Consider the following 57,671-nt stretch of genomic DNA (forward strand, 5'->3'; position numbering starts at 1 on the left):
TGTCGGCAATGATCCATATTCCGAAAGCACAAGAGGTGTTTGATGAACAGGGCGTTGCTGCGGATGAGTCGGATCAGGTGCAGTGGGACAGCTATATGAATCGCACTATGTATCAATTGATTTGGTGGGCAGAAGGGGCGTCACTGCAAAGAGATAGGCTTGATCCAACCTCTTTAGCGCAAGCGTTTCAGAAAGATCCTTCGCAAAGAAATGCACCTTAGAGGCGAGTTGCTTTCCATTATAGAAAGGGTTTAGAAGGATTCTGAAACAAAAAAAGCTTGGTCATTGCTGACCAAGCTTTTTAAATTCTAGCGAGCTAGTTTACTGAGAGATTATAGAGTCTCAGTAAAAGTACGAGCGATTACATCACGTTGTTGCTCTGGAGTTAGCGAGTTAAAACGTACTGCGTAACCAGAAACACGAATAGTTAGTTGTGGGTATTTCTCTGGGTGTGCAACTGCATCTTCTAGTGTTTCGCGTTTAAGCACGTTCACGTTTAGGTGTTGGCCGCCTTCGATACGAGGAGCAGTTTCGATTGCAACTTCACGGCTTTCGTATTCACCTAGGTCGCTGATTGCGATAACTTGGTCTGCTTCGTAGCCAGCAGTTGCAGCAACACAGCGAGCTTCATTTTTTTCGCTATCTAATAGCCAGATAGAGTTTAGTAGGTCGTCGTTTGCCGCTTTTGTAATTTGGATACCTTGGATCATCACTATCTCCTAGACCACTTACGTGGTGATTATTGGTGTTAATTTTCGAATTTTCGTTGAGCTGAGTATTATATAGCTAATATCCACTATTTTAATATTGATTTAAGTCAAAAAACAACCAAAAACATTATTTTTATTAAGGTAATTTTATTGAGTTAAATCAATAAAACCTTTGAAAACAAAATAATTACAATTTATTTGATAATATAAAAAATATTTAATAACTGGTTTTGTTGTAAATTTACTACAAATTGAGATTAAAGTTTAAACTGGTTAACGCAACTATCTGTATTTAGGTAGCAATACTGAAAGTCTAAAGTGATTAAATGACAAACATGAAAAACAAGCTTGGGAATAAACTCATTGGTGCACATGTCTCTGCTGCTGGTGGGGTCGATCAAGCTCCGTTGAGAGCTCGTGAAATTGGCGCGAATGCCTTCGCACTATTTACAAAAAACCAACGCCAGTGGGTGGCGAAGCCTTTAGAAGCAAAAACCATCAGTGCGTTTAAAGCGAACTGTAAAATGCTGGGTTTCGGAGCAGAGCATATTCTTCCCCATGATTCTTATCTGATTAACTTGGGTGCGCCGGAAGAAGAAAAGCTGAATAAATCCCGCGCGGCATTTATTGATGAAATGGAGCGTTGTAATCAGTTGGGGCTGACTTTGCTTAACTTCCATCCGGGTAGTCACCTAAAGAAAGTCTCTGAACAGGAGTGCCTCGCGATGATCGCCGAGTCGATCAATCTTGCGCATAAAGCGGTGCCGAATGTGATCGCTGTTATCGAGAATACGGCAGGTCAAGGCACTAACTTAGGCTGGAAGTTTGAACACCTTGCTGAAATCATCGAGCAAGTGGAAGATAAAGATCGTGTCGGCGTTTGTATTGATACCTGCCATACCTTTACGGCTGGTTATGACTTACGTACAAAAGAAGATTGCGAGCGCACCTTTGCAGAGTTCGACCGTATCGTAGGTATGCACTATTTAAGAGCAATGCATCTAAATGATTCAAAAGTAGAGTTTGCCAGCAAAGTAGATCGCCACCATTCTCTTGGTAAAGGAGAGATCGGGTGGGATTGCTTTGAGTACATCGCGAAAGACCCTCGTTTTGATGGTATCCCTCTGATTTTAGAAACAATTGATCCAGATATTTGGCAGCAAGAGATCAACACGTTGCGTCAATTCCATTTAGCGGCCATTGACAGTTAATGGCGTAACCACAAAGTTGGCACCTTTCTTTCTTAGTCATTGAACATCAATCTCTGAATTAGCAAAGAAGGATGCCAACATGTCTCGACCATTCTCTTTTACTCCTTATACTTACACTCGTCGTGTGCTTCGCTTACCGATGCCTAATCGTCACATTACCGGACAGGGGCATTTTCGAACGCCACAGAAGCATTAGTCTTTTATTACTTGTCTCAAGTTCGTGGTAAGTTTTTGTTTGTTTGAGTTTCGCTCGTTAGAATAGAAGCAAAATTTAGGACAGGAACTTTCCATGAATCAGTCACCCACTTGGCACGATGTGATCGGCGAAGAGAAAAAGCAGAGCTACTTTGTAGACACCTTGAATTTTGTTGAAGCCGAACGCGCCGCAGGCAAAGCTATTTTTCCTCCCGCAAAAGATGTCTTTAACGCGTTTCGTTTTACCGAGTTCAAAGACGTTAAGGTCGTGATTCTAGGACAAGACCCATACCACGGCCCAAATCAGGCGCATGGCCTGTGTTTCTCTGTACTTCCTGGCATTAAAACGCCACCGTCACTGGTTAATATGTATAAAGAGCTGGCGCAAGATATTGAAGGTTTCCAAATCCCTCAGCATGGTTTTTTGCAAAGCTGGGCTGAACAAGGCGTATTGTTACTCAATACGGTATTAACGGTGGAGCAAGGTAAAGCGCATTCACATTCAAAGACAGGTTGGGAAACGTTTACTGATCGAGTGATTGAAGCCATTAATCAGCATCAAGAAGGTGTAGTGTTCTTGCTGTGGGGTTCACATGCACAGAAGAAAGGTCGTTTTATCGATCGCAATAAGCACCATGTGTTAGCTGCCCCACACCCATCGCCACTTTCTGCACATCGAGGCTTTTTCGGTTGTAAGCATTTCTCTCAAGCAAACCAGTTGCTTACATCACAAGAAAAAGCACCAATTAACTGGCATTTGCCATTAACGGTATAAATGAAGAGACAGCGATCATGGATGCTATGATCGCTGTTTTTTTGAGCATGCTCGAGGCTGATAGTAAATTTCTCATGTACACTTACTAAAAGTAGGTGTTAAGGAGAGACGCTATGATGATCGAAAGAATTCGACGCGAACATGGTTATATGGTTCGTCTGTTGGCGATACTGCGCCATAAGCTTAATGAGATAAAAAAAGAACGTGTAATCAACTATGCGTTAGTAAGCGAGATTGTTGATTACCTCTCTAATCATTCGGAGAAAGTACACCACCCGAAAGAAGATATCCTCTATCACCACTTTCTTGAACACTATGGTAAGCAACAAACCATGGAAAATTTAGAGAAAGAACATCTAGAGTTAGCGAGTAAAACCAGAGAGTTTTCATCCGTGATAGAGATGATCCTTCAGGATGCTGTTGTGCCACAAGACATGTTTGTCGCTCACCTAGAAGATTTCATAGAATCGCAAAGGCACCACTTGGAGCTAGAAGAGCGAAAAATTTTGCCTCTCATTGAAGAGTTATTTACCACAGAAGATTGGCAGCATGTCGAGAGCTTATGGAGCGTCAGTGAGGATGATCCTGTGTTTGGTGACACGATTGCTGATCGTTATAAGCAGTTGGCCGAACGTGTTCGTCAAAGTGATACTGAGTATGTTTAAGCCTGAGTGATGAAACCTGAGCGAGCGAAAGCCGTCTCTCGGGTTTGTGAGATACATTTCTTATTTATTGGGAATCAACCGAAAATTTAGTGTGCATATTTCTCGGCAAAAAGTACGGAAGATTCTCATTCAGTAATAATGGTATTCATACTTAAACCTTGGTACATAAACTCACGGTGTTTACGGTCACTGTAAACAAAAAACAAAAGGCACCTGTAAGGTGCCTTTTGTTTGAATTAGAGTTTAATGTCTTCCAAGTTATAATCGGTACAGACATCAAGTTCGCGCAGCTCTTTAAGCAAATTGCGTCTGTCGTTCATCTCTTCTATTTCACGCCACTTTCGCTTTACTGGTTTGGCACGAGATTTGGTTGTTGAGGTAGTATCCAGATTAAAAATGTCATCTAGTTGAAAGCCTTCCATAAGCCACCTTTACCTTTCTTAAGCTAAACTGTTGTAACCAGTCCTTGTGGAGTTTTTTAAGTACCACAATAGCCGTGAGAATAACCATGATATATTTCGCATTTGTGTCGGTAGCATGACATTTTCGTGCAAAAATATTCTCAAAATCACACTTTTTATTGCAACGATGTGGATAAAAAATGCACAAACGATCTCAAGAAAACGATTAAATAGAGAGATTTTCTATGTTAATTCGATTTGATGAATGGGTGCACTGCGCAAAGGTTAAAGTTGCATAAAATCAGTTTGATGAAATAGTGTTCAATTAGATGGTAAGTCACTAGCGTAAATTTATGTAACACCTTGTGAATACTAGCTTGTTCTTGTTTATACGGTTTGCCATTCCATTTAATGAAAAATAATTATTTATGTTGGTGTTTGGTAATTGAAATGTTGCGCAGTTTGAGTGTTAAGTCTTCTATTTATGTTATTTTTTGGTGACTTTATAGTGAAAAATAACAATGTTATTCTTGTTGTTGCATATTGATTTTTGCGCTCCTAGGTTGCATTATCCGCCCGTCAAAAAATACGCTGGTACGTAAAATGGATGCATGAAGCGACGTTTACGATTCTAGATTGCCCATAAACATTACTTAAAAAGCTAAGCACACTTTGACACTTAGCAGGCAATTTGGTGGATGGCTAGGACGCATAGACTGGCGCAACTCACTTTGAGGTACACATGACAGACTTAATCAATTTGATGAACGATCTCCTCTGGGGCTCGATTCTGGTTTATCTTCTTGTTGGTGTTGGTATTTACTTCACCGTTCGATTAGGGTTCATTCAGTTCCGCCATTTCGGCCACATGTTCTCTGTTCTTAAGAACAGCCGTAAAGCAGACAAAGCTGGTATTTCCTCTTTCCAAGCGCTTTGTACTAGTCTTGCTGCACGTGTCGGTACAGGTAACATGGCGGGCGTTGCAGTTGCATTGACTGCGGGTGGTCCTGGTGCGATCTTCTGGATGTGGCTGATTGCAATGCTTGGTATGGCAACATCGTTTGCCGAGAGCACACTGGCGCAGCTATACAAAACCAAAGATGATGATGGCAACTACCGTGGTGGCCCTGCCTACTACATGGAAAAAGGCCTGGGCATGCGTTGGATGGGCGTGTTGTTCTCAGTTTTCCTAATCATCGCTTTTGGTTTGGTATTCAACGCCGTACAAGCTAACTCAATTGCCAATGCAATGAGCAACGCATTTGGTTGGAATAACCTGTATGTTGGTATTGCCGTTGTTTTACTGTCTGCAATTGTTATTTTCGGTGGCATCAAGCGTATCGCAAGAGTTGCTGAGATGATCGTTCCGATCATGGCACTACTTTATCTAGCCCTAGCGCTGTTCATCATGTTCTCTAACCTAGAGAAATTACCTGATGTATTGATGCTTATCTTTAAGAGTGCATTTGGTCTGCAAGAAGCAGCAGCAGGTGGTCTTGGCTACGCAATTGCACAGGCAATGATTAACGGTATCAAGCGCGGTCTATTCTCGAATGAAGCAGGTATGGGTTCTGCACCTAACGCGGCAGCTTCAGCAACACCTTACCCACCACACCCAGCGTCTCAAGGTTACGTACAGATGCTAGGCGTGTTCATGGATACGATCGTTATCTGTTCTGCAACAGTGGCTATCATCCTGATGTCTGGTGAGTATGTCGGTCAAGCAACAGAAGTGACGGGTATCGAGCTAACTCAGCGAGCATTGAGCTCACAAGTTGGCGATTGGGGCGGCATCTTTGTTGCTGTGGCAATCTTCTTCTTTGCGTTTACTTCAATCATTGCAAACTACTCGTATGCTGAAACGAACTTAATCTTCCTAGAGCACAATCATAAAGCGGGCTTAAGCATTTTCCGCGTTATTGTTCTTGGTATGGTGATGTTTGGTGCACTAGCTTCGTTACCAGTCGTATGGTCGCTTGCTGACGTCTCTATGGGTCTGATGGCGATAGTCAACTTGGTGGCGATCATCTTGCTATCTGGCATCGTGATTAAACTGGCAAAAGATTACAACCGCCAGCTTGGTGAAGGCAAAGTGCCAACATTTGATGCGAATGACTTCCCAGAGCTGAAATCTCAGCTTGAAGAAGGCATTTGGTACAACGATAAAAAAGACTAAGTGAGCTATCACTCATAGTTGAAAGCTATTAGTACGATGTAAAAAGCCATGCAGACAATGCATGGCTTTTTTTGTACCCTATTAAAAACAAAATTAGAGAAGGGAAAGTCATGCTTATCGTAGTTTCTCCAGCGAAGACTCTTGATTACGAGTCTCCGTTAGCGACAGAAAAATTTACTCAACCTGAGTTGGTCGAATACTCAAAAGAGCTTATCGATGTTTGCCGCAAACTGACTCCTGCTGATGTTGCCTCTTTAATGAAAGTGAGCGACAAGATTGCCGATTTAAATGTGGGCCGATTCCAAGAATGGAGTGAAACGTTTACCACGGAAAACTCACGACAAGCCATTCTTGCATTTAAAGGTGACGTTTACACAGGTCTAGACGCCGAAAGTTTATCTGAAGCGGACTTCGAATATGCTCAAGATCATCTGCGTATGCTATCGGGTCTTTATGGCTTACTAAAACCACTTGATTTGATGCAGCCATACCGTCTTGAAATGGGTACCAAGCTTGCAAACGACAAGGGTACGAACTTGTACCAGTTTTGGGGCAATGTAATTACGGACAAGCTTAACGAAGCGATTTCTGCTCAAGGTGATAATGTCCTTATCAACCTTGCATCAAATGAATACTTTAAAGCGGTTAAGCCAAAGAATTTAGATGCGCAAGTGATCACGCCAGTATTCAAAGATTGTAAGAATGGTCAATACAAGGTCATCAGTTTTTACGCGAAGAAAGCGCGCGGTATGATGGCGCGTTACATCATTGAAAACCGTGTTGAGAGCGTGGCAGACCTGACTAAGTTTGATACGGCGGGTTACTACTTTGTGGAAGATGAATCGACGCCAACAGAGTTAGTATTTAAACGTGAAGAGCAAAAATAAAGCTGATTGAGACGTAGTCTACGTTAATCTCTATCAGCACAAACGAAAAAGGGTTGGCATTGCCAACCCTTTGTTATTTTCTAGCTTGAGCTACTTGGCTCCAACAAGATTACTTCTTCTTAGCGGTTTTCTTTTTCGCTACTTTTTTCTTGTCGTCTTTTTTCTTTTTCTTCTTAAACACAGGCTTTTTGTGTTTAGGACGCATCTCTTTCACGAAACGCTCTTTGATGTCTTCTTTCACGTAGCGCGCAACGCGATCCATCATTGGTTGGTCGTGTGCTTCTACGATTGAGATAGCGTTACCTTTCTTACCTGCGCGAGCCGTACGGCCGATACGGTGAAGGTAAACATCAGCCGTGCGCGGCATGTCGTAGTTGATAACGTGTGATACATCCGGAAGATCGATACCACGCGCAGCAACGTCCGTCGCTAGCAGCACGTTCACAGTACCATCGCGGAAGCGAGAAATCGCATTGTTACGACGATCTTGCGGCATTTCACCTTGAATCCAAGAACATGGAATCTGTGCACTTTCAAGCTGCGCTCGTAGCTCAGCCAAACGCTCACGAGTCTTTAAAAAGACGATAGTGCGCTCAGCTTGCTGAGTAATAATGTGTTTTAGTAATTCCAGTTTGTGTTCAGCATCATCAGCTCGGTGATACCACTGAGCAATTTTCTTACGCTCACGCAGCGGTGATTTTGCATCAATCTCTGCTGGGTCATTCAACAGATCAGCGGTAAAGCCTTCTACGCCTTTCCCTTCTAACGTTGCTGAGAACAGAAGGGTTTGCTTACGCCAGCGACATTCGTTAGATAGGCGATCGACAGTAGGAGCAAAACCCATATCTAGCATACGGTCTGCTTCATCAAGGATTAACCATTCGATTGCACGACAATCAAAACGTTCTGCATCAATGTATTCTTTTAAACGGCCAGGTGTCGCAACCACAATGTCTTGTGTTGTTGCAAGGATGTCGGCGTGCTCTTGGTACTGAACACCACCAGTGATGGTGAAAATGTTGAGTTTGGTATTTTTTGCCAAAGCACGTGCTTGATCGGCAATTTGCATCGCCAGTTCGCGAGTAGGCGTTAGGATCAAAATACGCGCAGGCCCAGGCTTACGACGAGGGAAGTCTTGCAAGTATTGCAATGCTGGCAGGACGAAGGCGGCCGTTTTACCAGTTCCTGTTGGCGCTGACGCTAGAATGTCACGACCGTCCAACGCTTGTGGAATCGCTTCTGCCTGAATTTTTGTTGGGCGTTCGTAACCCATCTCTTCAATGGCTTCAAGTAGGTTTTGGTCTAGATCAAGTTCAGCAAAGGTTCTGATCACAATGAGTTCTCCACAAGCAAAGCTTGGTTAATGGTTCGCCACAACAGCATAGAATACAAAAAGGTCGCACATTATAAAGTGATTGGTGATAAGGATCACATGTTATTTCACATCTTAAGATAAAACTCGCGGGTTAACTGGATGAAATCATCACTATAGCCGTCATTTGAACGGATAATTAAATGTGACGTCTGCAAATCGCAAGGTCGTTTTGACAGTTCAAATAACAATCGGTGTACTGGTTTCTTTTCTGATGGTTGCACACGACAGATCCTCGATAGATACCAACCTTGGTTTAATGCTAGCTCAATGAACTGCTCGCCTTCGGTGATTGGCAAAACAAAACTAGCTCTCCCTTCGTCATCAAGCAAATGATAGCAACGCTGTAGCAATGCGTTATGGCCTAGCGTATCAGTGTGCCTCGCGGTTGCACGTTGACTGTGTTTCGATTGCTCGCCGCTGTTGAAGTAGGGCGGGTTACAAATGATGCGTTGGAATGGATGTGTCGGCGTAAAGTGCAGTATGTCGGTGTGATGCACACTTACACGATCTGACCAAGGAGACTGGGCCATATTTTTTTGCGCGGCAGCAACGGCTGTTAATTCGATATCGACCGCGGTTATTTGAGCTTCTGTAAAGCGTTGAGCACACATCAGGGCAAGCAGGCCAGTGCCAGTGCCAATATCGAGAATTTTAGCGTCGTTAGGGCTTTGAATCCAAGCACCAAGCATTACCCCATCTGTGCTGACTGGCATACCACTCTCGCCGCCCTCAATACAAAATTGCTTAAAATTGAAACCTTTAGTTTTCAGTTTTTTGTTCTTCATGATTGTTTTATATTTGCTCAATAATTAAGTGGATTACTCTATTGTTTATTAATTGTATAGATTGTTGTTTTGTTGGTTATTAAATTGTATTGTTAATTGATCGAGATAAAGAACTGGTCTGTCATTTGGATCTGGTTATATCCACTGCTTTTAAGTTTGAAAACTAAATTAATATGGTGTTTTTTTCTTAAAGGTTGCCAAATGATGAGTCTTTCGTCATTATGCGGCGAAAATTTTATAGATTGAACCACGTGTACTTATTGACTTTAGGTATACAAAAAGTGGTCTAAGCATACACAACATTCATTAATTAAAAGACAAGGGTTATCTGTGAAGCAGACGTTAAAACTAACAGATATTATCGCAGTAGGCTTTATGCTATTTGCGTTCTTTTTAGGTGCGGGCAATATTATCTTTCCACCTCTAGCGGGTCAGTTAGCGGGTGAAAACTTAATGCCAGCTATGTTTGGTTTCTTGCTAACAGCGGTAGGTCTACCTCTTATTACTATCGTTGCTATTGCTGTTGCTGGTGGTTCTTGGGATCACTTGACGCAAGACCTTCCGAAAAAAGCGGCAGTTCTTATGGCTGCACTGATTTTCATCATCATTGGTCCAGCGTTTGCAGCGCCTCGTACAGGCCTAGTGGCTTACGAGATGGCGGTGAAACCTTTCTTCCTTGAGGCGTCACAAACGCATCTGACAGCGTTCTCAGTGATCTTCTTTATCGCAGCGATGATGTTCTCATGGTTCCAAGGCCGTTTGATCGATCTTATCGGTAAAGTACTGACACCAGCATTGTTCGTTGGTTTGATCATTCTTGCTGTCGCTGTCTTCCTTGATCCTCAGGGCGATATGATTGGCGCGCACGGTGAATACCTAACGCAGCCTCTGACCAAAGGCTTCTTAGAAGGCTACAACACAATGGATACATTCGCGTCATTGATGTTTGGCATGCTGATGGTTGACGCACTACGCGGTAAAGGCATTACTGAGCGCTCTGCAACTACTAAATATCTGATCTATGCAGGTTGTATTGCCGCTGCTGGTCTTGCGTTTGTTTACATCTCACTATTTTACTTAGGTGCGACGAGTGCAACGGTTGCTGCTGGTGCTGATAATGGTGGCCTAGTGCTTAGCCAATACGTTCAAGCGTTGTTTGGTCCATACGGTCAAATCGTTCTGTCTGTCATCGTATTGCTAGCGTGTCTGACAACCGCGATTGGCTTGATTTCTGCGTGTTCAGATTTCTTCAGCTCGAAAACACCACTGTCATACAAGCAATGGGTACTGATTAATGGTTCTGTTTGTGCATTGGTTGCAAACGTTGGTCTTGCGCAGCTGATTTCTCTGTCAGTGCCAGTATTGTTTGCGCTGTACCCTGTGGCGATTGCGTTGGTTGCACTAACATTTGTGCGTAGCAAACTGCCGAATCCACGCTTTGCTTACCGTGCAGTACTGCTTGTATCTCTGCTGTTTGCGTTGGTTGATGCGGCAAAAGTATCGGGTATTGATGTTTCTGCGTTTAACATGTTGCCATTATTCGAAGTCGGCATGGGTTGGGTGCTTCCAACATTTGCGGCTATCGTGTGCATGTTCTTCATCGCGAAACCTCGCCCAGAGCTAGCACAAGAAACCGCGTAATCACTTCGCGTTATCAAGATAATAAAAAGCCCGATGAATTACTTCATCGGGCTTTTTACTTTTTAATGATGACGTGTTTGCGCTATTAAAGCGTGTCGTGGAATTCCACAAGAACTTGTTCACACCATTTTTCGATGCGTTCATCACTCAGTTCGTACTGTGAGTCTTCATCTAACGCAAGTCCAACAAACTTGCTGCCATCTTCGATCAATGCTTTCGATGCTTCAAATTCGTAGCCTTCATTTGGCCAGTAACCGATAAAGGTTGCGCCTGTGGCTTGCAATTCATCGTGAAGTAAGCCCATCGCATCTAAATACCACTCTCCGTAACCTTCTTGGTCACCCAGACCAAACAGCGCTACAACTTTGCCTTTCAGTGGTGTGGTCGCGATGTCTTGCCAAATCGCGTTCCAATCTTCTTGAATTTCACCAAAATCCCAAGTTGAGATGCCAAGGAGTAATAAGTCGTAGTCCGCCATTAGTGATAACGGTGTCTCTTTCACATTGTGAATGTCGACAAGGTCTTCACCAATAAGGGTACGAATTTTCTCTGCTGCCATTTCGGTGTAGCAGGTCGTTGAGCCGTAAAAGAGTCCGATTTTCATTATATTCGTCGTTATTTGTGTTGCTGTTGTGGAAGATTCTAACCATAAATTGAGGAAGATTGCAGCGAATATCCTATGTGGGATGATTTTTTATGGTATTGGATTGGCAGGTGCTTTAATCTAAATACTGTAAATATAAACAGATAAGGAAGCATTCATGACGGCACAACAGCCTGTCAATCAACAAGATTTTTCGCTTGTTGAGCAATTCTTAGATGCGATGTGGATGGAGCGTGGCCTATCAGAGAACACGTTGGCTTCCTACCGAAACGATTTAATGAAGCTGCTCGTGTGGATGGAAAAACATCGATACCGTCTTGATTTTATCAGTTTGTCTGGCTTGCAAGAATATCAAAGCCACCTTGTAGATTTAGATTACAAACAGACGTCTCGTGCGCGTATGTTGTCGGCGATTCGCCGTTTATTTCAATACCTGCATCGTGAGAAGGTGCGTGCTGATGACCCGAGTGCGCTCTTGGTTAGCCCTAAACTGCCACAACGTTTACCCAAAGATATTAGTGAAGAGCAAGTGGACGCGTTGCTCGAAGCGCCAGACCCGAATGACCCTATAGAATTGCGCGATAAAGCGATGCTAGAGCTACTCTACGCGACAGGGTTGCGTGTGACAGAGCTCGTCAGTTTGACCATGGAAAATGTTAGCTTGCGCCAAGGGGTGGTGCGCGTGACTGGTAAAGGTGGTAAAGAACGCCTGGTTCCTATGGGGGAAAACGCGGTCGATTGGATCGAGACGTTCATTCAACAAGGGCGCCCTGCGTTACTTGGTGATACATCATCTGATATTGTTTTTCCTAGTAAACGCGCAAGACAAATGACTCGTCAGACGTTTTGGCACCGTATTAAGTACTATGCTTTGATAGCAGGGATTGATACTGATCAGCTGTCGCCGCACGTACTGCGGCATGCCTTTGCCACGCATTTATTGAACTATGGCGCAGATCTCAGGGTCGTACAGATGCTTTTAGGACATAGTGACTTATCGACCACGCAAATTTATACTCACGTGGCGACTGAACGATTGAAGCAGATCCACAGTCAACACCACCCAAGAGCGTAACAATGGTTAGATTCATCCATGTCTTCTTGGAAAAACGATTTTACATTAAGGTGAATTTCATGAGCGTATTACGCCGACTAACTCTGCTGACTTTACCATTTTTTGTTACCGCTTGTGGTGCAGAAGAAAGTCAGGCTCAAACGGAGACTCCTGCGCAACAAGTGGCGCCAGCTGCACAAAGCGGCTTTGATGAAGCAGCATTAAAAACTAAGTTCTCAAAGCTTGGTTTATCTATCGTTGATATTCAACCATCAGACGTCGCTGGCTTATTGGAAATTCAAACCAATGGCGGGATCCTGTTTGCTTCAAATGATGGTAGCCATTTTATCGCTGGTACGCTTTATGCCATTAATGATGATGGCAGTTACAAAGATGTCATAGCAGAGCGTCAAGCGCCGCTTAACGCCGAGAAAATTGCGCAGTTCTCCGATAGCATGATCGAATACAAAGCCGACGATGAAAAGTATGTTGTGACCGTATTCACAGATATCACCTGTGGTTACTGTGTGCGTCTGCATAGCCAAATGCAAGGCTATAATGATCTAGGTATTACAGTGCGTTACATGGCTTACCCTCGCCAAGGTGCAACTGGCCCTGTGGCAGAGCAAATGGCAACGATTTGGTGTGCTGAAGATCCGGCGTCGGCAATGCACAACGCGAAAGTGAATCGTACATTTGATAACCCTGCGAAAGACTTGAAACAGTGTAAAGAAACCATCCAGGCGCATTACAATCTAGGTCGCCAATTGGGTATTTCTGGTACGCCAGCAATCTTCTTACCGAATGGCGAAATGGTTGGTGGCTACCTACCACCTGCAGAGCTATTGAAACGTTTAAAGCAACTATAATCCTTTAGGAGCAGAGCCGGCAAAGTTGTCGGCTCTTTCAAGCATGATAGAAATTCAACGACGTCCTGAACCAGATCTTTCCCTTCTTCCTGATTCCATTCCTCCGATTCTTAAACGTATCTACATCAACCGTGGGATAACGGATCTTTCACAATTAGAAACGTCGGCCCGTGGGTTGCATTCATATCAAAAACTCGGGGGGATTGAGCAAGCTGTCGATCTTTTGTTTCAGGCGATAAAAGAACAAAAACGCATCATCGTTGTCGGTGATTTTGACGCTGATGGTGCGACAAGCTCAGCATTATCAGTACTCGCGCTGCGTATGCTTGGTAGTCACAATGTGGATTACTTAGTGCCAAATCGTTTTGAAGACGGTTATGGGTTAAGTCCAGAAGTCGTTGACCAAGCCTTAGAGCTTGGCGCTGAGATGATCATGACGGTGGATAACGGCGTCTCATCAATCGAAGGTGTGCGTTACGCAAAAGAAAATGGCATTACCGTGCTCGTTACCGATCACCACTTGCCAGGACAAGTGTTGCCTGATGTGGATGCAATGGTGAACCCAAACCTTGAGAGCTGTAGCTTTCCATCTAAAGCGCTTGCGGGGGTGGGGGTCGCGTTTTATCTCATGATGGCACTATGCGTTCATATGCGAAAACACAATTGGTTTGCAGAACAGGGGATGCAAGAGCCCAAGTTGATGGAACTGATTGACCTTGTTGCACTGGGTACCGTCGCCGACGTCGTTCCATTGGATGAAAACAACCGCATTCTTGTACACCAAGGTTTGCAACGTATTCGTGCGGGCAAAGCGCGTCCCGGCATCCAAGCGTTAATTGAGGTCGCTAAGCGCGATGCGCGTCGTTTAGTTGCGTCCGATTTTGGCTTTGCTTTAGGTCCACGTATTAACGCAGCAGGTCGTCTTGATGACATGTCTTTCGGTGTTGAACTGCTGATGTGTAACAACATCCACGCAGCTCGTCGCATGGCAAGTGAATTGGATGGCTTGAACCAGACTCGTAAAGAGATTGAAGAAGGCATGAAGCAAGAAGCGATGGCTTTCTGTGAGCGCCTTCAGTTTGGTGAAGGCAATGAGCTTCCTTATGGCTTAGCCTTATTCCAACGTGATTGGCACCAAGGTGTGATTGGTATTTTGGCTTCGCGCATTAAAGAGAAGTTTCATCGTCCAGTCATTGCATTTGCTGATGGTGGAGAAGGGACGATTAAAGGCTCGTGTCGTTCTATTCCGGGGCTACACATGCGCGATGCGTTGGATTTCATCGACACGCAAAACCCGGGTTTGATCATCAAGTTTGGTGGACACGCCATGGCAGCAGGCTTAACGATTAAAGAGCAGGATTTTGAGCGTTTCAGTCGTTTGTTTGATGAAGTGGTAAAAAAGGAACTCGATGAAGCGGCGCTAAAAGGCGTGATCATGTCAGATGGCGAACTTAAGCCGGAAGAGTTCTCTATGCATGTTGCTGAACAGCTGCGATCGGGTGGCCCTTTTGGACAAGCTTTCCCAGAGCCAATCTTTGATGGTGAGTTTAAAGTACTGCATCAAAAGCTGGTGGGTGAGAAGCATCTTAAATTGATGTTAGAGCCGCTTTATAAAGGTCACCCTACCAATGTGATGATCGACGGTATCGCATTCAATGTTGATCTACGTCGATGGCCAGATGCATCGGTTAAAACAGTACGTCTCGCGTATAAGCTGGATGTGAATGAATTTCGTGGTAATCAATCATTGCAATTGATGATCGACCATATCGAAGCTAAGTAATACCTAGATCAACCTTTCTTATAGAGTACGGTTGCCCCTAAGTGGGCGTAAAATTTTATGACCGTGCTCTCTCTCACCGCAATCTGATTTCTCATCCGAAATTTTCCTGTATCTCGGTCACATTTTTCAGTAGAATTTCTCGGTTAAATTCTATTCTAAAATGTTGAGTAAACATGTTTGAAATCAATCCAATTAAAAACCGTCTGCAGGACGTGTCTCAGCGCACAAATGTCCTGAGGGGGTATCTTTGACTATGACGCGAAGAAAGAGCGTCTAGAAGAAGTCAACGCAGAACTTGAACAACCAGATGTATGGAACGAACCTGAGCGTGCGCAAGCACTGGGTAAAGAGCGTGCATCACTAGAAGCGGTTGTTGAAACCATTGATCAACTAGAGCAAGGTGTGGAAGATGTAGAAGGTCTTCTTGAGCTGGCTGTAGAAGAAGAAGATCAAGAAACATTTGACGAAATTGAACCAGAACTTGCTGAGTTGGAAGAGAAGCTAGAAAAGCTTGAATTCCGTCGTATGTTCTCTGGAGACCACGATAGCTCTGATTGTTACATCGATTTGCAAGCTGGCTCTGGTGGTACAGAAGCACAAGACTGGACTAACATGCTGCTGCGTATGTACCTACGTTGGGCAGAAGCGAAGGGCTTCAAAGCTGAAGTGATTGAAGTCTCTGAAGGTGAAGTCGCGGGTCTTAAGTCGGCAACAGTTCGCATCTCTGGTGAGTATGCGTACGGTTGGTTACGCACTGAAACGGGCGTTCATCGTCTTGTTCGTAAATCTCCGTTCGATTCAGGCGGTCGTCGCCATACGTCATTTGCTTCTGCGTTCATCTATCCAGAGATTGATGAAAACATCGACATCGACATTAATCCTTCCGACCTACGTATTGACGTTTACCGTGCGTCAGGCGCAGGTGGTCAGCACGTAAACACCACAGAATCTGCGGTACGTATTACGCACGTACCTACGAACACAGTGGTTCAGTGTCAGAATGACCGTTCTCAACATAAGAACAAAGATCAGGCAATGAAACAGCTTCGAGCGAAGCTATTTGAGCTTGAATTGCAAAAGCAAAATGCGGAAAAACAAGCTAATGAAGACGCTAAGTCTGACATTGGCTGGGGTAGCCAGATCCGTTCTTACGTATTGGATGACTCACGTATTAAGGACCTCCGTACGGGCATTGAAAACCGTAATACTCAAGCGGTTCTTGATGGCGATCTGGACAAATTTATTGAAGCTAGCCTGAAATCAGGTCTATAAAGCTTTTCACCGACAAAAACAGGATACATCGAAAATGACTGATGCTGTTCAAAACGAAACTGTACTAGAAGAAAATAAGCTGATTGCTGAACGCCGCGCTAAACTGGATGCAATCCGAAAGAGCTGCAAAGCGAACGGCCATCCAAACGACTTCCGTCGTGACACACTAGCGGGCGACCTTCAGAAAGAGTTCGGTGAAAAGACGAAGGAAGAGCTAGAAGAGCTTAACCACGTAGTAGCAATCGCTGGCCGTATCATGGCTAAACGTGGTCCATTCTTGGTAATTCAAGAAACTTCTGGCCGTATCCAAGCTTACGCTGACAAAGCGGTTCAAAAAGTACTTAAAGAAAAATACCAAGGTCTAGATATCGGTGACATCATCGGTGTTAAAGGTGCACTTCATAAGTCTGGTAAAGGTGACCTATACGTGAACATGGAAGAGTACGAGTTGCTAACCAAAGCACTACGTCCACTTCCAGAGAAGTTCCACGGTCTAACTGACCAAGAGATGCGTTACCGCCAACGTTACGTTGACCTGATCGTTAACGAAGACTCTCGTCAAGCGTTTGTAGTACGTTCTAAAGTCATGTCTGCAATCCGCAACTTCATGATCTCTAAGCAGTTCATGGAAGTTGAAACGCCAATGATGCACGTTATCCCTGGCGGTGCGAGTGCGCGTCCATTTATCACGCACCACAACGCACTAGACATGCCAATGTACCTACGTATCGCGCCAGAGCTATACCTGAAGCGTCTAGTTGTTGGTGGTTTTGATCGCGTATTCGAAATCAACCGTAACTTCCGTAACGAAGGCCTTTCTCCACGCCACAACCCAGAATTCACAATGATGGAATTCTACATGGCGTACGCAGACTACAAAGATCTGATGGACCTAACTGAAGAACTACTAAGCTCAGTGGCGCAAGAAGTTCTAGGTTCAACGTCAATGCCTTACGGTGATGAAACGGTTGAGTTTGGTGGTACTTACACTCGTATGAGCATGTTCGAAGCAATCAAGCACTACAACCCAGACCACGCGCAAATCCAAGCGCTAACAGAAGAAGACCTACAAAACCGTGATCTAATGGTTTCTATCGCGAAATCTGTTCACGTTGAAGTAGAACCTTTCTGGACATGTGGTCAGCTTCTTGAAGAGATCTTTGGTGAAACAGCAGAACCTAAGCTAATGCAGCCTACGTTCATCACTGGTTACCCAGCAGATATTTCTCCGTTGGCTCGTCGTAGCGATGATAACCCGTTCTTTACAGACCGCTTTGAGTTCTTTATCGGTGGCCGTGAAGTAGCGAACGGTTTCTCAGAGCTTAACGATGCTGAAGACCAAGATGCACGCTTTAAAGCACAGGTTGAAGCGAAAGAGTCTGGTGACGACGAAGCAATGTTCTACGATGCAGACTACATCACTGCTCTAGAGCACGGCCTACCGCCAACAGCAGGCCAAGGTATCGGTATCGACCGTTTGGTTATGCTACTGACTAACACGCACACTATCCGTGACGTGATCCTATTCCCTGCAATGCGCCCGCAAGCGTAATTCGATAGGATGAGTAAAAAACCACCTTCGGGTGGTTTTTTTTTGCCTTTTAGTTAAGTTAATTCAAGTTGTTGCATTTGCCTTTTAATGGGATATGCAAATAAACATTCGCCAAATCTCAATCTATTGCATAGTCTTAATACTGAGACAGACGTGAGGGGGCGGAGTCTCGATAATGTTACCCGCTCGCAAAGATAAGTTTGTGGCACAAAATTTCTATTAACAATGAAAAAGGGTTAGAGAATGGCTGGGCAGTTTAAGATGGATTCCATCCCGGGATCGCTTGTGGTAGTTGGCGGTACTTATGAGCCTTGGTTATCGGTACTGGAGCAAGTGGGCTGGAAGTGTCACCAAGTAGGTGATTTACGCAAAGCTAATACGCTGTTAGAAGATATTGGTCCATGTATCGGTATTGTTGATCTCAGCCATGACGAGTTCAGCTTGAATGGTTTGGCGAACTTAGTCAGCTCTCACAAACACGTACGTTGGTTAGCGTTTATTCGTGAATCTCAGCTTGGCACTGACACCATATGCCAGTTCATTGTTAACTTTTGTATCGACTTTTTCACAGCGCCGATCCCAGATGCACAGTTATTAAGCACAATAGGTCACCAGCTTGGCATGCTTAAGTTGGAGAAAAAAGTTTGGCCTAGTTTTGGTAGCAGTTTAGATATGGGTCTGATCGGTGAATCTATCCCGATGAAACGTTTACGCGATCAAGTGAAGCGCATTGGTCCAACGGACGTCAGCATTCTGATTTCTGGGGAAAGTGGGACTGGTAAAGAGGCGGTTGCTAGGGCCATCCATAAAGTCTCTTCACGCTCTCATAAACCGTTTATGGCAATTAACTGTCGCGCACTCAATGAACAACGTTTCCAAGCTGAAGTATTTGGTATTAACGCCGATGAAGATATGGAAGCATGCCTGCTTGAACAAGCAGATGGTGGCACCGTGTTGTTTAATGACATTCTTACCATTTCAAAAGAGCAGCAAATGAATCTGCTGAGATTCTTGCAAGAAGGCACCATTGATACCAAAGATTGCGTAAAAGCGGTTAACGTACGCATTCTTGCTGCTAACTCGTCAGATGTTGAAAAAGCTTTGATTGACGGTGACTTCAATGAAGAACTTTACCATTACATCAACGTTCTGCGCATCAATGTCCCTAGCTTGAAAGAACGTGCGAGTGACATCGCATTGCTGGCTCGTTTCTACTTACAAGAGTTCTCAAAAGAGTACAACTCGCAAGCAAAAAGCTTTTCTGAGGATGCATTCAAGGCACTGACACGTTATTTCTGGCCTGGAAATGTGCGTGAGCTGATGAACCAAGTGAAGCGAGCGGTATTAATGTCCGACAGCGTAATGATTGAAGAGCATCACTTAGATTTACCTCAACGTAATGACTCAAAGCGCAGCTTGAAATCAATCCGAGAGAAGAGTGAACGTGATGCGTTGCTGGTTGTTTTGGAATCTCATTCTGGTCAAGTTTCAAATGCGGCGAAAGAGCTCGGAGTTTCGCGTGCAACCATGTATCGACTACTTAATAAACATAACTTGATTTCCGAACAAGCCATGTAGTTGGCCTTTCCCTGTGTCAAATAGGCGAATAAATACAATAAAAGAGAGTGGCCACAGAGCCGCTCTTTTTATTTTTTGTTTGGTTTGATTTATAAAATCCGTAAATTTATATATTCCTCAGGTGAATATGTTATACATAAAAGTATATGAAACTAAATTGCGGTGTATTGATTTGTTTTTAATCAAAAAGGCAAAAAATGTTTGATATATATTCATCAAAGCTTACAATTTAACCGTAACTCAATGAGTTATACCTTTCATAAACGGATTAATTTTTAGCTAGGAGGCGCAAGATGAAACATTACGTTGTTAACACCACTGCTTGCGCTGATCGTATGCCTATCGCTCCGATAACCCTTAAATCGGATGATACCAATACCACTGGCTCACAAGATAAAAATTAATCCGTAACCTATCATATTTATTACTAGGCTGCGGGAAAGTAGCGGCTTAGTATCAACAGAATATTTCTGTTCATTTTACGCACTATTTTTCCCAGTCGAATACATCGATAATCGGAGAAAATATTATGCGTCACTCTATTTACTTACAATTGGCCACTTTGCTATTGAAAGCAGACCTTAAACGCGAAGAAAAGCAATGGCAGCGTACCATACGCCGAACTGCTCATGATATTCCATGGACGAATGTTCATCTATTGAGGGATATTGGTTTAGATCGCGATGGTCGTTCTACACGTGCCAATGTTCCGGATGCAGTAAAAGTTGAACGTCGAGTTCGTCACCTTCGTCGAGTCTTAACGTCGCGAATAATGACGTAATCGTTAGCGTGTTGGGCTGACTGAGTTGCTAACGAGTCATTCAACACGCTTAACTTTTTATATGAAGTATGACTTCATTGGATAAACAGCTGATCTTGAAGATCAGCTGTTTTCGTTTGAAGGTGGTACTGTTAAGGGCAAGGATTCGAGTAAGTTGTACCTATTGCTTGAATTTCAGTAAGTAGTTCGTCGCTAAGTTGCAAATCAATACTGTCGATATTGGCTTTTAATTGGTCTAGGTTTGTTGCTCCGATAATGTTAGAAGCAACAAATGGACGCTGATTGACAAACGCGAGCGCCATTTGTGCAGGGTTTAGACCATGCTCTTGAGCTAAATTGACGTAAGCTTCGGTCGCTTTAACACCTTGCGGAGTGAAGTAGCGCGCAAAACGCTCCCACTTAGTGCATCGAGCGCCTTCAGGTTTTGCCCCGTTTAGGTATTTACCACTCAGGCAGCCAAATGCCAAAGGAGAGTAGGCAAGTAACTGAACGCCTTCGTAATGGCTGATTTCAGACAAGCCAACTTCGAAGCTGCGGTTCAATAAGTTATATGGGTTTTGAATGGAGACAATTCTTGGCAAATCGTGTTTTTCTGCCAAACGCAATAGCGACATCACACCCCACGGCGTCTCGTTGGATACGCCGATATAGCGCACTTTACCTGCATTCACTAATTCAGTAAGCGCTTCCAACGTTTCAATTAACGTGACTTCTTCTTGTTTGTCAGGGTATGGGTAGTTGAGTTGACCAAAGCAGTTGGTTTGACGCTGCGGCCAATGCAGTTGGTACAAATCGACATAATCGGTTTGTAGACGATTAAGGCTGTCATCAATTGCTGTATGGATGTGGCGACGATTAAGGCTCATGTTGTCTCTAATGTGAGGAACATTGCGAGGGCCTGCCACTTTTGTTGCCAGTACTACTTTCTCTCTTTTGCCGCTTTTTGCTAACCAATTACCGATGTATTGCTCGGTGAGCCCTTGTGTTTCCGAGTTTGGCGGTACAGGGTACATCTCTGCGGTATCGATGAAGTTCACCCCATGATCGAGGGCAAAGTCGAGCTGTTCAAAGGCGTCCTTTTCTGTGTTTTGCTCGCCAAACGTCATAGTGCCGAGGCTGATTTTACTGATCTCAAGTGATGAGTGCGGTAGTTTTGTGTATTGCATATCACGTCCTTGAAGAGTTACCGACTAAATAAGTGACTCCAATATAGGGGATTTGTAGCCGCAATCGCAAATGATTTACGTATAAAGGAAGAGCAAACTCGAAAGCTACAGTTAGCCTAACTACACTTAAATGATCGTGTGAAGGAGGTATGTTATGCAGAAGCATCAATTGGACATGTGGCTACATGGTCCACATAAAGATACTTATAAAACTCCCAAAGTATTTGTGATTGGGTGTTCTGATGTCTCTGACTATCTTTTAGCTGTGGAGTACAAGCATCAACTTGAGCCGATTAAAGACGGTGAAGACCCGATACATTTTGGCTCTCTAGACTTAGTAAAAGAAGAACTATTGAGGCTAGGGGTCGATAAAGCGTATTTAAGGCTGCGCAATGCGTATGACGAATGTGGCACTGAAGAGGCAGCCTCATACTGCGATATTGAGTTATCGCTCGTGACGCACTAAATAGCTGATATAGTTTTATTCTGGTTGAGTGTTAATGTAGTGCTTGAGTAAGATCTGTTCAGTAAACTGTGTTCTAAGGTAAAAGCCTCGGGGCAGAGTTTTCATCGGCTTACCATTTGAGTTGTATGCTTCGGTGAGCGCTTTTGCATTTGCGGCTTTAGGGCGAAGATGCAGCGCTTCTCCGTGTCTGGCGGAAATTTGATCAAATCTTCCCAAGACGATCATCTCCATTAACTCTTCCCAGTCATTTCGCAAAATCCGCTCTTCTTCTTCATCTGGTGACCAAATGAGTGGACTGCCCACACGTCTTTCAGGGAGTGGGATTTCTCGTTCTCCTTCTACGGGTACCCAAAGGACACGAGATAGCTTGTTTCGAACATGACTTGTTTCCCATGTAAGACCATGAACGCCAGTGAGGGGCGCCACAGAAACAAAGGTTGTTTCTAAAGGTTTGCCAGAGTAACTGATCGGAATACTTTTCAACTCGATCCCTAGTTTTGCGAAATCTTGTTGAGGTTTACTGCCAGCTGGAGCGCCCAAGTGCCATTCGAGTAATTGACCCACCCAACCTTTATCACGTTTTAAGTTTTCAGGAACAATCATATTCGCCTCGGCGGCCAACTCAGCAAAACTGAGTCCTGCCATATCATGCGCTCGTTCCAATAGCTCTGCTTCTGTTTGTGGTTCTGGTTTCATAGTTACAAGGTGGTATTACAAAAAATATAGTTTATCAAACTCCGACCAAATCTACTGTTTAAGATTTCACCGAGGCGGTGTAAGAACGATCAATTCATAACTTATCCACAGGTGGAGGAGGTATTGATAAGATCCTGACGAGGTCTGTATGAATAAACAGGGGTTAAAATGCATTTTTGGGGTTGATTTTGTTGTAATCATCTAAACGAATAGCAGGTGAGTGTGGATAAATAGCCTGTTGGTGGATCTTTGACCGATCTGAGTTTGGTGAAAAGATCATCAAGAAACTGAAGATCGAATTATCGTTATTTTTAAAAATAAATGCTTTTTTATCAATATTTTATGTTTGTTTTTTTGTTTCTTCATTTGTTTTGCTTTTGATGGGATTGAACTGAATTACTCATTTGAATTGAATTCTTCACAAAGTTATTCACAGAAAAGGTGAATAAATGTGGGCAATGTCTCACTCTTGTGTTGATAAGGTATGGTTTGATTAAAAGATATCCAAAAATGGTGAAAAGGTAATAAATCTTGCTCATATCACATCAGTAAGTTTGCTAGTAATGGGGATATGTGGAAAAATCACGGTAATAAAAAATTTATTCATAGAGGTTAGCCAGTGATAGATGGCGATGGTTACCGACTTAATGTTGGTATTGTGATATGTAATAACCATGGTCAGGTCTTCTGGGCTAAACGATACGGGCAACACTCATGGCAATTTCCACAAGGTGGGATTGACGAAGGTGAAACCCCTGAACAAGCCATGTTCAGGGAGTTATACGAAGAAGTCGGTTTAACGAAAAAAGACGTTAAGATCATTGCAACAAGTCGTCATTGGTTAAGATATAAGCTACCAAAGCGATTGGTGCGTTGGGACTCCAAGCCTGTTTGTATCGGCCAAAAACAGAAATGGTTTCTGCTGAGATTAGAATGCGATGAGTCTCGCATTAATATGCAACGCGGAAAATCCCCTGAATTTGATGGTTGGCGCTGGGTAAGTTACTGGTATCCAGTTAGGCAAGTTGTTTCTTTCAAGCGAGATGTTTATCGACGAGCGATGAAAGAATTTGCATCCTTAGCCATGCCTTTTCGAGAGAGAAAAGCGAAAGGGAAAAGAAAAAAGCAACGTAGAGGATAATCATGCTCAGTCAGCTAAGGGAAATAGTTGAGAAAGTCTCCAGGGTCGATGATGTGCATCTGGCACTCGATATATTGGTGAAAGAGACTTGTGCTGCCCTTAGTACTGAGTGCTGTACTATCTATCTTGCTAATGAAGAAATGCAGCGCCTTGAGTTAATGGCAACTCAAGGCCTTATTTTTGAAGGTGATAGTATTCATATCAACTTCAATGAAGGCTTGGTTGGGTTGGTAAAACGAAGCGCTGAACCCCTTAACCTTGCCGAAGCCTCAAAACACCCCGAGTTCAAATTCTTTCCTCAACTCGGCGAACAGATTTACCACTCTTTTTTAGCTACTCCAATCATTCATCGTAAACAAGTTTTAGGTGTGTTGGTGATCCAACAAAAAACGCCGCGCTTGTTTAGTGAAATGGAAGAATCGTTTCTTGTTACTTTATCCGCTCAGTTAGCGGTGCTCATTGCACATGCGCAGAATCTTGGGCATTGGCAGTTAGCATCTAAACCCACGGTATTAAAAGGTTTGCCTGCGTCTACTGGTGTCGCGATTGGAGAGTTTTGGTTCGACAATACCCAGCCGAGTTTATCGGATATTTTCCCTTCGTCCACGTTAGATAAGGAACGCGAGCACGAGACACTACTGGTGGCCATAGAGCGAGCGTTAAATGACTTTCGCCGTATGCGGAAAAAACTGGACAGTGAAATCAACAAAGATGCTCTGGCGATCTTCGATCTGTTTACTCACTTACTGAATGATCCGATGCTTCGCGGTGATTTGAAGAAGCAGATTGAAAAAGGAGACAGGGCAGACTGGGCGTTACGCCAAGTTGTAGAGTCATACTCGAATCGATTTGCCAGAATGTCGGATGTATACATGCGTGAAAGAGCGCAAGATATCCGAGAGTTAGGGCAAAGGCTGCTCTATTTTCTGCACAACAGCGAGCAAGAAAATTCTGCAATTGATCGTCCCATTATTTTGGTGGCGAATGAACTCACTGCCACCTTGCTCGCTTCTGTACCTAAAGAGTTCTTGTTAGCCGTCGTATCATTAGAGGGAGGCGCAAACTCTCACGCTGCCATTTTATCTCGAGCTCTTGGGGTCCCTGCAGTCATGGGCGCCAACATTAATCCGGATGTGGTGAATGGCAAACTCGGGATAGTCGACGGCTATACGGGTGAGATCTTCTTAGAGCCAAACCGCCAGTTGTTGCGAGAGTATCGCAGCTTAGTAATCGAAGAGTCTGAATTGTTTGCCATGGTAAACAAGGACCTCGCACTCCCTGCGGTTACGCAAGATAATCACCATATCGAAATTATGCTGAATGCGGGACTCAGTGCAGACAGTAATATTGCCATCAACACAGGTGTTGATGGTGTTGGGTTGTACCGAACTGAGATTGCATTTTTACTTCAGCATCACTTTCCTTCGGAAGATGAGCAGTATCATCAATACCAAGCAATACTTAACAGCTATCCGAATCAACGAGTAGTGATGCGTACTTTGGATATTGGTGGTGACAAACCTTTGCCGTATTTGCCCATCGAAGAAGATAATCCGTTTCTAGGCTGGCGTGGCATTCGTTTTACATTGGATCATCCAGACATTTTCTTGATCCAGCTGCGTGCAATGTTAAGAGCGAGTGCAGAAAGCGGAAACTTAAGTATCTTATTGCCAATGGTGTCAGGGGTAAAAGAGCTAGACGATGCCATTAGCTTGATTAATCAAGCTCACAGCGAAGCCGTTTTGCTTGATGATAGAATTCAATTCCCACAAATTGGGGTCATGATTGAAGTACCATCGATGGTGTATCTGTTGCCAACGATTGCTCACCGTGTTGATTTTGTTTCTGTCGGGACAAACGATTTAACTCAGTATTTATTAGCGGTAGATAGGAACAATTCGCGCGTAGCGGATGTCTATGAATCTATGCATCCTGCGGTACTGTTAGCGCTTAAGCAAATCCATGAGGTGTGTGATAAATATCAGGTGCCCGTGTGTATTTGTGGTGAGCTAGCGGGTGATCCATTTGGCGCTCTTCTCTTACTTGGGTTAGGGTATACCAGTTTGAGTATGAACACCTCCAACGTGGCTAAGGTGAAATATTTGATTCGTCATAGTCAACAAGAAGAATTAGAAAAATTAGCGGAGCAAGCAATGACAAAGTCCTATGGGGAGGACATTCATCAAATGATGCATGACTTCTTCATTCAACAGGGCTTTGCGGGCTTTATCCGTGCAGGTAAAAAGTAGGAAATCGTGACCGTCTCTTTATTTTTGTTATTGTTGGCGCTAGGCGCTTTTGTGGGTGTGATGGCGGGGTTACTCGGTATCGGTGGTGGTTTGATTGTTGTTCCTGCCTTGTTGTATTTGCTTCCTCTTGCTGGGATCTCTCCAGAAATGAGTATGCACATGGCCTTAGCCACTTCGTTAGCGAGTATTATTGTCACGTCTGGCTCATCGGCGATGAATCACCTTAAGCTCGGCAATGTCGATATGTTTGTCGTAAAATGGTTGATGCCTGGTGTGGTCATTGGTGGCTTTGTTGGTGCCAATATTGCTGAGTGGATCCCTACACACTATTTGCCGAAAGTGTTTGGTGTCATTGTTCTTTGCCTGTCAGTACAAATGTTTCGTTCCATTAAAGTTACGAGCAGTAAACCTATGCCGAGCAGCCCTGTGACTGTAGTTTACGGCACGGGAATTGGTGTCGTATCAAGCCTTGCTGGTATTGGTGGTGGCTCACTGTCGGTACCATTTTTAAATAAACATGGGATAGAGATGCGTAAAGCGGTGGGCTCATCCTCCGTTTGTGGTTGCGTGATTGCTATTTCTGGTATGATCGGCTTCATCTTACATGGCTATAAAGTGGAAGGCTTACCTTCATACAGTATTGGCTATGTTTATCTTCCCGCTTTATTAGCGATTGCTATGGCCTCGATGCTCACAACAAAAGTGGGTGCGAAGCTCGCAACTAGCCTTCCAACTGCGGTATTAAAAAAGATATTCGCGGTGTTCTTAATGTTTGTTGCAGCGACCATGCTGCTCTAAGTTTGTACCCAAGTCATTCTCGCTGAACCAAGCATCTAGAGGTTACTTGGGTATATTTATTTTGTTGTGATAAGAAGAGAATGATTTATGTCTCAGGGATATATTGAATTTCCCAATATTGATCCGGTTTTAATCTCTATTGGTCCTGTTTCGGTTCGTTGGTACGGTTTGATGTACCTTGTGGGCTTTATGTTTGCTCTATGGTTAGCGAACCGACGTGCAGATAAGCCTGGAAGTGGTTGGACACGAGAGCAGGTTTCTGATTTGTTGTTCGCAGGCTTCCTTGGCGTGGTGATTGGTGGCCGTGTAGGCTACGTGCTTTTCTACAATTTTGAGCTCTTCCTGGCTGACCCTTTGTATCTATTTAAAGTGTGGACCGGTGGTATGTCTTTCCACGGGGGCTTACTGGGTGTGATTACTGCGATGTTCTGGTATGCACACAAAAACGGGCGAACTTTCTTCGGTGTTGCTGACTTTATCGCGCCGCTTGTGCCATTTGGTTTGGGTATGGGGCGTTTAGGTAACTTCATGAACAGCGAGTTGTGGGGCCGAGTAACGGATGTGCCTTGGGCGATCGTTTTCCCAAATGGCGGTCCACTGCCACGTCATCCATCACAGCTTTATGAAATGGCGCTTGAAGGTATCGTACTTTTCTTCATCTTGAATTGGTTCATCAAGAAACCTCGTCCTCTAGGTTCTGTTTCAGGGCTATTTTTAGCTGGATATGGTACATTCCGCTTCTTAGTTGAGTACGTGCGCGAACCAGACGCTCATTTGGGTTTATTCGGTGGCTTTATTTCCATGGGACAGATTTTATCCCTGCCAATGGTGGTTATCGGTGTCCTCATGATGGTTTGGGCATACAAACGTGGTCATTACAAAGACGAATTACCACAAAAGACGAAGTAAGGTATTGGTGTGAAACAGTATTTAGATTTGTGTCAACGCATCGTTGACCAAGGTGTTTGGGTTGAAAATGAGCGTACAGGCAAGCGCTGCCTGACCGTAATCAACGCGGATTTAACCTACGATGTTGCGAACAATCAATTTCCGTTGGTCACCACACGTAAAAGTTTTTGGAAAGCGGCCGTTGCAGAGCTATTAGGGTATATTCGCGGTTACGATAATGCGGAAGATTTTCGTAAGCTGGGCACGAAAACCTGGGATGCCAATGCCAACCTAAATGATGCCTGGTTGAATAACCCATACCGTAAAGGTGAAGACGACATGGGCCGTGTCTATGGGGTTCAAGGGCGCGCCTGGGCGAAACCTGATGGTGGTCATGTTGACCAGCTACGTAAGATAGTGGATGACTTAACGCGTGGTGTTGATGACCGCGGTGAAATCTTGAACTTCTACAACCCGGGTGAGTTCCACATGGGGTGCTTGCGTCCTTGTATGTACAGTCACCATTTTTCATTGCTGGATGATACGCTTTACCTGAATAGTACTCAGCGTTCGTGTGATGTACCGCTTGGCTTAAACTTCAATATGGTTCAAGTTTACGTGTTCTTGGCGATTATGGCGCAAATTACGGGCAAGAAACCTGGTCAGGCATTTCATAAGATTGTGAATGCTCACATTTATGAAGACCAGCTTGAACTGATGCGCGATGTTCAGTTGAAGCGTGAGCCATTAAAAGCGCCGACGTTCCATATCAACCCAGAGATTAAATCTCTAGAAGATTTGGAAACATGGGTCACACTGGATGACTTTTGGGTTGAAGGGTACGAGCATCACGATCCTATTCGTTACCCATTCTCAGTGTAACGAGTATCGTTCTTCAAGATATAGAAAAAGCTCCGAATGGAGCTTTTTTCTTTTTTGTACTTAGAAGGTATTATTTTAGTGCACTGACAATATAACGGTGAATTGGGTTGGTCTGCATCGGTTTGGACAGTGCGGGGCTAATAAACTTAGGTTGAGTGAATATTTCTTTACTCACTAATGAACGGATAAGCTCAAAGTACTTCAGCTCCGTTTTCCCGCACAACAATAGTGAAAAGTCATCGCCCAATTTATCATAGGCATTGAGCACCTCTCGGAATCCTCTAAGATACAAGTAATCCTTCGTTAAACCTCCACCTCGATACACTCGGGCAGTCGTTGTAAATGCTTGAAGATCAGAAGCTTTATACTGTTCTTTTAATAGCATGAACGTATGGCGGAAATCGCGATCCTTGATCATCGACTCTACTGCCAGAACTCGTAAGGCTAAGGTTCTTAGGCGCTTGATACTGAAATGTCCTGACAGATACTCACATAATATAGCCAGCCCTTCTTGAGTGTTGGTATTGGCAGGACAACCTAAGCTCAGGACTTTTAGCGGTTGTTGACGACCGTTAAGCGTAGTCAGGAGATGTACTCCCATTTCATGATGTGCAAGAGCCTCCAGCTCATCAGTGGTGATGTACGCCGCGTGGTTAATTTTGACTCGAGACCCTGAAACTAGTGCGTTTGCTAACATCCCGTCCAACACCTGTATTTCACATGCATACCCATTGCGTTGAGCAAAATTTTGCATGAAACGTGCTATTGCACGGCTATCGTGCTGAGGTTCTTTTTCTTCTTCTGTAGGAAGGTGCAATATGAAATGGGCGTTGGCAATATCTTTGGCGCTCGGTTCCCCATAATAGCGTAAGGAGTTATAAAGAAACTCTTGCGTGCCGATGGTATTCACTTGATCCAGTTTATCTGCATAAGACTGAATTACGTCCGCGTACAGCCTTTGCAATTGGGTGTCTTGAATGTTTTCTAGAGGTAGCTCATATAGACGTCGCTTTGCACTGTGGGTATCTACGTTAGTAATTGAATATTGAAAATTAGGCTCTTGAGAATATTTGTTTTTAATGAAACGTTCTCTTTCTTGAGCATAATTAAGAGGATTCACGCTACTTAGGATATCAATATCAGCAACCAGTTGGGTTAGGTTTTCGTCTATTGCGAGTAGCTGATCAGAAATAGCGTCATTAAGCTGCATCATGTTGTCGACTCCAAATGAGATAGCTCAGCATAAGCATGCTGATGTGGCTCAAATTATCACCGGACAATCGATTTGAACAGTTTAATTATCATAAAAAAGGCTCCACGATGTGGAGCCTAAACAATAAGCGATGGTATGTCGTTGTTGTTACGTTGTTAGGGCTAGAATTGCACCTGGTAGAATAACGAATACTGACATTAGGTAACCACCAACAACTGCTTTATTCTTAATAGCCATTTCAGAAATCATCTCAGCGCCTTTAACCGGAATCTCACGTAGGAATGGAATTCCAAAGATAAACAGCGTCGCCATGATGTTAAATACTAAGTGGACTAGAGCGATTTGTAGTGCGAATACTGCGAACTCTCCAGATACCGCTGTCGCTGCTAGTAGTGCCGTAATACAAGTACCTATGTTAGCACCCAGTGTGAAAGGGTAGATATCTCGTACTTTCAACACGCCAGTACCAACCAACGGAACCATTAAACTTGTCGTGGTTGAGGAAGATTGCACTAGAACGGTCACGATTGAGCCTGATACGATGCCGTGAATAGGACCACGACCGATGGCGTTTTTCAAAATTTCACGTGCGCGACCAACCATTAGGCTCTTCATTAATTTACCCATCACTGTGATTGCAACGAAGATAGTCGCAATACCCAAAGCAATAAGCATGACGCCGCCAACAGTATCACCGAAGGTAGAAAGTGGCTCTTTAATTGCGCCTACGACTGGCTTTGTAATTGGTTTAATAAAGTTGAAGCCCTTAATGCTCATATCACCAGTAGCAAGCAGTGGAGAAACAAGCCAGTGAGAAACTTTCTCTAAAATGCCGAACATCATTTCCAACGGAAGGAAAATAGCGACAGCAAGCAAGTTGAAGAAGTCGTGAATGGTTGCACTTGCAAATGCACGTTTGAACTCTTCTTTACAGCGCACGTGGCCAAGAGACACAAGCGTATTGGTCACTGTGGTACCAATGTTAGCACCCATCACCATAGGGATAGCGGTTTCTACAGGTAAGCCACCTGCAACCAAGCCTACAATAATAGACGTTACAGTACTTGAAGACTGAATTAAGGCTGTTGCCACCAAGCCGATCATTAGACCTGCAACTGGGTGTGCGGCAAATTCAAATAGCACCTTAGCTTGATCGCCAGTTGCCCATTTAAAGCCACTACCAACCATAGATACTGCTAGAAGAAGCAGATATAACATGAATGCCAAGTTAGCCCAGCGTAACCAACGAGCTGTGCTCGAAATTGGTGCCACTGTTGAAGTAGCTTGGTTCATCATAATTTTCTCCGTTGACCTTTCAGTTCATTTTTCGGTCTGTAGTTGAATCTGCGGGCGATGTTAGAGAACAAATATTTCAGTAATATTACAGATTTCTTGCTGTGAGAGATTTTTATTGTTCTTTTTGATAATGGCGTAAAAGAGGAAGAAAATTAATTTTTAACTTGTTGATTTTAATGGCTAAATTTTGGTTTCGTTTTGTTTGGTTTTTGCGTTTTTTTTGTAGAGAAAATGCGCCTCAGTTCAACTTTTATGACAGTATTGACTTTATACTTTCGGTAAAACTTATGCTTTTGTAAGGTATTGTATGGTTTTGTCGAGTTTATTGTTTGTCTCTGTCACATTTGGTATAAAAAGTATCACTTTCTTTTCGGGACTCGATCATGTCACATCTAAACTACAACCATCTCTATTATTTCTGGATGGTGTGCAAACAGGGCTCTGTAACTAAGGCGGCTGACGCGCTCTTCCTGACACCGCAAACCGTGACAGGACAGATTAAAGCGCTTGAAGAGCGCATGAAAGGAAAGTTAACCAAGCGCAATGGTCGTACAGTTGAGCCCACTGAGTTAGGTCAGCTTGTGTTTAAGTACGCCGACCGGATGTTCGGTTTGAGCTATGAGATGTTAGATATCGTCAATTACAGCCAGCACTCGAACATTCTATTTGAAGTTGGTGTAGCCGATGCATTATCTAAACGCTTGGTCAGTAAAGTACTGATGACGACCGTCCCGGAAGATAACAGTATTCATTTACGCTGTTATGAATCGACCCACGAACTGCTACTTGAACGCCTTTCTCAGCACAAGCTAGATATGATCCTTTCGGATTGTCCCGTTGATTCTACTCAAAGTCCTGGCCTTTATAGCAAAAAGTTGGGTGAAAGTAGCATGAGCTTTTTTGCTTCTTCTGAAATTGAAAATGTGCGATTCCCTGAGATCTTGGAACAAAAAAAACTTCTGATTCCCGCGAGCCGAACGGCTATGGGGCGTAAAGTTATTCAATGGTTTGATCGTCAAGGCCTTCAACCCAATGTGCTAGGGGAGTTTGATGATGTTGCGTTGATGAAAGCTTTTGCTCGGTACCACGACGATGTGATTTTCTTGGCACCGACCGTATACATGTCGGAGATTGAAGACGACCGAAATTTACAGCTAATTGGCCATGTCGATGGGCTAAAAGAAGAGTACTACGTGATTTTTGCGGAACGAATGATCCAACACCCCGCGGTAAAAAATGTTTGTGATGCTGATTTCAGTCAAATGTTTGAGTAAACCCGTATCGTTGCGTAAATAAATAGATTACTATCAATAAAAATATAATTCTAAATAATATCTAAGTAAGCAAGATACTTGTTTTAGTGAGCAAAACTATTAATTATTGATGGCGCACCAATTAAAATCCTTGGTGGATAATATTGGTGTATCACTAACAACTAAATTAGAGGTTCTAATAATGAAGACTCTGGAAGTGTATCTTGATTTTCTTAGATATATAAATCAGTGCAACACAACAAGCTGGCCAGGGTTGGAATAAGTAAGTTGTAGCTAGAGGTCCAACACATGAATCTACAAGAAATGGAGCAGAACTCCGCAAAAGCCGTCGTGTTGCTCAAAGCGATGGCAAACGAGAGACGCCTACAAATCCTTTGTATGCTGCATAACCAAGAGCTGTCCGTGGGAGAGCTGTGTGCAAAGTTAGAGCTAAGCCAGTCGGCATTATCTCAGCATCTTGCTTGGCTTCGCCGTGATGAGTTAGTCACGACAAGGAAAGAAGCACAGACGGTGTACTACACATTAAAGAGTGATGAAGTGAAAGCGTTAATAAAAACACTGCATAGTCTTTATTGTGCTGAGAGTGCTCAACATTAATTAAATAGTCCTAATATACTGCTCATCTTAGAGTGTGAATCTAACTTGTTGGAATATTTGAGAGTGGCGTTAAACTTTTGATGATAGGGTACTACTCATCGACCAATTTGCTTTGTTCTCAAGTGTTTTATTAGTGCTTTCTAGTATGAGCGTTATATGGGTAATGAATAAGCTGATGTCTTTAAATGGGACATTCAGAAAAAGAAAAGCTGGCATTGCCAGCTTTTTTTATTAAGAAAATTTTGTAGATATAAAAAAACCGACACAAGGTCGGTTTTTTCTTCACTGTAAAATCAGGACTCTATTAAAGAGCTTTGATTTGTGCAGCGAAACGAGACTTATGGCGAGCTGCTTTATTCTTGTGAATAAGGCCTTTAGTTGCCATGCGGTCTAGGATAGGTGTAACTACAGCGAATGCAGCAGTTGCAGCTTCTTTGTCGCCTGCTTCGATAGCAGCAACAGTTTTCTTCATGTAAGTACGCATCATTGAGCGACGGCTAGCATTGTGCTGACGACGTTTCTCAGCTTGGATAGCGCGCTTCTTAGCAGATTTACTATTTGCCAAGGGTCTAACTCCCAAAAACTTAGTTCTGTGACAATTTAAGGGCGAGGAATATCCCTCATTTGCGCTTAAATGTCAAATGATTTGTGCAAAAACCGATCTAAGCCAAAACAAATTTTGGTAAGAGAGGTTATCGCGGTTAAGATGGCGGGGATTCTAACAGCATTTTTATACCAATGCTAATAATTATCCGCGAAAGGCACACTTATTCCTTACAACCCGCGGATAGATTTTTGACGTCTATTTACAGCACCTGTCAGAGAAACAGTATAGGGTTAGCTGTCTTATGGTGATATTCCGAGGTTACAGTGAGTAAACGACTACTCAAGTCTGGCATGATCGTCAGTGCTATGACATTTATTTCCCGCGTTCTTGGCCTAGTTCGTGATGTTGTAGTGGCAAATTTAATGGGGGCAGGAGCAAGCGCAGACGTCTTTTTCTTCGCCAATAAAATTCCTAATTTTTTACGACGTTTGTTTGCTGAAGGTGCTTTTTCCCAAGCGTTTGTACCTGTTTTAACGGAAAGCCATGCTCAAGGCGACATGGATAAAACTCGGGAGCTCATTGCTCGTGCAGCGGGCACATTGGGGGTGATAGTCTCAATTGTTACCATCTTAGGTGTTCTAGGTTCCGGTGTGGTGACTGCACTGTTTGGTTTTGGTTGGTTCCTAGACTGGATGCATGGTGGTCCCGCGGCTGAGAAGTTCGAACTTGCTAGCGTGATGCTCAAGATTACCTTTCCTTATTTATGGTTCATCACTTTTGTTGCCCTATCGGGAGCCATTCTCAATACACTAGGTAAGTTTGCGGTTTCTTCGTTTACTCCCGTCTTCCTCAACGTAATGATCATTTTGGCAGCATGGTTTATCTCGCCGCAGATGTCACAGCCAGAGATTGGTCTTGCCATCGGTGTTTTCCTTGGTGGTTTGGTTCAGTTCTTATTTCAAATCCCTTTCCTTATTAAAGCGGGGGTTATGGTTAAGCCGAAATGGGGCTGGCGCGATCCGGGCGTGGTGAAGATCCGAACCTTAATGATTCCTGCTTTGTTCGGTGTGTCGGTAAGCCAAATCAACTTGTTGTTTGATACTTTTATTGCCAGCTTTCTGCAAACCGGTTCGATCAGTTGGTTGTACTATTCAGATCGCTTGTTGGAATTCCCGTTAGGTCTGTTTGGTATTGCTATTGCAACGGTGATTTTACCAGCATTATCACGCAAACATGTTGACGCACAAAATGAAGGATTCGCACAAACCATGGACTGGGGGGTGCGCATGGTGATCTTACTTGGCCTTCCTGCAATGCTTGGTTTGATGGTACTGGCAAAACCTATGTTGATGGTGTTATTCATGCGAGGTGAGTTTTCGCCACAAGACGTACATCAAGCATCATTGTCACTCTTTGCTTACGCTTCAGGCTTGTTGAACTTTATGCTGATTAAAGTGCTTGCTCCGGGGTATTACTCGCGTCAAGACACCAAAACGCCAGTGAAATACGGCATCATTGCGATGGTGACCAACATGGTATTTAATGCAATTTTTGCGTACTTCTATGGCTACGTTGGCTTGGCTATCGCGACAGCACTATCGGCATTTGTGAATATGGCACTGCTGTATCGTGGCCTGCACATCGCAGAGGTATACCAAATCACTAAGCGAACCGTCTTCTTTATTATACGTTTAGCTATTGCTGGCGCGGCGATGGTTGCGGCAATCTTATGGCAACTGGAAGATATGTCAGTATGGCTGGGCTGGAGCTTTGCTCACCGAAGCGCGGTGCTAGGGATGTTGATCGGTTTAGGAGCCGTGGTTTACCTAGTGGTTCTATTTTTAACTGGTGCGCGTTTAAAAGACCTAAAAGCTGGGACAGACTGAGGGTGATTAGTATATAATCCGTCAGTTTCACACAGTGTAAAGTAAAACAGAGGCAGAAAGCAGTATCCAATGGAACTGATTAGAGGCATTCACAATATCAACCCGCGACATCATGGTTGTGTGCTGACTATTGGCAATTTCGATGGTGTCCATAAAGGCCATCAACAAGTATTGCAGCAAGTGTCTGAGCAAGCGGACAGGCTATCCTTGCCTTCTGTTGTGATGACCTTTGAACCTCAGCCGATGGAGCTGTTTGCCAAAGACAAGGCACCTGCAAGGTTGACGCGATTACGCGATAAGTTCGTGCAATTGAGTAAGCTCGATATTGACCGCTTACTGTGTGTCAATTTCAATCGCCATTTTGCAAGTTTAACCGCGGAAGAGTTTATCCGTGACTTGTTGGTCGAGCGTTTGGGTGTTAAGTTTCTTGTCGTTGGTGATGATTTCTGCTTTGGCAAAGGCCGTACAGGTAACTTTGCAATGCTGCAGGAAGCAGGGGAAAAATACGGCTTTGATGTCGTAAGTACCCAGAGCTTTTGTTTACAACAATTACGTGTCAGCAGTACGGCTATCCGTCAAGCGCTGGCGCGTGACGATTTGCATTCCGCGCAACAGATGCTGGGAAGAAACTACAGCATCAGCGGTCGTGTTTCTCACGGAAGAAAGCTAGGTCGAACCATTGGGTTCCCTACTGCAAATATTCCTTTGAAACGCTGTGTTTCTCCGGTTTCCGGAGTCTATGTTGTTCAAGCGCTTGGCTTAGGAAATAAGCCAGTTGGTGGTGTTGCTAATATTGGTCAAAGACCAACCGTCAATGGTGTTCGCCAACAGTTAGAAGTGCACTTATTCGACTTTCATGCCAATTTATATGGCAAGCAACTAGAAGTGGAACTTTTGCATAAACTTCGAGATGAGCAAAAGTTTGAGTCGTTTGAAGCACTTAAACAACAAATCGTATTGGATGCTGAAGCAGCAAGGGTGTGGCTGCGTCAGCTTAAGCGTTGAGCGGTTTATTCCACCGTTCAACATAATGTCTAATTTTCGCCCAATATAACGGAATTAAGAATCGATGAGTGAGTATAAAGATACCCTGAACTTACCTGAAACAGGGTTTCCAATGCGCGGCAACCTGGCTAATCGTGAGCCAGAAATGCTTAAGCGTTGGTACAAAGAAGATCTTTACGGTGAAATCCGTAAAGCTAAAAAAGGCAAAAAGTCATTTGTATTGCACGATGGCCCTCCTTATGCGAACGGTGACATTCACATTGGTCACGCACTAAACAAGATTCTTAAAGACATTATTATTAAATCCAAAACACTTTCAGGTTTTGACGCACCTTACATCCCAGGCTGGGACTGCCACGGTCTACCAATCGAATTGATGGTAGAGAAAAAAGTTGGCAAACCAGGTCAAAAAGTGACAGCAGCTGAGTTCCGCGAGAAATGTCGTGAGTACGCAGCAGGTCAGGTTGAAGGTCAGAAAGAGAGCTTCAAACGCCTTGGTATCATGGGTGAGTGGGACAAGCCATACCGCACTATGGATTTCGCAACTGAAGCGAACATTATTCGTGCTCTTGGTAAGATTGCAAGCAATGGTCACCTTCTAAAAGGTTTCAAACCTGTTCACTGGTGTACAGACTGTGGTTCTGCTCTTGCTGAAGCGGAAGTAGAATACAAAGATAAAGTATCGCCATCTATCGACGTTCGTTTTAAAGCGGCTGACGAAGCGGCACTGCTATCTAAATTTGAACTGACAGAAGGTCATGAAGGTCACGGTGACGTATCTATCGTTATCTGGACAACAACACCTTGGACACTGCCTGCAAACCGCGCAGTATGTCTACGTGATGATCTAGAGTACGTGCTTATCCAAACAGAAGGCGACAACGCTGAGCGTATCATCGTTGCTGCTGAGCTGGCGAAAGACGTAATGGACCGTGCTGGTATCGAGCACTTCCACAACCTAGGTTTTGCGAAAGGTGCGGATCTTGAGCTTTCTCAATTCCAACACCCATTCTACGATTTCACTGTACCGGCGATCCTTGGTGATCACGTTACAACTGATTCAGGTACTGGTGTTGTTCACACTGCACCTGGTCATGGTCAAGAAGACTTCGCGGTTGGTAATAAGTACAACCTAGAAGTAGCAAACCCAGTTGGCTCAAACGGTGTTTACCTACCAGATACAGAGCTATTTGCTGGTCAGCACGTATTTAAAGCGAACGATGCAGTAGTAGAAGTACTAAAAGAAAAAGGTGCACTACTACACCACCACGCTTACGAGCACAGCTACCCACACTGTTGGCGTCATAAGACTCCAATCATCTTCCGTGCTACACCTCAATGGTTCGTTTCTATGGACCAAGCTGGCCTACGTGCTAAAGCATTAGAGTCAATCAAGAATGTAGAGTGGATGCCTGAGTGGGGTCAAAGCCGCATCGAAGGTATGATCGAAGGTCGCCCTGAGTGGTGTATCTCTCGTCAACGTACTTGGGGTGTGCCAATTGCTCTGTTTGTTCATAAAGAAACAGCAGAACTTCATCCAAACACGCTAGAGCTGATCGAGAAAGTCGCTAAGCTGGTTGAAGAGAAAGGCATCCAAGCATGGTGGGATGTCGATGCAGCTGAACTACTAGGTGCTGACGCTGACCAATACGAAAAAGTGCTAGATACGCTAGACGTATGGTTCGATTCAGGTGTCACTCACTTCTCTGTTGTTGATGCTCGTGAAGAGTACAACGGCAACAGTGCAGACCTATACCTAGAAGGTTCTGACCAACACCGCGGTTGGTTCCAATCTTCTTTAATTTCATCTATTGCGATGAAAGACGAAGCACCTTACAAACAAGTACTGACACACGGTTTCGTGGTTGATGGTCAGGGTCGTAAGATGTCTAAATCTATCGGTAACGTGGTTGCGCCAAAAGACGTAACCAACAAGCTAGGTGCTGACATTCTTCGTCTATGGGTTGCTTCTACAGACTACACGGGTGAAGTTGCGGTTTCTGATGAAATCCTAAAACGCAGCGCAGATGCGTACCGTCGTATCCGTAACACAGCGCGTTTCTTCCTAGCTAACTTGAGCGGCTTCAACCCTGAAACAGACATCGTTCCTGTTGAAGAGATGGTTGCGCTAGATCGCTGGGCGGTTGGTCGTGCACTAGCAGCACAAGAAGAGATCGTTAAAGCATACGAAGAGTACAACACACACGGTGTGACTCAGCGTCTAATGCAATTCTGTTCGATCGAAATGGGCTCTTTCTACCTAGACGTAATTAAAGACCGTCAGTACACAGCAAAACGTGGCGGCAACGCTCAACGTAGCTGTCAGACTGCGCTTTACTACATTGTTGAAGCGCTTGTTCGTTGGATGGCTCCTATCATGTCGTTCACTGCAGATGAAATTTGGAACGAAATGCCAGGCGAGCGCGACAAGTTCGTATTCACTGGTGAGTGGTTTGACGGTCTATTCGGTCTTGCTGAAGGTGAAGAGCTGAACAACGAATTCTGGACTGAGATCCAAGCGGTTCGTGGTGCGGTTAACAAACTTCTAGAAGATGCGCGTAAAGAGAAAACCATTGGTGGTGCACTACAAGCTGAAGTGACTCTATTTGCTGATGACGCACTAGCGGCGAAGATCAACAAACTTGAAGATGAACTGCGCTTTGTTCTACTAACCTCTGCGGCGAAAGTTAAGCCTCTGGGTGAGAAGACTGATGCAGCACAAGCGACGGATATCGAAGGCTTGTTTGTTGAAGTAGCTGCAGCTGAAGGCGAGAAGTGTGACCGTTGTTGGCACCACACGCCAGACGTAGGCACAATCGAAGGTCACGAGAAGATCTGTGGTCGTTGTGTGTCTAACGTAGACGGCGAAGGTGAAGTACGTAAATTCGCGTAATTGCCTAGAACGACTGAACTTTTTTTAAAATTAACAGCCCCAGTATTTACTGGGGCTGTTTGTAGGTAAAGTAATGAGTGAAAAAGCACTGACGTTAAAGCAATCTGGAGTTCGCTGGCTGTGGTTAGCAATTCTGGTATTTATTGCAGATATTGGCATCAAATTGGTGGTGATGGACAACATGGGCTACGGATGGGCAAACCGAATTGAGGTGTTGCCATTCTTCAACCTACTTTACGTTCATAACTACGGTGCCGCTTTCAGCTTCTTGAGCGATCAAGCTGGTTGGCAGCGTTGGTTATTTACAGGTATCGCGTTTGTTGTGACGGGTCTTTTGACCTACTGGATGAGCAAGCTTCCAGCAAAAGAAAAATGGAACAACATTGCTTATGCACTGATTATTGGTGGTGCAGTGGGCAACGTGTTTGACCGCGTCGTTCATGGCTTTGTTGTTGATTACCTAGACTTCTTCTGGGGTAACTACCACTGGCCAGCATTCAACCTTGCTGACATGGCGATCTGTATTGGTGCCGCGATGATTATTCTTGACGGCTTTCGAAAGAAAGACGAGGCGAAAGCCTAAGTAGTGGCAGTGTATATTGCGAAAAGTTGAATAACCCTAAGCGTCGCCCGTTGATTCGAGCGACGCTTTTTATTATGTTGGAGCGCCAATCATCATATCAATGTATAAAAAGACCAAGCTGATAGCGTAATAACCCAAGAACAAGGAAGCAGTAACGTGACAACAATAACCAATGAATCGGTAGTAACCCTTCACTTTACGATTAAAATGAAAGACGGATCGGTTGCAGATAGTACTCATAACATGGGTAAACCAGCGAAGTTTGTTATGGGTGATGGAAGCTTGAGTGAAAACTTTGAGCAATGCTTGATCGGCCTCGAAACAGGCGCACAAAAAGCGATTGAGCTAAAGGCAGAAGACGCGTTTGGTATGCCAAACCCTGATCATATTCACTATATGGATCGCACTAAATTTGTAGGTGATGCAGAAGTGGAAGTTGGTACAATCATGGCCTTCAGTGGCCCTGATGGCATGGAAATCCCGGGCATTATTACAGAGATTGCAGGCGATTCAGTCACTGTGGACTTCAACCATCCTCTAGCGGGACAAGACGTGACTTTCGAAGTTGAAATTTTGTCAGTAGAATAGCGAACCCAATAAAGATAATTTCCATGAGCAATGAAATGAAAATCCTATTAGCTAACCCACGCGGCTTTTGTGCTGGTGTAGACCGTGCGATTAGCATCGTAGAGCGTGCGCTAGAGATGTATCAGCCACCGATTTATGTGCGTCATGAAGTGGTGCATAACCGTTTTGTGGTTGAAGGGCTAAAACAACGTGGTGCTATCTTCGTTGAAGAGCTGCATGAAGTGCCAGACAACAACATTGTGATTTTTTCTGCTCATGGTGTATCGCAGGCGGTTCGTCAGGAAGCCAAGCTGCGTGATTTGACCGTATTTGACGCAACGTGTCCTTTGGTAACCAAAGTGCATATGGAAGTGGCGCGTGCGAGCCGTCGTAATATGGAAGTGGTTCTGATTGGTCACGCAGGTCACCCTGAAGTCGAAGGTACGATGGGGCAATACGCCAGTGAAACCGGTGGTATGTACTTGGTTGAAACTCCAGCCGATGTTGAGAAACTGAAGGCGATTGTGAAAGATCCATCCGATCTTCATTACGTAAGCCAAACGACGCTTTCTGTCGATGAAACTGCCGATGTTATCGAAGAGCTACGCCGCGTGTTCCCAGATATCCAAGGTCCACGTAAAGACGATATCTGTTATGCGACACAAAACCGCCAAGATGCCGTGCGTGAATTAGCTGGTGACGTAGATGTGATGGTTGTGGTGGGTTCTAAAAACTCATCAAACTCTACACGTCTTAAAGAGCTAGCTGAAAAGCTAGGGACACCTGGCTACTTAACCGACTGTCCGGAAGATATCAAACCTGAGTGGTTCGAAGGCAAAACAAAGGTCGGCGTGACTGCGGGAGCATCTGCTCCGGAAGAGCTCGTTAATCAGATTCTAGAGCGAATCAAAGAACTCGTTGGTGCCGAAGCGGTTGATGAAGTACTTGGCCGTGAAGAGAATATGTTCTTTGAAGTACCTAAAGAATTGCAAATCAAGCAAGTGGATTAGTCTCCATTTATCGAATATTCAAAAGGCGACCTGTGGGTCGCCTTTTTTACATCTCTCTTAACTCATTTAGGTAATCACGAATTTGGTCTTTTCCTAAACCATCGATAATCATATCAGACATCTTCGTGATTCTTCGCTCAAGCGATTGAGCAACCTTTTCGCAATGTGCGTACATGTCTTCATCAGAACCATAGGTCGGAAAAGCATCAACTTGCCAGTTTACTCGAACGCCCCCCGCAAGCCACTGAGGAGCGGTTTCTTGATGTAAAGAATCACAGAGAATAATAACGATGTCGGGAAGAAACTGAGTTCGCTCCTCCCATGAATGTGTGTGGATATGCGGAATGGGGAGTTGGTGGTCATCTAAATATTTTTGCACCACTGGGTGCACCTTGCCTGTGGGATGTGAGCCTCCACTGGTGACACTAAAATCCGCTGACAGGATATTGGTTGCGATTGACTCCGCGAGGACGCTTCGTCCAGCGTTGTGCTTACATATGAATAAAACTTTATACATCATCGCCTCGTCTTTTCAGAGCGTCCTATTTATACGCTAGCGGAAACTCAGCGATGATGTGTGAAGTTTTTGTGTTAGTGGCTAATGCCGAGCATCTCTTTGAGCACCTTTAAGTAGCGGCGGCTTACTGGTATCTCAAAGCCTGTTTTGGTGATGATTTCCGCTAACCCATTTTCCAGTAACTTGATTTCGCTAATCGCTTTAATACTGACTAAGTATTGACGATGGCAGCGGACTAGAGGGGTTTTCTCTTCCAACGTTTTTAATGTCAGTTGGGTGCTCGCGGTTTGGCTGGTGGAGCGTACATGCACGCCGCTGATATCACTGTAAGCACATTCCACCGTGTCGGTGGCCATGATAACGATGCGGTTGTGTCCGATGCACGGTATCTGATCCAACGTGTCAGGTGTAATAGCAGACAGTTGTTGCGTTAGGGCGGATTGGCTAATGACTTTGTTTAGTCGTTTTACCGTTTTAGTTAGCCGGCATGGGTCGACAGGTTTGAGCAAGTAATCAAAGGCATTGTCTTCAAATGCTTGAATCGCATACTGATCATAAGCCGTGACAAAAACCACATAAGGCATGGTTTCTGGATCAAGCATCCCAAGTAGTTCAATCCCCGTGACTTGAGGCATTTGGATATCGAGAAACACCACATCAGGCTTAAGTTCATTGATTTTTTTTAGGCCGAGGATTGCGTTTGAGGCATCGCCCACGACCTCAACTTGGCCTGTTTCATCCAGTAACTCTGCTAGCTCTTCACGAGCAAACTGTTCATCATCAATGACGAGTGCGGTTAACATCCAACATTACCTTTATTGCTTCAGCGTGCTTTTATGATTTTGGGGGAATGATAAAGCTCATTTTAGTAAATTGATGTGGCTCGCACGTAATTTTTAGCGCTGCATCACGTCCAAATTGATTAGTGAGACGCTTGTCGACAATTTCTAAACCTAGCCCTGAGTGGTTTTCTTTTGGCGGCTCAAAACTGCCTGCGTTGTCTTCGACGGTAATCAAGTGACCTTGTGGGTGTGCTTCGCTGTATATATGAACTTTACCACCTTCAAGCATGTTTGAAATGCCATGCTTAATGGCATTCTCAACCAAAGGCTGGAGTGTAAAGCTTGGTAATTTGATGTCCAGCAATTCAGGTTGAATATCGATTTCAACCTCTAAGCGGTCCGTAAAACGCGCTTTTTCGATGCTCAAGTACGAGTTCACATGTGCAAGCTCTTCCTTTAGCGTCACGGTATTAATGTTCTGCTTTAAATTGCTGCGGAAGAAGTGCGATAGATTTTGGATTAGCTCGCGCGCTTTGTCAGGGTCACGACGAGTAATCGCACTAATAGTATTGAGTGCATTAAACAAAAAGTGTGGATTCACCTGAGCGTGAAGCAATTTTATTTCTGCTTGGGCGAGTAAGGCTTGTTGTTGTTGGTAATCGCCATAAAGGATTTGGCTAGATAGAAGCTGGGCTATTCCTTCCGCCATCGACATGTTGGCCGTCGAGAACAATTTACGCTTCGGTTCATACAGCTTTATGGTACCAATGACCTCTTTCCCTGCACGCAGTGGGATGATCAGCGCAGATCCGAGCTTGCAATCTTTTGCAATGGAGCATTGGTATGGACGCTCCGCACCATCAAGATAAATGATGTCGTTTTTCTCCATGGAGTCTAATGTGCTTTGCGATGAAATCGGCGTGTTTGGTTTATGGTGATCATCGCCAATGCCCACAAACGCCAAGATCTTTTCTTGGTCAGTAATCGCGACAGCGCCCACTTTGGTTTCTTCGTAAATAATACGTGCGATTTTCTCTGCGTTTTCGGTGTTGAAGCCGTTGCTTAGAATTCCCACTGAGCGATCAGCAATGGTGAGCGCTCGACGCGAAAACGTCGCAGAAAACTTTTCAAAGATTGCTTTTCTGTCTTGCAGGATACTCATGAACAACGCCGCACCAAATGAATTCGCGATGATCATAGGCGCTGCAATAGCGGACACCAGTTCATAGGCTTGATCAAAAGGTTTCGCGACGGCGAGCAGCAAAATCATTTGCACCACTTCTGCAACAAACGTGACGCTGAATACGACGCTTGGATTAAACAGCAATGCGCCTTTATTTCGCTTGATAAGGTAAACGTGGAGCAAGCCACCAATTACGCCCTCGGCGGTGGTTGAAATTGCGCAGGCTAGGTCAGTAAAGCCACCAAGAGAGTATCGATGGATGCCACCAGTAAATCCGACGGCGAAACCTACAACAGGTCCACCAAACAGCCCGCCCATAACTGCGCCGATCGCACGAGTATTGGCAATAGCATCGTTGATGTGCAGACCGAAATAGGTGCCGAGAATACAAAAGCCAGAGAAGAGTACGTAACAAATTAGGCGGTGGCTTAAGCGCGAAGAAATACTCAGCAAAGGTAAGATGATTGGCGTTTTACTTAGCATGTAAGCCAAAACTAAGTACACACACATCTGTTGTAAAAGGGAGATGACCAGTTCCATAGTGAACCTAACCTAGAATCAATGTTGTTATTGTATACCTAAGTAACCTCAAGATGCTTGGCTCAGATAGATAAGAACAGCTAAGTAAATGATGCTGCGCTGTGCTTTCTGAGTCTTAAAGTGACTTGGGTATAAAACAAAAAGAGCCTGCAATTGGCAGGCTCCTATCTTAGTCACTCAGATGTGACGAGTATTACGCTGTTTCTGATACGGCTTGTGGTTTCTCTTCGTCAGCCAGTTCAGTTTCACCTTTACCCTTAGAGGTTTTGATAACGTAACCTGTCACAGCTAGGGCAAACACAATACCTACGATAGTTGATAGTTGCATTGGCAGACCAAAACCTAGCGAGCTGTTGTTTAAGATGAACGTGACACATACCGTGGTCATGAAGATAGCTGGGATAGTGGTAATCCAGTGCAGCTTGTTGTGACGCAGTAGGTAAGCGGACGCAGTCCAAAGCATCATTACCGCTGTTGTTTGGTTTGCAAAACCGAAGTAGCGCCAGATAATGCCGAAGTCTACTTGAGTTAAGATACCGCCGATAACGAACAGTGGAAGTGCCATCAGTAGACGGTTACGTAGCGTTTTTTGTTCCATGTTGAAGTATTCAGCAAGGATCAAGCGGCTTGAACGGAACGCTGTATCGCCAGACGTAATTGGTAGGATAACCACACCCAGGAACGCAAGGATACCACCGAACACACCTAGCAGACCAAATGATGCGCTGTATACCACGTTACCAGGGCCACCGTTTTTCACAGCTTCTGATAGAGCGTCTAGAGAGCCGAAGAAAGACAGAGCGATAGCACACCAAATTAGAGCGATAACACCTTCACCAATCATTGCACCGTAGAATACGAAGCGACCGTTTTTCTCATTTTCCATACAACGCGCCATCAGTGGAGACTGAGTTGCGTGGAAGCCAGAGATAGCGCCACATGCGATAGTGATGAACAATGCAGGCCATAACGGCATGTCATTTGGGTTGAGGTTAGAGAACATGTCCGAAACTTGGAAGTCACCCATTACTGTGTGTTCGCTAGAGAAAGCAACGGCTGTCATTAGGCCAACAGACATAAAGATAAGTAGGGCGCCAAACAGTGGGTAGAAACGACCAATGATTTTATCGACAGGAACAATCGTCGCAATGATGTAGTAAGCAAAGATAGCAATAACCATCGTTGTCATGCTTACACTCAAGCTTGTTTGATCATTGATGAGGTTGGTAATCATGCCAGCAGGGGCTGAAACGAACACTACGCCAACTAGAAGCAATAGGACAATGGCAAAAATATTCATAAAGTGTTTTGCGCCATTACCTAGGTAGCGACCTGTAATGGTAGGTACAGATGCACCGCCGTTACGCACTGAAAGCATGCCTGAGAAGTAATCGTGTACTGCACCAGCAAAAATACAACCGACTACAATCCAAAGCATCGCCGCAGGACCGTATAGTGCCCCCATGATCGGGCCAAAAATTGGACCAACACCTGCGATGTTAAGTAGTTGAACTAGGTAAACTTTCTTTGTTGACATTGGAACGAAGTCAACACCGTCCGATTTGGTGTGAGCTGGCGTTTGGCGTTTTTCATTGATGCCGAAAATCTTCTCGACGAAAGCGCCGTAGATGAAGTATCCGCCGATTAGGGCTGCGACACAGGTTAGAAACCACATCATAGCAATTGTCCTTGGTCTTAGTTGGGTAGGGTAATTTTTTAATCTCAGGATGCATGTTATGCGTCACTTGTGTTAAATGCATTCGGTTAGTAGATGAGTGGTCGAATAGAGCACTGAGTGGTCGATATGCTGCTTGAGCGGTTTTTAAAAATGGCGAAAGGTTGATGACAGTCTTGAGCGGCTGATTTGAGTCATCAGTGGTTAAATCTGCAAGCTCAGCGGCAAGCGCCAATAATTAGTGGTAAGCTTATTTTTGAAAACAATTACTTAAGGAAGAACCATGAAAAAGGTAACGGTAGGTCTGGCACTGGCTTTACTTGCAGGATGCACAGCAACGACAGCAGATCTTGCCAAGTCGGGAGATTGGCATCAGATCGGATATCAAGATGGCATAACCGGACACACATCGCGCACGATGAGCGAGCTTCGTGAGTTGGGTAGTGTTAAGCAAAGTGACTACGACCAAGGTTATTTAGAAGGTTTACGTGAGTACTGTAATCCTGCTTTTGCGTATCAAATGGGGTTATCTGGTCAGTATTACGAAGGGGTTTGTGAAGGTACTGAGCAAGCGCAAAAATTCCGCATGGAATGGCAACGTGGTTGGAATGAATACTCAAATTAATAGTCAATAAAGCCGTTGTTACACTGTCTGCATCACATAAATGTGGCAAAATCTTCCTTATTAAACTATGTTCACATTGCTTGATAGTGAGCACAGAAAAAAAGGAATCACATTATGTCAACGCAAATGGCTGGTGGCTGGAGTCCATTTCATGAACTCACAGCAGAGAATAAAGAAGTATTTGCTAAAGGTATCGAGGGGTTTGTCGGTGTCAAATACTCCCCTTTGGTTGTGGCTACTCAAGTCGTAGCCGGACAAAACTATGCGTTTTTCTGTAATGCAGAAGTTGTCTACCCTGGAGCACAACCATACCCAGCAATGGTTCATATGTTCAGCGACCTTGAAGATAAAGTCGGTATTACTCACATTGAACGATTGAACTACTAAATTAAGCCATAAAAGGCGCCTGACTTTTAAATAAGTGAGGCGCTTTATTGATTAAGATTGATTCGCTTGATCGATCACGACTTTTCTTAAATATCCTTGTTTGGCTTTCAGTTGCTCAGTCGCGCTTTCTTTATCCAGCCCGGTTAAAATCATCAAAATAGCTAACTTGGCGTCGTAGTCCGTTTCTTTGAGAGCCGTTTTAGCCTCTTGGTTAGTACAATCTGTTGCTTGCATAACAATACGAGCCGCTCTTGCAACTAGCTTTGCATTCGTCGCTTTCACATCTACCATTAAGTTCTGATAACTTTTGCCCAGGCGAATCATGCTTGCGGTAGTGAGCATGTTTAGTACGAGTTTTTGTGCCGTCCCTGATTTTAAGCGAGTGGACCCCGTTAACGCTTCAGGTCCAACAACGGGGCTAATCGCAATATCGGCAATATCTGCAATCGGAGAGTCAGGGTTACAAGATAGTGCTACAGTGGTGGCACCAAGCTCGTTCGCATACTCTAAGCCACCAATCACGTAAGGTGTTCGTCCACTTGCCGCAATACCAACGACGACATCGCGTTGTGTTAGCGTATTCTCTTTAAGATCTTGCTCGCCTAATGTAGGGTCGTCCTCCGCCCCTTCTTTTGCACGGAACATTGCCTCTTTTCCACCGGCAATAATACCAACGACCATCTCTGGATCTGTGCCAAAAGTTGGTGGGCATTCTGAAGCGTCCAAAACGCCAAGTCGACCACTGGTACCCGCACCGATGTAAAACAACCGACCTCCGACCTTAAATGCTTCCGTGATCTTATCAACGGCTTCAGCGATCTCAGGCAATACTTTTTCAACGGCAAGAGGAACGAGTTTGTCCTGTTGGTTGATGCGTTGAACAATATCGAGAGAAGGCAGCAAGTCGATGTCCATGGTGTCTGGATTTCGCCCTTCAGATACCAGATGGGATAAAGCTGCGATAAGTGCATCGTTCGTCATAATGAATTAAGCCTTTTTGTTTAGGATCTATTGCCCTTAATTTTTTGAATAGAGTACACCCAGTGAAGCGAGACGACTTGCCCCCGTAACTTCCGGTAAGTTGCTGGGGAGGCCGTGAATATGGCGCTGCGCAAGCCAAGCAAACGCCATTGCTTCCATGTAATCGCCATCAACACCTTTTTCTGCCGTTGTCGCAACGCTCCATTGTGGCAATAACTTGGCCAGTCGTTGCATCAAAAGCGGGTTTCTTGCTCCACCGCCACAGACCAATAGTTGAGGTGTGATGCCATGAGAAAACTTGTCGACTTCGTTGGCAATGGTAATTGCAGAATACTCGCAAAGTGTACGTTGTACGTCTTCGATTGGTAACTTGTGATGGACCATTTGTTGATGCAGCCAGTCAATATTGAACAGTTCTCGTCCGGTACTTTTAGGGGCTGGCATGGTGAGGTAAGCTTCTTTGAGTAATTGAGTCAACAAAGTAGCGTTTACCGTTCCTTTAAGTGCAAATTGTGCATCTTCGTCGAAGCTTTGCCCTTTATGCAGCGCACACCATGCGTCCATCAACATATTGCCCGGGCCTGTGTCATAGCCAATGACTGGTTGTTCTGGATGCAGTACAGAGATATTGGCAATGCCTCCAATGTTAAGCACCACAGTTGTGGAATCCTGCATCGCAAAAATGCTTTTATGGAAAGCAGGGACGAGTGGGGCACCTTGTCCACCTAGCGCCATGTCTTTACGACGAAAATCCGCTACCGTATCAATGCCTGTCTTGACCGCGATAATGTTGGCATCGCCCAATTGAGTGGTAAACGGCAAGTTTCCGGTAGGCTGATGGAACACTGTTTGACCGTGATTACCAATCGCACGAATTTGCTCTGCGACGTAACCAGACTTATTGAGCAGCTGTAACACAGCATCTGCAAATAGGTGGCCGAGCTGATGGTCAAGTTCACCTATGGCTTTTAAATTTGTTGCTTGACCGGTACAAACAGATAACAGCATGTCTTTTAGTGCTGCGGGCATTGGGTAGTCGTCGTGCGCAATCAGGCGAACATGCTCATCGCTTATTTCAACTAGAGCGGTATCAACACCATCCATACTCGTTCCAGACATCACACCAATGTATAGTTCGTTAAATTTCATAGCCGATCTCGTCAATTCTTCATTCACTTATTGTAAAGCAAATCTGAAGCGAATAACCTCATCGAATACGAGATATTCAGCCGATTTTGAGGAGAAAACATGGGACCGTTATGGGTTGACGTTGCGGGGTATGAACTGACCGCTGAAGACAAAGAAATCTTGGAGCATCCTACGGTTGGTGGCTTAATTCTATTTGCTCGCAACTATCATGATAGCGAACAGCTTCAAGCACTTACTCAATCCATCCGAAAGGCGGCTAAGCGCCCGTTTTTGATCGGTGTGGATCAAGAAGGCGGCCGAGTGCAGCGCTTTCGTGAAGGTTTCTCATTAATTCCTGCTGCTGATGAGTACGCTAAACATCAAAATGGTGAAGAGCTTGCTCGTATGGGCGGTTGGTTAATGGCAGCAGAGCTGATTGCCCATGATATTGATTTAAGCTTTGCCCCGGTACTTGACCAAGGCCATCAATGTAAAGCGATCGGTAACCGCGCATTCGGTGAAGATGCCGATACCATTCTTCGCTATAGCACTGCATATATGCAGGGAATGAAGAGTGTTGGCATGGCAACGACAGGCAAGCACTTCCCTGGACATGGTGGCGTGATTGCAGACTCACATCTAGAAACACCATACGATGAGCGCAGTGATATTTTTGAACAAGATATGGCGATCTTCAAAGCGCAAATTGATGCCGGTATTTTAGATGCCATGATGCCTGCTCACGTGATTTTCCCACATTATGATGCTCAACCAGCCAGCGGTTCTGAATACTGGTTAAAACAGGTCCTGCGTCAGCAATTGGGTTTTAAAGGTTTGGTTTTTTCGGATGACTTGACCATGGAAGGCGCTGCGATTATGGGCAGCCCAGCCGAGCGAGGTGCTCAAGCATTGAGAGCTGGTTGCGATATGTTGTTAATGTGTAATAAACGAGAAGCGCACGTTGAGGTATTAGACAACTTACCGGTTTCAACCGTGCCACTCGCGGATGGATTACTGAAAAAACAGTCATTTTCTCCAAGCGAACTTAAGCTATCTCAAGAGTGGAAAGCGGCGAGTGAAGCGATGAAACGCTTGACTAGCTAAACCTCTTGTAAAAGATTCAAAACAGCGATGAGAAGCCAAAGTTAATTATACTTTGGCTTTTTATTTAACTGTAAACCTAGGTTTACACTAAATGTTTTTTATTATGTACGCTTGTTTTTCTTTTTTAGCCTGTTATCTTGTCGTTAAAGCTTAGTTGTCTCACCAAAGGTTTGGTTGGGTGTAAAAATAAATATACAGGTTAGAGTTATGCAGAAAAGTGAGTTGAGCAATATTAATATTATCGAAGAACAGGTTCTTATTACTCCGGAGGAACTAAAAACCAAGCTTCCTTTGAGTGAAAAAGCACGTCGCTTTATTCAAGAGTCTCGTCAAACTATCGCTAATATTATTCACAAGAAGGATCACCGCCTGCTTGTTGTATGCGGTCCATGTTCTATCCACGACGTAGAAGCGGCGAAGGATTACGCAAAGCGACTTAAAGCACTCTCTGAACAATTAAGTGACCAACTGTATATTGTTATGCGTGTTTACTTTGAGAAGCCGCGCACCACGGTCGGCTGGAAAGGCCTGATCAATGACCCACACCTAGACGGCAGTTTCGATATTGAACACGGTCTGCATGTTGGACGCGAACTTCTGGTGGAGTTGGCAGAGATGGAAATCCCGCTCGCGACTGAGGCTCTAGACCCAATTAGCCCACAATACTTGGCGGATACTTTTAGCTGGGCAGCCATCGGTGCTCGTACGACGGAGTCACAAACTCACCGTGAAATGGCAAGCGGCCTGTCTATGCCAATCGGTTTTAAGAATGGCACCGATGGCAGTTTGGCAACCGCAATTAACGCGATGCAAGCTGCGTCCTCTAGCCACCGTTTTATGGGAATTAACCGTGAGGGACAAGTCGCACTGTTGACCACCCAGGGCAATGCTAATGGACATGTGATCTTACGTGGCGGCAAGCAAACTAACTACGATTCGGTATCAGTCACTGAGTGTGAGCAAGAGATGGCGAAATCTGGTCTTGATGCTTCATTAATGGTGGATTGCAGTCACGCCAACTCACGTAAAGATTACCGTCGCCAGCCATTAGTCGCGGAGGATGTGATTCATCAAATCCGTGAAGGCAATAAATCTATTATCGGTCTTATGATTGAAAGCCATATCAATGAAGGAAATCAATCTTCTGACTTAGCTCTTGAAGAGATGAAATACGGTGTATCTATCACTGACGCATGTATCAATTGGGATTCAACTGAGGCACTATTACGTCATGCACATGAAGAGCTAGTGCCTTTCTTAGAAAATCGTCTAAAGGCTAATTAATACAGGATTTAAGGAACATCAATGGCAGTTGAACTTAACGCATTACGCGATCAGATTGATGCAGTCGACAAGCAAATGTTGGAGCTATTGGCTCAGCGTTTAGCGCTCGTAGAGAAAGTTGGGGAAGTAAAAAGCGAACATGGTTTGCCAATTTATGCTCCAGACCGCGAAGCGGCGATGTTAGCTTCTCGTCGCGCTGAAGCTGAAAAAATGGGAATTCCTCCACAGCTTATTGAAGATATTCTGCGTCGAACAATGCGTGAGTCTTATGCCAGCGAGAAAGATTCCGGTTTTAAGTGTTTGAACCCTGATTTACGCTCAGTTGTTATTATTGGTGGTAATGGTCAATTGGGTGGCCTGTTTGGGCGTATGTTCAAATTGTCGGGCTACCAGGTCAAAGTTCTCGGCAGTAAAGACTGGGATCATGCGGATGAGATTCTAGACAACGCGGGTTTAGTCGTGGTCACGGTGCCGATTCATCTAACGGAAGGGGTGATCGAAAAACTGGGGAACTTGCCGCAAGACTGCATTCTGTGTGACCTGACTTCTATCAAGTCGAAGCCTCTGCAAGCAATGTTGAATGTGCACCAAGGTCCTGTGGTTGGTTTGCACCCAATGTTTGGCCCAGATGTTCCGAGCCTTGCCAAGCAGGTTATTGTGTACTGTGATGGCCGTGGTCACGAGCATTACCAATGGCTATTGCAACAGTTTGGGATTTGGGGCGCAAGCTTGTGCCAAATCGATGCACAAGAGCACGATCATGGCATGACGTTGATTCAGGCGCTGCGCCACTTCACGTCGTTTGCTTACGGTATGCACCTTAGCAAAGAGAATCCGAACATCGATCAGTTGTTGAAGTTAAGCTCGCCAATCTACCGCCTTGAATTGGCGATGGTGGGACGACTGTTTGGTCAGGATCCGAACTTGTACGGTGATATCATTTTCTCTTCTCAAGAGAATATCGATATGATCAAGCGATTCCATCAGCGTTTAGGTGATGCGGTAGCGATTCTGGATAGCAGAGACAAAGCGCGATTCATCGAAAGCTTTAAGCAGGTGAGTGATTGGTTTGGTACTTATTCTCAACAATTTATGAATGAGAGCCAAAACTTACTCAAACAGGCGAATGATAATATTCATCGCGGCTAATCACGGGTCATTTAGCCGTGCAGAGTCCGAAACAAAAAGAGCAGCGTAAGCTGCTCTTTTTCGTGTTGATGGACAAATCAGTTCGTCGCAGTATTACTCGTATCTTCACTTGATACTGTGTTGATACTGGTATCGCGATAGGGTGAATTGGTTAAATTGACTTGTAGACGTACAACGTTATCAATCAATTGAACCAAAGGTCCCCATTTCACTTTTTTCTCTTTTTCAAAGACGTCATTGAAGTTTTCTGGCGTCCACTCCATTAAGTATTGAGGGTTGAGTGCTCGTCCGAGGAAGCGTACTTCATAGTGCAAGTGTGGCCCTGTGGAGTTGCCAGAGTTACCGCATTGAGCAATGATGTCGCCTTTACTAACAAACTGACCGCTTTTCACTTTGAAGCGTTGTAGATGAGCAAAGGAGCTCATAAAGCCAAATGAGTGACGAATGGTGACATAGTTACCATAACCACGATTGCTCGGGCGAACGGTTTCCACCACACCGTCAGCCGGTGCCAGGATCTCTTCTCCTCTTTTACAAGTCAGATCGATACCAGTATGAACATGCCTCTTACCTGAAATCGGATTAATACGACTGCCGTAAGAAGAAGAAATACGTTGGTATGTGACTGGACTGTCATTTGGTATCAAACGGAACATCGTCGCTCGAACAGCAGAATCGATAGCGGCTGCGTCAATTCGCTCCTCTAACCCCATGCTGTTCTCATCGATCATCAACTCTTCGTCTGCGAGACCTAAAACCGATTCAACGTCGAATACCCGTTTGCCCAATAGCTGAATTTGATTGTTTTTGTCCGTCAAAGACTGGGAAAGCGAATGATTGGTATCAAGCTGTTCTTCGTAAAGAGCCGTCACTTCGGCCTTTTCACTTTCCAGTTTGGCGATGATTTGTGTTAGTTCGTCTTTATTGTGCATCTGCTGCTGATTAAGGTACCACGCGCCACCAACGACGGCGGGTAATGCCAATACTGAAGCAAATACTGCTAGGACCGAACTGCGGCCCAAATAGAACTGCTGATCGCCGTCTTTCGTCGGGATCTGCATGATGATTTTTTTAGACATAGTTATTGTTACTTAAATAGGCGTTCATTTATTTTTCTCCTAAAAACCAGAGAGGTGCTCTAACTCTCGATTCAGAAGGTCGTTATTGCCTACATTCAATTCTATAAATCGTTTTAGTTGGCTAATGCTTTCGATGTCTACCTTAGCGATCTTCAACCTAATCTCACACTTAGAAACATTCACAATTTGCGCTTTTAACGTAATCACTTGTTCGGATTGATCAAATGAAAAAGTCACATGGACTGGAAGGGTTGGATCCAAAGCCTCAGTCTCTTCCACTTTCATGAGTAAACCATGCAAGGAAAGATCTTGAATCCTAGCTTCAATTGCCAAATCACGTTGTTCTATCTTAGCTGGAGCTTGATGGAGAATACGTGAAAAGCGTCGTCTCTCTGTCATATGAATATTCTCGTCAGGTCGTCAAACAGAATTGAATAGTATATCAATACGAACAAAAAGTGTTCGATTGTTGTTTGAAAAGTGTCGAGGTCGCTACAGAGTGACGTAAGTGCAACGTCATGTTCTTAACGAACGAGACGGGCTAATGAGCTCTTTTTATAACAAAGAAAACAAAGGCCGCTATGATAGCGGCCTTTGTACAAATTACAATCAAACTTTGTGGGTTGCGATTACTTCGCAATACGCTTGTATTTGATACGGTGTGGTTCTGCGGCTTCAGGACCCAATGTTTTCTTCAACCAATCCATGTACTCTGTGTAGTTACCTTCGTAGAAGTTAACTTGGCCTTCGTCACGGTAGTCAATGATGTGGGTCGCGATACGGTCAAGGAACCAACGGTCGTGCGAGATAACCATTGCACAACCAGGGAACTCTAGTAATGCTTCTTCTAGAGCACGCAGTGTTTCAACGTCAAGGTCGTTGGTTGGTTCGTCGAGTAGCAACACGTTGCCGCCCGCTTTAAGAAGCTTCGCAAGGTGGACTCGGTTACGCTCACCACCCGATAGTTCACCAATAATCTTTTGTTGGTCACTGCCTTTAAAGTTAAAGCGTGAACAGTATGCACGAGCTGGGATTTCGAAGTTGTTGATCTTAATGATATCAGCACCTTCAGAGATCTCTTGGAATACGGTTTTAGAATCGTCCATGCTGTCACGGAACTGATCGACAGATGCTAGTTTTACTGTATCGCCCATCTCAATTGTGCCCGAGTCTGGTTGTTCAGTACCACTTAACATCTTGAATAGCGTCGATTTACCTGCGCCGTTCGCACCGATGATACCAACAATCGCACCTTTAGGGATGCTGAATGACAGGTCATCAATCAGAACACGACCGTCAAATGACTTAGTCAGGTTCTTCACTTCAATAACCTTATCACCTAGACGCTCACCAGGTGGGATAAACAGTTCATTGGTTTCATTACGTTTTTGGTGATCAGAGCTTTGCAGTTCTTCAAAGCGAGCCATACGTGCTTTTGACTTCGCTTGACGACCTTTAGGGTTTTTACGTACCCACTCAAGCTCTTTCTCGATAGTCTTTTGGCGAGCACTCTCTTGGGAGGCTTCTTGTTGTAGACGAGCGTCTTTTTGCTCCAGCCATGAGGTGTAGTTGCCTTCCCATGGGATACCTTCACCACGGTCCAGTTCTAAGATCCAGCCCGCAGCGTTATCTAGGAAGTAACGGTCGTGGGTGATGGCTACTACGGTACCTGTGTAATCCACTAAGAAGCGCTCTAGCCAAGCCACTGATTCTGCATCTAGGTGGTTGGTAGGTTCATCAAGCAATAGCATGTCTGGCTTAGAAAGTAGCAAGCGACAAATAGCCACACGGCGGCGTTCACCACCTGATAGGTGCGCAATTTTTTGGTCCCATTCAGGTAAACGAAGTGCGTTTGCCGCACGCTCAAGCGCATTTTCTAGGTTATGACCATCTTTCGCTTGGATAAGGGCTTCTAGCTCGCCTTGCTCTTTTGCAAGTGCGTCGAAGTCTGCATCTGGTTCAGCGTATGCTGCGTAGACTGCGTCCAAACGTTTCAGAGCGTCAGCAACGTCAGCAACCGCTTCTTCAACAACTTCACGAACGGTTTTTGATTCGTCTAATACTGGTTCCTGAGGTAGGTAACCTACGTTTAGACCAGGTTGTGGACGCGCTTCACCGTCGATATCCGTGTCGATACCTGCCATGATACGTAGCAGTGTGGATTTACCTGCACCGTTCAGACCTAAAACACCGATTTTCGCACCAGGGAAGAAGCTCAGAGAGATGTCTTTAAGAATTTGACGCTTAGGTGGCACAATTTTGCTCACCCGCGACATGGTATATACGTATTCAGCCATTGCCGATCGTTCCTAAATTAACTGTCATTCAAACCCATCATTTTATACCAAGTGCTTTGTTTTTGTTACCGCATTGCAAGAATTTCCCTAACGAATGGATTTCTTATTTTGAGCTGACCGGAAACTTACACGGTTAGGGTATACACTTTTGTTATTCGTTAAGAATGACGAAGTGTTTTCTATGCGAGTTAGAAACGCTTTGTCTCCATCGTCTTAAAAGTTTGACGAGTACAATTTTTAATACACTAAGTTGCTTTACATGGACATCTGCATTCTGTGTAAATAGATGCATGTGTGAAAATTGCCTTAACATCACATGAACTCTAACAAAACTAGGCTTTAGGGCAGTATATGTCTGGGGAAAATGACACAAATGAGATTCAACGTATCTGAATTGGCTAAAAACGTATGCTGCGCCGCCGCGTTGTGTGCTATGAGTTTGAGTGCTAATGCCGCGCTGAGTTTGGAAAAGCAGCGCGAAGTATATGAGCAAGCTCAAGATTTATTAGATAAAAATGACATCGACGGATACCTTTCGATTCGTCCTAAAATTTCTGACTATCCACTAACGCCTTATGTGGATTACCGCACTTTTATTAGACAGTTACCGGAAAAGTCACCACAACAGGTGAACGAGTTTATTTCTGAGCACGAGTCTTTTCCATTTTCTCGTCGAGTTCGCGCTCCATACCTCAATCATCTTTATAAGCAAAAAGATTGGAAAACCATTACTGAGTTTCAAAAAGTCATTCCTAGTGGTGAGCGTTACCAATGTATTTTCTACGTAGCTCAATTAAAGCAAGGCAAGAAAGTCGCGGCGTTTAAAGGGGCTGAACATATGTGGTTACGTGGCATCAGCATTGCTGATGAGTGTGACCCATTATTTGAAGCATGGGACAAGGCGGGTGAGCGTACCGATGAACTGATTCTACAGCGTATGTTACTGGCGTTTGATGCTCGTAATGGCGGTTTGATGAGTTACTTGCTCAAACTGCCTAAATCAGCGCAGGCAAAGCAACAAGCCAAAGAAATGAAAGCGTTGTTTGATAATCCTTCAAGTGTTGGGGAATTCGCGAAGAAAAAACCTGCGAATGATTTTAATCGAGCGCAAAGTGAATATGCGTTAGAAAAGTTGGCTCGCATGAACACTAGCCAAGCACAAGGTGCGTACGATGCCGTCATTAAAGGACAGAAGTTTTCTCCAGAAAAAGCGCAAGAACTTGCCGACTATATTGCATTTCGATTGACTCGTACGGAGTCTGAGTCATTAGCTAAATGGCGCGATGATAAAACGAAAACCAGTCAGTACTTACCGTTGATTGAAACGCGCATCCGCTTAGCGATTCAAAATGCAGATTGGAAAGGCGTACAAGAGTGGATTGCTGTTCTAAATAAAGAAGAACAAGCCACGCTACGCTGGCAATATTGGCTTGGAAGAAGTGAAATAGCGTTAGGTGATGACATCGCGG

At 44.4% G+C, this 57,671-nt stretch carries 53 protein-coding genes (2 of these 53 running past the window's edge); 34 read left to right on the forward strand and 19 right to left on the reverse strand.

From position 1 onward, the window contains the following. Positions 1 to 221, forward strand: partial view of an NADPH-dependent FMN reductase gene (locus R7Z47_RS14695; RefSeq protein ID WP_054822993.1) — the 3' end only. Its footprint begins 439 nt before the window's first position; the window shows 221 of its 660 coding nt (coding positions 440-660); its start codon lies off the left edge, out of view; its stop codon occupies positions 219 to 221. 111 nt (positions 222 to 332) lie between these two features. Here the strand turns inward: R7Z47_RS14695 and grcA are convergent, their stop codons facing one another. Next, the gene (gene grcA, locus R7Z47_RS14700) at positions 333 to 710 is read right to left on the reverse strand and encodes an autonomous glycyl radical cofactor GrcA (RefSeq protein ID WP_005381814.1); all 378 of its coding nucleotides are present in this window, start codon (positions 708 to 710) and stop codon (positions 333 to 335) included. Between the two features lie 326 nt (positions 711 to 1,036). Here grcA and nfo point away from each other — a divergent pair, with 326 nt between their 5' ends. The 3 genes from nfo to R7Z47_RS14715 all read left to right on the forward strand — a co-directional run bounded on the left by nfo (position 1,037) and on the right by R7Z47_RS14715 (position 3,556). Then, entirely contained in the window at positions 1,037 to 1,921 is an 885-nt protein-coding gene (gene nfo / locus R7Z47_RS14705) for a deoxyribonuclease IV (protein WP_151514426.1), read from the forward strand. A gap of 289 nt (positions 1,922 to 2,210) precedes the next feature. Next, the gene (ung, locus tag R7Z47_RS14710) at positions 2,211 to 2,891 is read left to right on the forward strand and encodes a uracil-DNA glycosylase (protein ID WP_005382846.1); all 681 of its coding nucleotides are present in this window, start codon (positions 2,211 to 2,213) and stop codon (positions 2,889 to 2,891) included. A 113-nt stretch (positions 2,892 to 3,004) separates the two neighbouring features. Further along, positions 3,005 to 3,556 carry a hemerythrin domain-containing protein gene (locus R7Z47_RS14715; protein WP_005381807.1) on the forward strand — a complete coding sequence of 184 codons (552 nt, stop codon included), beginning with the start codon at positions 3,005 to 3,007 and terminating at the stop codon, positions 3,554 to 3,556. Between the two features lie 236 nt (positions 3,557 to 3,792). Here R7Z47_RS14715 and R7Z47_RS14720 read toward each other — a convergent pair whose 3' ends face one another. Further along, positions 3,793 to 3,978 (reverse strand): DUF3545 family protein, encoded by a 186-nt coding sequence (locus R7Z47_RS14720; protein WP_005381805.1) that lies wholly within the window; start codon positions 3,976 to 3,978, stop codon positions 3,793 to 3,795. Between the two features lie 721 nt (positions 3,979 to 4,699). Between R7Z47_RS14720 and R7Z47_RS14725 the strand changes: the two genes are divergently transcribed. Both R7Z47_RS14725 and yaaA read left to right on the forward strand, forming a co-directional pair. Beyond that, entirely contained in the window at positions 4,700 to 6,133 is a 1,434-nt protein-coding gene (locus tag R7Z47_RS14725) for an alanine/glycine:cation symporter family protein (RefSeq protein ID WP_005381800.1), read from the forward strand. A 110-nt stretch (positions 6,134 to 6,243) separates the two neighbouring features. After that, a complete protein-coding gene (gene yaaA, locus R7Z47_RS14730; protein WP_005382848.1) occupies positions 6,244 to 7,020 on the forward strand; it encodes a peroxide stress protein YaaA in 777 nt (258 codons plus the stop codon). A 109-nt stretch (positions 7,021 to 7,129) separates the two neighbouring features. On the opposite strand, the gene srmB is transcribed toward yaaA, so the two are convergent. Both srmB and R7Z47_RS14740 read right to left on the reverse strand, forming a co-directional pair. Continuing rightward, positions 7,130 to 8,353, reverse strand: a complete 1,224-nt coding sequence (gene srmB, locus R7Z47_RS14735) for an ATP-dependent RNA helicase SrmB (RefSeq protein WP_005381797.1) — start codon at positions 8,351 to 8,353, stop codon at positions 7,130 to 7,132. Positions 8,354 to 8,460: 107 nt separating this feature from the next. After that, positions 8,461 to 9,180 carry a tRNA1(Val) (adenine(37)-N6)-methyltransferase gene (locus tag R7Z47_RS14740; RefSeq protein WP_053306891.1) on the reverse strand — a complete coding sequence of 240 codons (720 nt, stop codon included), beginning with the start codon at positions 9,178 to 9,180 and terminating at the stop codon, positions 8,461 to 8,463. 330 nt (positions 9,181 to 9,510) lie between these two features. Between R7Z47_RS14740 and brnQ the strand changes: the two genes are divergently transcribed. Continuing rightward, entirely contained in the window at positions 9,511 to 10,821 is a 1,311-nt protein-coding gene (gene brnQ / locus R7Z47_RS14745) for a branched-chain amino acid transport system II carrier protein (protein WP_005381792.1), read from the forward strand. 85 nt (positions 10,822 to 10,906) lie between these two features. Here the strand turns inward: brnQ and fldB are convergent, their stop codons facing one another. Next, positions 10,907 to 11,425 carry a flavodoxin FldB gene (fldB, locus tag R7Z47_RS14750; protein WP_005381790.1) on the reverse strand — a complete coding sequence of 173 codons (519 nt, stop codon included), beginning with the start codon at positions 11,423 to 11,425 and terminating at the stop codon, positions 10,907 to 10,909. A gap of 157 nt (positions 11,426 to 11,582) precedes the next feature. Between fldB and xerD the strand changes: the two genes are divergently transcribed. The 7 genes from xerD to R7Z47_RS14785 all read left to right on the forward strand — a co-directional run bounded on the left by xerD (position 11,583) and on the right by R7Z47_RS14785 (position 20,314). Beyond that, on the forward strand, positions 11,583 to 12,500 hold the full coding sequence (gene xerD, locus R7Z47_RS14755) for a site-specific tyrosine recombinase XerD (RefSeq protein WP_005381788.1): 918 nt from the start codon (positions 11,583 to 11,585) through the stop codon (positions 12,498 to 12,500). Between the two features lie 59 nt (positions 12,501 to 12,559). Further along, positions 12,560 to 13,348, forward strand: coding sequence for a bifunctional protein-disulfide isomerase/oxidoreductase DsbC (dsbC, locus tag R7Z47_RS14760; RefSeq protein ID WP_005381786.1), 789 nt, complete (start codon positions 12,560 to 12,562; stop codon positions 13,346 to 13,348). A 43-nt stretch (positions 13,349 to 13,391) separates the two neighbouring features. Beyond that, positions 13,392 to 15,131, forward strand: a complete 1,740-nt coding sequence (recJ, locus tag R7Z47_RS14765; RefSeq protein ID WP_017821504.1) for a single-stranded-DNA-specific exonuclease RecJ — start codon at positions 13,392 to 13,394, stop codon at positions 15,129 to 15,131. Positions 15,132 to 15,304: 173 nt separating this feature from the next. Next, a protein-coding gene (gene prfB, locus R7Z47_RS14770) for a peptide chain release factor 2 (RefSeq protein ID WP_100068604.1) occupies positions 15,305 to 16,403 on the forward strand; the annotation gives its coding sequence in 2 pieces (ribosomal slippage) (positions 15,305 to 15,379 and positions 15,381 to 16,403; 1,098 coding nt in all). 34 nt (positions 16,404 to 16,437) lie between these two features. After that, a complete protein-coding gene (lysS, locus tag R7Z47_RS14775) occupies positions 16,438 to 17,955 on the forward strand; it encodes a lysine--tRNA ligase (protein WP_137281723.1) in 1,518 nt (505 codons plus the stop codon). A 243-nt stretch (positions 17,956 to 18,198) separates the two neighbouring features. Then, a complete protein-coding gene (gene vpsR, locus R7Z47_RS14780) occupies positions 18,199 to 19,533 on the forward strand; it encodes a cyclic-di-GMP-binding transcriptional regulator VpsR (RefSeq protein ID WP_262606813.1) in 1,335 nt (444 codons plus the stop codon). Positions 19,534 to 20,062: 529 nt separating this feature from the next. Next, on the forward strand, positions 20,063 to 20,314 hold the full coding sequence (locus R7Z47_RS14785; RefSeq protein WP_005381776.1) for a hypothetical protein: 252 nt from the start codon (positions 20,063 to 20,065) through the stop codon (positions 20,312 to 20,314). Between the two features lie 131 nt (positions 20,315 to 20,445). On the opposite strand, the gene R7Z47_RS14790 is transcribed toward R7Z47_RS14785, so the two are convergent. Further along, positions 20,446 to 21,480, reverse strand: coding sequence for an NADP(H)-dependent aldo-keto reductase (locus tag R7Z47_RS14790; RefSeq protein ID WP_262606814.1), 1,035 nt, complete (start codon positions 21,478 to 21,480; stop codon positions 20,446 to 20,448). Between the two features lie 154 nt (positions 21,481 to 21,634). Here R7Z47_RS14790 and R7Z47_RS14795 point away from each other — a divergent pair, with 154 nt between their 5' ends. Continuing rightward, positions 21,635 to 21,946 carry a DUF6482 family protein gene (locus R7Z47_RS14795; RefSeq protein WP_005381772.1) on the forward strand — a complete coding sequence of 104 codons (312 nt, stop codon included), beginning with the start codon at positions 21,635 to 21,637 and terminating at the stop codon, positions 21,944 to 21,946. A gap of 15 nt (positions 21,947 to 21,961) precedes the next feature. Here R7Z47_RS14795 and mutH read toward each other — a convergent pair whose 3' ends face one another. Further along, a complete protein-coding gene (gene mutH, locus R7Z47_RS14800) occupies positions 21,962 to 22,642 on the reverse strand; it encodes a DNA mismatch repair endonuclease MutH (protein ID WP_005381770.1) in 681 nt (226 codons plus the stop codon). A gap of 619 nt (positions 22,643 to 23,261) precedes the next feature. Between mutH and rppH the strand changes: the two genes are divergently transcribed. From rppH to R7Z47_RS14825, 5 genes are all read left to right on the forward strand, one after another. Next, positions 23,262 to 23,783, forward strand: a complete 522-nt coding sequence (gene rppH / locus R7Z47_RS14805) for an RNA pyrophosphohydrolase (protein ID WP_005381953.1) — start codon at positions 23,262 to 23,264, stop codon at positions 23,781 to 23,783. Between the two features lie 2 nt (positions 23,784 to 23,785). Next, positions 23,786 to 26,032: a phosphoenolpyruvate--protein phosphotransferase gene (gene ptsP / locus R7Z47_RS14810; RefSeq protein ID WP_262606815.1), complete on the forward strand. Its 2,247-nt coding sequence runs from the start codon at positions 23,786 to 23,788 to the stop codon at positions 26,030 to 26,032. 6 nt (positions 26,033 to 26,038) lie between these two features. After that, positions 26,039 to 26,830, forward strand: coding sequence for a sulfite exporter TauE/SafE family protein (locus R7Z47_RS14815; RefSeq protein WP_005381949.1), 792 nt, complete (start codon positions 26,039 to 26,041; stop codon positions 26,828 to 26,830). Between the two features lie 87 nt (positions 26,831 to 26,917). Beyond that, positions 26,918 to 27,739, forward strand: a complete 822-nt coding sequence (lgt, locus tag R7Z47_RS14820; protein ID WP_005381948.1) for a prolipoprotein diacylglyceryl transferase — start codon at positions 26,918 to 26,920, stop codon at positions 27,737 to 27,739. Between the two features lie 9 nt (positions 27,740 to 27,748). Continuing rightward, positions 27,749 to 28,600, forward strand: coding sequence for a thymidylate synthase (locus R7Z47_RS14825; protein ID WP_005381947.1), 852 nt, complete (start codon positions 27,749 to 27,751; stop codon positions 28,598 to 28,600). Positions 28,601 to 28,670: 70 nt separating this feature from the next. On the opposite strand, the gene R7Z47_RS14830 is transcribed toward R7Z47_RS14825, so the two are convergent. Both R7Z47_RS14830 and R7Z47_RS14835 read right to left on the reverse strand, forming a co-directional pair. Beyond that, entirely contained in the window at positions 28,671 to 29,813 is a 1,143-nt protein-coding gene (locus tag R7Z47_RS14830) for a flavohemoglobin expression-modulating QEGLA motif protein (protein WP_151514422.1), read from the reverse strand. Between the two features lie 147 nt (positions 29,814 to 29,960). After that, positions 29,961 to 31,106, reverse strand: coding sequence for a Na/Pi symporter (locus tag R7Z47_RS14835; RefSeq protein ID WP_025768431.1), 1,146 nt, complete (start codon positions 31,104 to 31,106; stop codon positions 29,961 to 29,963). 386 nt (positions 31,107 to 31,492) lie between these two features. Here R7Z47_RS14835 and nhaR point away from each other — a divergent pair, with 386 nt between their 5' ends. Then, complete coding sequence (nhaR, locus tag R7Z47_RS14840) at positions 31,493 to 32,383, forward strand: transcriptional activator NhaR (protein ID WP_005381942.1); 891 nt, start codon at positions 31,493 to 31,495, stop codon at positions 32,381 to 32,383. 288 nt (positions 32,384 to 32,671) lie between these two features. Then, entirely contained in the window at positions 32,672 to 32,980 is a 309-nt protein-coding gene (locus R7Z47_RS14845; protein WP_005381940.1) for an ArsR/SmtB family transcription factor, read from the forward strand. 304 nt (positions 32,981 to 33,284) lie between these two features. Here R7Z47_RS14845 and rpsT read toward each other — a convergent pair whose 3' ends face one another. Beyond that, positions 33,285 to 33,545, reverse strand: coding sequence for a 30S ribosomal protein S20 (gene rpsT / locus R7Z47_RS14850; protein WP_005381938.1), 261 nt, complete (start codon positions 33,543 to 33,545; stop codon positions 33,285 to 33,287). Positions 33,546 to 33,850: 305 nt separating this feature from the next. Between rpsT and murJ the strand changes: the two genes are divergently transcribed. The 6 genes from murJ to ispH all read left to right on the forward strand — a co-directional run bounded on the left by murJ (position 33,851) and on the right by ispH (position 41,471). After that, positions 33,851 to 35,413: a murein biosynthesis integral membrane protein MurJ gene (gene murJ / locus R7Z47_RS14855; protein ID WP_005381936.1), complete on the forward strand. Its 1,563-nt coding sequence runs from the start codon at positions 33,851 to 33,853 to the stop codon at positions 35,411 to 35,413. A gap of 69 nt (positions 35,414 to 35,482) precedes the next feature. Beyond that, a complete protein-coding gene (gene ribF / locus R7Z47_RS14860) occupies positions 35,483 to 36,418 on the forward strand; it encodes a bifunctional riboflavin kinase/FAD synthetase (RefSeq protein ID WP_213886943.1) in 936 nt (311 codons plus the stop codon). A 64-nt stretch (positions 36,419 to 36,482) separates the two neighbouring features. Further along, entirely contained in the window at positions 36,483 to 39,311 is a 2,829-nt protein-coding gene (gene ileS / locus R7Z47_RS14865) for an isoleucine--tRNA ligase (protein ID WP_167415020.1), read from the forward strand. Between the two features lie 73 nt (positions 39,312 to 39,384). Next, the gene (gene lspA, locus R7Z47_RS14870) at positions 39,385 to 39,894 is read left to right on the forward strand and encodes a signal peptidase II (RefSeq protein WP_025768433.1); all 510 of its coding nucleotides are present in this window, start codon (positions 39,385 to 39,387) and stop codon (positions 39,892 to 39,894) included. Positions 39,895 to 40,050: 156 nt separating this feature from the next. After that, complete coding sequence (gene fkpB / locus R7Z47_RS14875) at positions 40,051 to 40,482, forward strand: FKBP-type peptidyl-prolyl cis-trans isomerase (RefSeq protein ID WP_005381922.1); 432 nt, start codon at positions 40,051 to 40,053, stop codon at positions 40,480 to 40,482. A gap of 23 nt (positions 40,483 to 40,505) precedes the next feature. Further along, complete coding sequence (ispH, locus tag R7Z47_RS14880) at positions 40,506 to 41,471, forward strand: 4-hydroxy-3-methylbut-2-enyl diphosphate reductase (RefSeq protein ID WP_017636164.1); 966 nt, start codon at positions 40,506 to 40,508, stop codon at positions 41,469 to 41,471. Between the two features lie 46 nt (positions 41,472 to 41,517). Here the strand turns inward: ispH and R7Z47_RS14885 are convergent, their stop codons facing one another. From R7Z47_RS14885 to R7Z47_RS14900, 4 genes are all read right to left on the reverse strand, one after another. Then, a complete protein-coding gene (locus tag R7Z47_RS14885) occupies positions 41,518 to 41,991 on the reverse strand; it encodes a low molecular weight phosphatase family protein (protein ID WP_064377040.1) in 474 nt (157 codons plus the stop codon). 71 nt (positions 41,992 to 42,062) lie between these two features. Continuing rightward, positions 42,063 to 42,791: a two-component system response regulator BtsR gene (gene btsR, locus R7Z47_RS14890; RefSeq protein ID WP_005381917.1), complete on the reverse strand. Its 729-nt coding sequence runs from the start codon at positions 42,789 to 42,791 to the stop codon at positions 42,063 to 42,065. Positions 42,792 to 42,822: 31 nt separating this feature from the next. Then, complete coding sequence (locus R7Z47_RS14895; RefSeq protein ID WP_005381915.1) at positions 42,823 to 44,493, reverse strand: sensor histidine kinase; 1,671 nt, start codon at positions 44,491 to 44,493, stop codon at positions 42,823 to 42,825. A gap of 193 nt (positions 44,494 to 44,686) precedes the next feature. Beyond that, positions 44,687 to 46,171, reverse strand: coding sequence for a carbon starvation protein A (locus R7Z47_RS14900; RefSeq protein ID WP_005381914.1), 1,485 nt, complete (start codon positions 46,169 to 46,171; stop codon positions 44,687 to 44,689). Between the two features lie 280 nt (positions 46,172 to 46,451). Here R7Z47_RS14900 and R7Z47_RS14905 point away from each other — a divergent pair, with 280 nt between their 5' ends. Then, positions 46,452 to 46,793, forward strand: coding sequence for a DUF2799 domain-containing protein (locus tag R7Z47_RS14905; protein ID WP_005381912.1), 342 nt, complete (start codon positions 46,452 to 46,454; stop codon positions 46,791 to 46,793). 114 nt (positions 46,794 to 46,907) lie between these two features. Continuing rightward, positions 46,908 to 47,180 (forward strand): hypothetical protein, encoded by a 273-nt coding sequence (locus R7Z47_RS14910; protein WP_318130197.1) that lies wholly within the window; start codon positions 46,908 to 46,910, stop codon positions 47,178 to 47,180. 51 nt (positions 47,181 to 47,231) lie between these two features. Here R7Z47_RS14910 and murQ read toward each other — a convergent pair whose 3' ends face one another. Then, entirely contained in the window at positions 47,232 to 48,161 is a 930-nt protein-coding gene (gene murQ / locus R7Z47_RS14915) for an N-acetylmuramic acid 6-phosphate etherase (protein ID WP_054574290.1), read from the reverse strand. Positions 48,162 to 48,197: 36 nt separating this feature from the next. Continuing rightward, positions 48,198 to 49,310 carry an anhydro-N-acetylmuramic acid kinase gene (locus tag R7Z47_RS14920; RefSeq protein WP_064377041.1) on the reverse strand — a complete coding sequence of 371 codons (1,113 nt, stop codon included), beginning with the start codon at positions 49,308 to 49,310 and terminating at the stop codon, positions 48,198 to 48,200. A 99-nt stretch (positions 49,311 to 49,409) separates the two neighbouring features. Here R7Z47_RS14920 and nagZ point away from each other — a divergent pair, with 99 nt between their 5' ends. From nagZ to tyrA, 3 genes are all read left to right on the forward strand, one after another. Next, positions 49,410 to 50,393: a beta-N-acetylhexosaminidase gene (gene nagZ / locus R7Z47_RS14925; protein ID WP_005381905.1), complete on the forward strand. Its 984-nt coding sequence runs from the start codon at positions 49,410 to 49,412 to the stop codon at positions 50,391 to 50,393. Positions 50,394 to 50,600: 207 nt separating this feature from the next. Beyond that, the gene (locus tag R7Z47_RS14930; protein ID WP_005381904.1) at positions 50,601 to 51,677 is read left to right on the forward strand and encodes a 3-deoxy-7-phosphoheptulonate synthase; all 1,077 of its coding nucleotides are present in this window, start codon (positions 50,601 to 50,603) and stop codon (positions 51,675 to 51,677) included. Between the two features lie 21 nt (positions 51,678 to 51,698). Then, a complete protein-coding gene (gene tyrA, locus R7Z47_RS14935; protein WP_005381901.1) occupies positions 51,699 to 52,826 on the forward strand; it encodes a bifunctional chorismate mutase/prephenate dehydrogenase in 1,128 nt (375 codons plus the stop codon). A gap of 77 nt (positions 52,827 to 52,903) precedes the next feature. On the opposite strand, the gene R7Z47_RS14940 is transcribed toward tyrA, so the two are convergent. From R7Z47_RS14940 to ettA, 3 genes are all read right to left on the reverse strand, one after another. Then, the gene (locus tag R7Z47_RS14940) at positions 52,904 to 53,905 is read right to left on the reverse strand and encodes a M23 family metallopeptidase (RefSeq protein ID WP_005381900.1); all 1,002 of its coding nucleotides are present in this window, start codon (positions 53,903 to 53,905) and stop codon (positions 52,904 to 52,906) included. Positions 53,906 to 53,944: 39 nt separating this feature from the next. After that, positions 53,945 to 54,304: a PilZ domain-containing protein gene (locus R7Z47_RS14945; protein WP_031781006.1), complete on the reverse strand. Its 360-nt coding sequence runs from the start codon at positions 54,302 to 54,304 to the stop codon at positions 53,945 to 53,947. 230 nt (positions 54,305 to 54,534) lie between these two features. Beyond that, positions 54,535 to 56,202, reverse strand: a complete 1,668-nt coding sequence (gene ettA, locus R7Z47_RS14950; RefSeq protein WP_005381894.1) for an energy-dependent translational throttle protein EttA — start codon at positions 56,200 to 56,202, stop codon at positions 54,535 to 54,537. 364 nt (positions 56,203 to 56,566) lie between these two features. Here ettA and sltY point away from each other — a divergent pair, with 364 nt between their 5' ends. Then, positions 56,567 to 57,671 carry the 5' portion of a murein transglycosylase gene (gene sltY, locus R7Z47_RS14955; RefSeq protein WP_373921413.1) on the forward strand. 842 nt of this gene lie beyond the right edge of the window, so only the first 1,105 of its 1,947 coding nucleotides appear in the window; it begins with the start codon at positions 56,567 to 56,569; the stop codon falls past the right edge of the window.

The sequence above is a fragment of the Vibrio sp. 1641 genome, from assembly GCF_033339995.1.
GTDB classification, from domain to species: domain Bacteria; phylum Pseudomonadota; class Gammaproteobacteria; order Enterobacterales; family Vibrionaceae; genus Vibrio; species Vibrio alginolyticus.

Bases quoted from the DNA above. Each gene is read 5' to 3' on its own strand.
- grcA (WP_005381814.1), bottom strand. From the start codon at position 710: ATGATCCAAGGTATCCAAATTACAAAAGCGGCAAACGACGACCTACTA.
- nfo (WP_151514426.1), top strand. From the start codon at position 1,037: ATGACAAACATGAAAAACAAGCTTGGGAATAAACTCATTGGTGCACAT.
- ung (WP_005382846.1), top strand. From the start codon at position 2,211: ATGAATCAGTCACCCACTTGGCACGATGTGATCGGCGAAGAGAAAAAG.
- R7Z47_RS14715 (WP_005381807.1), top strand. From the start codon at position 3,005: ATGATGATCGAAAGAATTCGACGCGAACATGGTTATATGGTTCGTCTG.
- R7Z47_RS14720 (WP_005381805.1), bottom strand. From the start codon at position 3,978: ATGGAAGGCTTTCAACTAGATGACATTTTTAATCTGGATACTACCTCA.
- R7Z47_RS14725 (WP_005381800.1), top strand. From the start codon at position 4,700: ATGACAGACTTAATCAATTTGATGAACGATCTCCTCTGGGGCTCGATT.
- yaaA (WP_005382848.1), top strand. From the start codon at position 6,244: ATGCTTATCGTAGTTTCTCCAGCGAAGACTCTTGATTACGAGTCTCCG.
- R7Z47_RS14740 (WP_053306891.1), bottom strand. From the start codon at position 9,180: ATGAAGAACAAAAAACTGAAAACTAAAGGTTTCAATTTTAAGCAATTT.
- fldB (WP_005381790.1), bottom strand. From the start codon at position 11,425: ATGAAAATCGGACTCTTTTACGGCTCAACGACCTGCTACACCGAAATG.
- xerD (WP_005381788.1), top strand. From the start codon at position 11,583: ATGACGGCACAACAGCCTGTCAATCAACAAGATTTTTCGCTTGTTGAG.
- dsbC (WP_005381786.1), top strand. From the start codon at position 12,560: ATGAGCGTATTACGCCGACTAACTCTGCTGACTTTACCATTTTTTGTT.
- recJ (WP_017821504.1), top strand. From the start codon at position 13,392: ATGATAGAAATTCAACGACGTCCTGAACCAGATCTTTCCCTTCTTCCT.
- lysS (WP_137281723.1), top strand. From the start codon at position 16,438: ATGACTGATGCTGTTCAAAACGAAACTGTACTAGAAGAAAATAAGCTG.
- vpsR (WP_262606813.1), top strand. From the start codon at position 18,199: ATGGCTGGGCAGTTTAAGATGGATTCCATCCCGGGATCGCTTGTGGTA.
- R7Z47_RS14785 (WP_005381776.1), top strand. From the start codon at position 20,063: ATGCGTCACTCTATTTACTTACAATTGGCCACTTTGCTATTGAAAGCA.
- R7Z47_RS14790 (WP_262606814.1), bottom strand. From the start codon at position 21,480: ATGCAATACACAAAACTACCGCACTCATCACTTGAGATCAGTAAAATC.
- R7Z47_RS14795 (WP_005381772.1), top strand. From the start codon at position 21,635: ATGCAGAAGCATCAATTGGACATGTGGCTACATGGTCCACATAAAGAT.
- mutH (WP_005381770.1), bottom strand. From the start codon at position 22,642: ATGAAACCAGAACCACAAACAGAAGCAGAGCTATTGGAACGAGCGCAT.
- ptsP (WP_262606815.1), top strand. From the start codon at position 23,786: ATGCTCAGTCAGCTAAGGGAAATAGTTGAGAAAGTCTCCAGGGTCGAT.
- lgt (WP_005381948.1), top strand. From the start codon at position 26,918: ATGTCTCAGGGATATATTGAATTTCCCAATATTGATCCGGTTTTAATC.
- R7Z47_RS14830 (WP_151514422.1), bottom strand. From the start codon at position 29,813: ATGATGCAGCTTAATGACGCTATTTCTGATCAGCTACTCGCAATAGAC.
- R7Z47_RS14835 (WP_025768431.1), bottom strand. From the start codon at position 31,106: ATGAACCAAGCTACTTCAACAGTGGCACCAATTTCGAGCACAGCTCGT.
- nhaR (WP_005381942.1), top strand. From the start codon at position 31,493: ATGTCACATCTAAACTACAACCATCTCTATTATTTCTGGATGGTGTGC.
- R7Z47_RS14845 (WP_005381940.1), top strand. From the start codon at position 32,672: ATGAATCTACAAGAAATGGAGCAGAACTCCGCAAAAGCCGTCGTGTTG.
- ribF (WP_213886943.1), top strand. From the start codon at position 35,483: ATGGAACTGATTAGAGGCATTCACAATATCAACCCGCGACATCATGGT.
- ileS (WP_167415020.1), top strand. From the start codon at position 36,483: ATGAGTGAGTATAAAGATACCCTGAACTTACCTGAAACAGGGTTTCCA.
- lspA (WP_025768433.1), top strand. From the start codon at position 39,385: ATGAGTGAAAAAGCACTGACGTTAAAGCAATCTGGAGTTCGCTGGCTG.
- ispH (WP_017636164.1), top strand. From the start codon at position 40,506: ATGAGCAATGAAATGAAAATCCTATTAGCTAACCCACGCGGCTTTTGT.
- R7Z47_RS14885 (WP_064377040.1), bottom strand. From the start codon at position 41,991: ATGATGTATAAAGTTTTATTCATATGTAAGCACAACGCTGGACGAAGC.
- btsR (WP_005381917.1), bottom strand. From the start codon at position 42,791: ATGTTAACCGCACTCGTCATTGATGATGAACAGTTTGCTCGTGAAGAG.
- R7Z47_RS14895 (WP_005381915.1), bottom strand. From the start codon at position 44,493: ATGGAACTGGTCATCTCCCTTTTACAACAGATGTGTGTGTACTTAGTT.
- R7Z47_RS14900 (WP_005381914.1), bottom strand. From the start codon at position 46,171: ATGATGTGGTTTCTAACCTGTGTCGCAGCCCTAATCGGCGGATACTTC.
- R7Z47_RS14905 (WP_005381912.1), top strand. From the start codon at position 46,452: ATGAAAAAGGTAACGGTAGGTCTGGCACTGGCTTTACTTGCAGGATGC.
- R7Z47_RS14910 (WP_318130197.1), top strand. From the start codon at position 46,908: ATGTCAACGCAAATGGCTGGTGGCTGGAGTCCATTTCATGAACTCACA.
- murQ (WP_054574290.1), bottom strand. From the start codon at position 48,161: ATGACGAACGATGCACTTATCGCAGCTTTATCCCATCTGGTATCTGAA.
- R7Z47_RS14920 (WP_064377041.1), bottom strand. From the start codon at position 49,310: ATGAAATTTAACGAACTATACATTGGTGTGATGTCTGGAACGAGTATG.
- nagZ (WP_005381905.1), top strand. From the start codon at position 49,410: ATGGGACCGTTATGGGTTGACGTTGCGGGGTATGAACTGACCGCTGAA.
- R7Z47_RS14930 (WP_005381904.1), top strand. From the start codon at position 50,601: ATGCAGAAAAGTGAGTTGAGCAATATTAATATTATCGAAGAACAGGTT.
- tyrA (WP_005381901.1), top strand. From the start codon at position 51,699: ATGGCAGTTGAACTTAACGCATTACGCGATCAGATTGATGCAGTCGAC.
- R7Z47_RS14940 (WP_005381900.1), bottom strand. From the start codon at position 53,905: ATGTCTAAAAAAATCATCATGCAGATCCCGACGAAAGACGGCGATCAG.
- R7Z47_RS14945 (WP_031781006.1), bottom strand. From the start codon at position 54,304: ATGACAGAGAGACGACGCTTTTCACGTATTCTCCATCAAGCTCCAGCT.
- ettA (WP_005381894.1), bottom strand. From the start codon at position 56,202: ATGGCTGAATACGTATATACCATGTCGCGGGTGAGCAAAATTGTGCCA.